This is a genomic window from Brevundimonas pishanensis, assembly GCF_022750635.1.
In the GTDB taxonomy this organism is placed as follows: domain Bacteria; phylum Pseudomonadota; class Alphaproteobacteria; order Caulobacterales; family Caulobacteraceae; genus Brevundimonas; species Brevundimonas pishanensis.
Genome location: NZ_JAJKBG010000003.1, coordinates 165,505 through 221,758 on the forward strand (window position 1 = coordinate 165,505; position 56,254 = coordinate 221,758).

A 56,254-nucleotide genomic window follows, 5' to 3' on the forward strand; every position below is an offset into this window, starting at 1 on the left:
CGGCGTCGTTGACCAAAACCTTGACCGTGCCGTTGTAGGCAAAGGTTCGGGATGTGGCCGCCTCGGTACCCGAGTTGAACGTCGCGCCGCCATACGGTGTGTAAACCGCGGTGGTGCTGATACCGATCTGGATCGCGTCATAGGCCTTGCCCACCATGTCGGGCGCTGCGGCCACCAGCACATATCGCTCGTCCTGACGCGGACGGAACTGCACCGAATAGATGCTGCCGCGATAGAAATACTCGTCACGATTGAAGGTGCGGGTCTGGTTACCCTGCGCATCCAAGACCACAACCTCGGGCGCGAAGATGCGGTTCTGGTCCAGTTGTGAGCCGACGATGAGGGTCTTGTCCTCATAGTCTTGTGGCAGCGCGAGAAGGACGTAGGGCACCGCAGCCCCGTTTCGCATGATGCAGGCCGCTGTCTCGTCCACTTCGGCGACCACCAGATGGACCGCGCGTTCCTTGTCGGGCGTCATCGACAAGGGCGCGCTCAGGTCGGGCGTCGTCGAGCAACCCGCATTGGCATAGCTCAGCACCGGTGCCGGAATGGGCGGAGCCGAGGCGCAGGCCGCAACCCCCGCCATCAGACCCGAGAGAATGCCCACACGCGCAAACATCGGCCCGGCCATTATTGGAGCAGTCGCACAGTGGTCGCGACGACCTGATTCAGCGCATCCGAGATGCCATCCGCTAGACGCTGCGGATCTTCCAACAGAGCGTCACGGTTCTGAAATTCGTATTCCGGATTGGGCGGCAGGGTGATGGTGCCGTCGGGTGCATGCAAAACATTGTAGTAGATGATGTTTTCCATGATGGTGGACTTGTCCGACGCCTTCACCAGACGGACTTTGGCCGCAACCGACGGGCGGAACGGCTGACCCGCGCCCGAAGACAGATAGCCATAGTGCTGAACCGCGACATCCAGCAGGGCATCGGCGGTGGCGCTATCGGGATACTCTTTCAGGAAATCGTATTTGGTGCGGGTGTTCTCGGTCAGCGGCGCAACGCTATAGCCGAGGTTGGCAAGGCTGCTGGACAGACGTTGCTCCAGCATGGTCTCGGCGTCGAAGCTAACGCTATCGAGAGCCTCGTTCACCGCATTGCGGCGGCTGGCCTGGATACCGGCATCTACCAGAGCGCCGATCAGGCCGAAGTTGGAACCGACCGAGGCGACCTCGAAGGCGATCGCATCTTCGGGCAATGAATCGTCGATCAGCGAGACCTGACGGATGTTGTGCTGTGTGCGTTCATACGGCGTGGCGACATAAGGTGTGGCGCACGCGCTCAGCGTGATCAGAGCCGCGATGGCGGCGAGTTGGCGTAACATGAATATTCCCCCTGTAACCGCTAGTTGAGCGGGCAGAATATTTCTGTCAAAGCGAAAATAACGTCGTTCGGATTATTCCCGTTCAGTGATGGGGAAAAACGAAAACACCTCCGATCCCTGCGGAGCGGAGGTGTCTGAAATCGTTATATAAATCGCCTTAGAGCGTTTCGTAGATGCTCTGGAACAGGGTGGCACCATCGGCGCTGCCCAGCTCGGCTTCGAAAGCGCGGTCCGGGTGGGGCATCATGCCAAGCACATTGCCGGCTTCATTGGTGATGCCCGCGATGTCGTTCACCGAACCGTTCGGGTTGTCGACATAGCGGAAGACCACCTGGCCGTTGTCTTCGATACGCTTCAGAGTCTCGGCATCGGCGAAGTAGTTACCGTCGCCATTGCCCTGGGTCATGATGACTTCGGACTGTTCGCCATACAGCTTGGTGAAGCGGGTGTTGGGGTTGGCGACCTGCAGGCTGATCGGCTTGCAGATGTATTTAAGCCCCTTGTTACGCAGCAGCGCACCCGGCAGCAGGCCCGTTTCGCACAGGATCTGGAAGCCGTTGCAAATGCCCACGATGGCCACGCCGTCTTCGGCGGCCTTCTTGATGGCTGGCATAATGGCCGATTGGGCAGCCATCGCGCCGCAGCGCAGATAGTCACCGTAGGAGAACCCTCCAGGAATGACGATCAGGTCCAGACCCTTGGGCAGCTCGCTATCTGCGTGCCAGACCATGGAGACTTGCTCGCCAGTGGAGCGTTCGACGGCGACCTTACAGTCGCGGTCACAGTTGGAACCGGGGAATACGATGACGGCTGCGCTCATGGGCGGGCCTCCTAGCACCCTTCTCGGAAAATGTCAGTCGATGGTCAGGGGTTTTTCGCGACAGTTTTGCGACCAGTCACGTAGGCGACGATCCAGATCGCGAAGCCGCCCAGCGCCAAACCCGCCCCGACAAACCCTGTCGAAGTCCAGCCAAACCCTGCTGCAATCGCCATTCCGCCCAGCAGGGGACCTAGCGCATTAGCTAGATTGAACGCCGAATGGTTGAGCGCGGCGGCCAAGGTCTGCGCATCACCGGCCACATCCATCAAACGCGTCTGCAGGACCGATCCCAGACCGCCGCCCATGCCGATCATCACGACGACAGGCAGCAGGGTCGACAGATTCTGTGCTGCGGCGGGGTAGAGGCAAAGTGCGAATGCACTCCACAACAGAAGTCCTGCTGCGGCTTTCATGCCGAACCGGTCGGCGGCCCAGCCCCCCAGAATATTGCCGATCATCATGCCGACGCCGAAAATGGCGAAGATCATCGGCAACAGTGAAGGACCTACACCCGTCACCGCCTGCGCCGTCGAGGCCAGATAGGCATAGACGCAGAACATCCCGCCAAACCCGATGGCACCGACGCCCAGCGTCAACCAGACCTGACCGCTTCTGAGTGCGCCCAGTTCGCGCATAGGCACTGCGTCGGGATCGCCTTTGTCACGCGGAGCGAACAGGGCGATCAGCACCATGGTCAGCACTGCGACGGCGCTCACAATGGCAAAGGTCCAGCGCCAGCCGAAGTTCTGGCTGACCATGTTGACCACGGGCACCCCGAAAACGGTTGCTACCGTTAGGCCCAACAATGTTGTGGACACGGCACGCGAGCGGAACTGGATCGGTACAATGCTGGCAATCAGCAGGGCCGCGACCCCAAAATAGGCTCCGTGCGGAATACCGCTGAGGAAACGGAAGACCAGCATGGTGGAATAGTTCGGCGCAATGGCGCTCAGTCCGTTGCCAATGGCGAACAGGCCCATAAAGCCGATCAGCTGAAACCGGCGCGGCAGCCGCGCCCCCAGCACAGCGAGAATAGGGGCACCAATGACGACGCCGGCGGCATAGGCGCTGATGACGTGCCCGGCGGTGGGCTCGTCCACGCCCAGGCCCTTGGCAAAGTCCGGCAGCACACTCATGGCTGCGAACTCGGTCACGCCGATAGCGAAGCCGCCCATCGCCAGTGCAATCAATACCAGCGCCAGCCGACGGGCAGGCAGGAAGTCGGGCGTGGTCGGCGTATCAGCAGGCATGTGGGGCTTTAGCGTAGTGGGGGAGGAGGGCGGGATATAGCCCTCCTGCGGCCCATTACAACGCGGGGCCCGGCATTTGGTGGTCCTGCATCCCGCTCAGCCAGTCGCGAACCTTGGGATGTGAGACCGAAAGCCCCAGCTTTTGCGAGACGAAGATTTCGAGCATCAACCGGTCGTCGTCGTTTTCGACCCTCAGCCAGCGGGCTTCGACCGGCTGTCGTGCCAAGGGCGTAAACGGAACAGCGCGCCGGCGGAAGTTCGAAAACACGCTGTCCGCCAGTGACGCCGCCCGCACCAGTTGAATCGAGATCGACGCCCTGAAGGACGGGTACAACAACGAAGCCTCGTCCAGATGCGGCGGGGCACCTGTCAGGACGGGCTCATCCTGCACATAGAAGACATACAGGGCATCGGTTTCGGGCAGGAAGCCACGGACGACAGGCATCCGTGGCTGTGCCATCAATTGTTTGTACAGGCCGGGCAACGCCGACAATCTGTCGGGAGCCACCATCGCGCCTTACTCGCCCTTGTTTTCGTAGATGCCGGTGATCGAGGCCTTGGCGAGGGTGTGGAAGTGCAGGTTGAAGCCGAACACCGCGCCGGAGTTGTCGGCCGTCACGTCCAGACGGTCGGTATCGACGGCGAAGACAGTGAAGATATAGCGGTGCGGGCCGTGACCGGCGGGCGGGGCAGCGCCACCAAAGCCCGGCCGGCCAAAGTCGGTGCGGCCCTGAATGGCGCCCGACGGCAGCTTCCCGCCGTCAGGTGCACCTGCTCCGGCTTCCAACTCGGTCACGTCAGCCGGAATATTGGCGACGGTCCAGTGCCAGAAGCCAGAACCGGTCGGGGCATCAGGATCATAGCAGGTGATGGCAAAGGACTTGGTGCCTTCCGGAGCGCCCGACCATGCAAGGTGCGGCGAGATATTGCCCTTGGCGTAAACCTGCGCGTCCGGCAGCTGGCCGCCGTCGGTCAGGTCGTTGGAAGTCAGGGTAAAGGTCATGGGCGTACCCTCCACAGATTGACGCTGGAACTCTACCCTTGATGGGCAAGCGAACGACGTACCGCAAGAGCTAGGTTCGCATCGGCACGGAAGTTTGGGAGAAACGATCCGGAAGCCAGCATGAAAATACGCTTGTTGCTACAAAACGAGTACGTCTAACGGGCCGAGAATTGCGAGCATCTTTGAGCAAGACGTTTTCGATAGAAATCGCCGGTCATTTACAGCCTATCATTGAACTTCCAGCAACGAATACCGTCCTGATATAGGAGGGATTAAGATCATTGGTTGGTGTAGGCATTTAAATCATTTTGGAGGAAATATGGTCGGTTCTAAAAAAGAAAATTTTGAGATTGCTCTTGGAACGTTAGGATTAAACCTGATGTTCATATCATTTTATTTGGTATTCAATCTAAATTTGGTCAGCGCGATAGCGTCGCCAGCCCTACTTGCGATTGGTTTAGCCTTATCTATTTCATTCAAGGCATTCGAGACAAACTCAGAGCAAAATAGATTTATTAACAGTGATAATATTACTCCAAAAGAAAAAATGAAATGCAGTATCGTCCTCAGTAATGGTTTTTACTTGTTCGTGTATTTTTATAATTTTTGGAACGTTAAAGGAATTATTATCTAGCTCTGTTGCATTTATTGATAGTTTTTATTTTAATGGATACTATCTTATCCCATTCTATATTGTGCATACTATATTTTTGCGTATAAAGCTGAATAATATGATTAAAAGTAGGCAGCATTGTCAGTCGAAGGCTGATGATAACTGACCTTGCTGCTCAAACCGGATGATGCCTCCTGCCAGATCAGTACTGTGAAATATTCTGGCGGTGGTCCGGGGTAGGTGAAGCGTTCGTCCTGCGTGAAGCCGAAACGGCTGTAATAAGCCGGATCGCCCAGCACGACGCAGCCGCTAGCACCGATGGTGCGTAACTGCTCAAGGCCCGTCTCGATCAGCTTCTGCCCGATACCGCGACCCTGAAGATCGGGATGTACCGACACAGGTCCCAGACCGAACCATCCGGCTTGCTCGCACCATTTCACGGGAGAGAAGGCGGCGTGGCCAACAATCTGGCCTTGGAGGTCTGCCACAATGGAAATGGTCAGGGCCTTGGCATCGCGCAAAGCGTCGATGATGCGTGGCTCGGACCCGTCACTGTGGGGATGACCCCTGAACGCTAACTGGGTCAGCGAAAAGACTGCGGCCCGATCCGCTAGGGACTCGGGCCGCAAAATCATTTTAGGCGATCTCGATCTTGTAGGATTCGATGACCGTGTTGGCGAGGAGCTTCTCGCACATGGCCTTCACCTCGGCGTCTTTGTCGGCAACGTCGTCGGCCAGATCGAACTCGACCATCTTGCCGACGCGGGCGTTGGAAACACCAGCCCAGCCCAGACCTTGCAGAGCGCCTTCAACGGCCTTGCCCTGAACATCCAGCACGCCCGGCTTGAGGAAGACGTGAACCTTAACCTTGGCCATTAATGCAGCCCCCCTTGGATTACAGTCGGCATGTCTTTCATGATGCCGAGACGGCGAGCCACTTCGGTGTAGCTCTCGATGACATTGCCCATGTCGCGGCGGAAGCGGTCTTTATCCAGCTTCTCGCCCGTGGCGGTGTCCCACAGACGGCACGAGTCAGGGCTGATTTCGTCGGCAAGGATGACGCGCGAGAAATCGTTCTCGTAGACGCGGCCAAACTCGATCTTGAAGTCCACCAGCGTGATGCCGACAGCCGAGAACATGCCCGACAGGAAGTCGTTCACGCGGATGGCGGTGGCCAGAATGTCGTCCAGCTCTTGGGTCGTGGCCCAGCCGAAGGCGGTGATGTGCTCTTCGGAGATCATCGGATCGTTGAGTTCGTCTTTTTTATAGTAGAACTCGATGATCGAACGCGGCAGCGGCGTGCCTTCTTCCAGGCCCAGACGCTTGGCGATTGAACCGGCAGCGATGTTGCGGACCACGACTTCCAGCGGAACGATCTCGACTTCGCGGATCAGCTGCTCGCGCAGGTTCAGGCGCTTGATGAAGTGGTTGGTGATGCCGATCTGGTTCAGACGGCTCATCACAAACTCGCTGATGCGGTTGTTGATGACGCCCTTGCCTTCCAGCTGGGCTTTCTTTTCGCCGTTGAAGGCGGTCGCGTCATCCTTGAAGTACTGGATCAGCGTGCCGGGCTCAGGACCCTCGTAAAGGATCTTTGCCTTGCCCTCATAGAGCATTTTGCGCTTGGTGTTCATCACTGGCGTTCCCGAACGGGGAGGTAACGGTGGCCTTCAAAACAAAAAGCGCGCGCCCCTAAACGTCGGGGCGGCGCGGCCTTTGAATCGATGGCGGCTAAATAGAACCGAGTGCCCTTTAGCCGAACGGCGGCTGTGACACAAATATCCAAACTTGAGACTGGCGTTATCAACGTGTTTAAGGCTTGTTGACGTTTGGGCATCCTCAAGGCCATAGAGCCGCATACGGAGACCCAAATCAGTCCGTTAGCAGGAGTTACGACGCGCATGACGACCTTCGAAGATCGGGAACAGGCCTACGAGGCCAAATACGCCCTCGATCAGGAACAGGAATTCAAGGCCATCGCCCGTCGCAACAAGATGCTGGGTCTGTGGGCGGCCGAGAAGATGGGCCTGTCCGCCGAGAGCGCTGACCAATACGCCGCTGCCGTCGTGCGCGCTGATTTTGAACAGCCGGGCGAAGAAGACGTGTTCCGCAAGATCGCGGGCGACTTCAAGGGCGCTGGCCTGACCGTCTCCGAGGGCGAAGTGCGCTCCAAGATGGACGAGCTGGCCTCGATCGCACGCGAGCAGATTCGTTCGGGCGAATAAGTTTCGGGGCCTTTCGGCTCCACCGAGATAAAGGAAAGGCCCGCAACCGGAGGGGAAGGTTGCGGGCCTTTTTTTACTGGCCTGCCTCGGGGGGACTCAGAGGGCAGACATGCGCACTGCCAGCGCGACTGTAGAACTCACAAAACAGCAGTCGGTTTCATTCAGGGCATCAATACCGTGTCGACGACATGGACGACACCGTTGGTGCGGGCCTGATCGGCGACGGTGATCATGGCTTTACCGCCCTTGGCGTCGGTCACTTCCCAGCGGCCGCCACCGGTGTCACGCAGCGTCAGCTTGCCGCCCTGAACCGTCGTCAGGGTCGCAACACCGCCATTGGCGGCGGCTTGGGTTGCAAGGTCTGCAGCGGTGAGTTTACCCGGGACCACGTGATAGGTCAGGATTTTGCTGAGATCGGCCTTTTTGGCCGGCTGCATCAGGGCGTTGCGATCTGCCGCCGGAATCTTGTCAAACGCCGCATTGGTCGGCGCGAACACCGTGAACGGACCGGTGCCCGACAGGCGCTGTTGCAGGCCGGCCGACTGGATTGCCGAAGTCAGGGTGGTGAAATCAGGCGCGGTGCTGGCGGCGGCCACAATGTCCTGCGTCGGTGCAGCTGCCGGCGTGGTCGCCGGTGCCGGAGTGGCAGGCTCGTTGGCCGGTGCCGAATTCTGCGTCGACGAATTATTACCGCAGGCGGCAAGAGTCAGCGCAGCCGCAGCGCCTGCGATAAGGCCGAAAGTCGTGCGAGTTTTGATCATCTTGGGTTCTCCCTGTTCGGTCGCGCTCTGGCGACTGCGGGAGAAGTACGGTTCAGGACGGCAAAGGATGCAGATTTCGCCCGAAATGTGATCGGTGCCGGACATTAGTCCGTTTGGGAGATCCCAAGTCTGTCGCGCCACTGGCCGGCTTTTTCGGTCCACGGGCGAGCGTGTGCCGGGCTGGAGGATGGCAGGTCCACCAGACGCACCGTGCCGATATTGCCCTCAAGGATACGTCTGCCGATCTGGGCCGACTTGGCGCCGTTAAAAGCGACAATGCGCAAGGCGGGCAAACTTGAAATCAGGCCCAGAAGGTCCGCAGCCTCGGGCGAGCGGATGGCGGCGTCCAGACTTCCGGCCCGCTCTGCCGAGGCCAGAACATCCCAAAGGCCGAAACCGTGGCTCATTATGGCTGACAGGCGCGCTTCATAGGGCAGGCCTGCGATATCCTCTGCCACCAGATCCCCCATGATCCGCCAGAAGGCATTCCGCGGATGGGCATAGTACTGACCGGCCGCCAGCGATGCGACGCCCGGCAAACTGCCAAGGATCAGGACGCGCGTTTCGGGGCTGACCTGCGGCGCAAAGCCGATCGCGCGCTCGCCCATATCAGCGCCCCTGATGGTTACGCAGCCAGCCCACGACCGAGTGGCGGGGGCGTTGGGCATAGGGTGCCACAGGGGCGACAGAGTGCATCTGGGGCACGCTGAACAGCGTCAGGGTATTGAACCGAGGGATATAGCCGCGCGTGACATCGCCGTTCTCGTCGTGGAACAGCAACTGCCCCCCCCAGTCGGGGCGCCAATCACGCGTAAAGCCCAGCGTATAGGCGGTGAGGCGGTCGCTATCTTCGCTACCGACGTCGTTGTGCAGTCCGATAAAATCGCCGGGGCCATAGCGGGTCAGCTGACCGTCGGCCTTGGCTACTGCGGGCTGGTTGGTGACAAACGCCCCGAAGGCCACAAACTCGGCGTTGAGGAATTCGGTCAGGCGGTGGATCGGGTGTCCCGGATCGCGCTGCTCCAGATAGGCGATGATCAGCGGATAAACGCGATAGATAAAACCGTACCCGTTTCCCGAGCGACGGATCATATCCGCCGTCCGTTGGGCCAAGGCATCGGCGTCCGATGCGGTTTGATCGGGCTTTAGCACCACAGGGCGGCCATCTTCGCCCTCGAATGCCAGATCGTAGGGCAGTGTCTCGAGCATCGTGGCGATGTGTTCGGCCACGTCCGGCTCGAAGATGTCGGGAATCTGTACGAAGCCGGCACGCATATAGTCGGCACGCGCAGCGGCGGCCTTTACACGCGGATTGATGCGGATCGTCGGCACACTCATGGATCGTCTCCCCTACGCTCAAGGCTTAGCGGGGGAGGATTGGTCAGACAAGAAAAAGGGGAGGCCCCTTCGGAGCCTCCCCACATTCAAAACGCGATTGGCCTATCAGCCGCCAAAGACGCGGTTGAAGATCACGTCGACATTTTTGGTGTGGTAGCCAATGTCGAACAGGGCCTCTAGTTCGGCGTCCGGCAGGGTCACGCGCTCGTCTGCCTTCAGGAAGTCGATGAAGCGGCCTTCGCCACGCCAGACCTTCATGGCGTTCTCTTGCACGGCGGCATAGGCGTCTTCACGGCTGATACCAGCCTGCGTAAGAGCCAGCATGACACGCTGCGAGAACACGAGGCCACCAAGGCGGTCCATGTTCTTCTGCATGTTGTCCGGATAGATGTTCATGCGCTCGACGACGCCCGCCAGACGGTGCAGGGCGAAGTCGAGGTGGATGGTGGCGTCCGGACCGATGCCGCGCTCAACCGACGAGTGGCTGATATCGCGCTCGTGCCACAGGGCGACGTTTTCCATCGCCGGAACAACCGACGAGCGGACGAGGCGTGCGAGGCCAGTCAGGTTCTCGGTCAGGATCGGGTTGCGCTTGTGCGGCATGGCCGACGAGCCCTTTTGACCCTTGTCGAAGAACTCTTCGGCTTCCAGCACTTCGGTGCGCTGCAGGTGGCGGATTTCGGTGGCCAGACGCTCGATCGACGAGGCGATGACGCCAAGGGCGGCAAAGTAGGCCGCGTGACGGTCGCGCGGGATGACCTGTGTCGAGACCGGCTCGACCTGCAGACCCATCTGGTCGGCGACGTATTGTTCAACTTCCGGCGAGACGTTGGCGAAGGTGCCGACCGCGCCCGAGATGGCGCAGGTGGCGATCTCTTCACGGGCGGTGACCAGACGGCGACGGGCGCGTTGCCACTCGGCGTGATAGCCAGCCAGCTTCAGACCGAAGGTTACCGGCTCGGCGTGGATGCCGTGCGAGCGACCGACGCAGACGGTGTATTTGTGTTCCTTGGCGCGGGTTTCCAGCGCCGCCAGAACGCGATCCACACCGGCCAGCAGCAAGTCCGACGAGCGGGCCAGTTGCACGGCAAAGCAGGTGTCCAGAACGTCCGACGAGGTCATGCCCTGGTGCAGGAAGCGGGCTTCGTCACCAACGATTTCCGCAACGTGCGTCAGGAAGGCGATGACGTCGTGCTTGGTGGTGCGTTCGATCTCGTCGATGCGGTCGGCATCGAAGGTGGCATCCTTGCCCTTGGTCCAGATCGCCTCAGCGGCTTCGGTCGGGATCACACCCAGCTCGGCCATCTTGGTGGCGGCGTGGGCTTCGATCTCGAACCAGATCTTGTACTTGGTGTCCTGGGACCAGATGGCGACGGCTTCGGGGCGGGTGTAGCGCGTGATCATGGTTGCGCTCATTCCTTCCCAACGCGCCATGAGTCAAGGCGCGCAAAGCCATGTTATGCAGGGGTCACGAAACCTTCATAGAGCAGAGCGGTTTGACTTCGCGGAACACGGTCCTATTTTATGGCCGATCAGGAGGACGACCTCCCCCATAGCGGGCATCCACGTCGGGACGACCCGACATGCCATGCATAGGGAGTCTGTCGTGGCCTGGGTTTTCCTTTTTCTCGCCGGTCTGTTTGAAATCGTCTGGGCTTTTCTGATGAAAAGCTCCGAGGGCTTCACCAAGCTTTGGCCGTCCATCGGCACCATCGGCTTCATGATCGTCAGCTTTGGCCTGCTGGCAGTGGCGATGAAATCGCTACCGCTGGGAACGGCTTACGCCATCTGGACCGGTATCGGGGCCGTTGGTGCCTTCATTGTCGGTATTACGGTTCTGGGCGAGGCGATTACGCCTATGCGGGTGATCGGGGGTCTGCTTATCGTGTCGGGGCTGGTTGTGCTGAAACTGTCATCCAGCCACTAACGCTTTTGAGGGGAGGCGGGCGAAATGAAGCTGCTCATAGGTCCAAGGCAATATTCCACATGGTCCTTGCGGCCCTATCTGGTTTTGAAAAGGGCTGGTGCCGACTTCACAACGCTCGATGCCCGCTATGATACGCCCGAGCAAAAGGCGGCACTTTCCAAGGTGTCGCCATCGGGGCTTGTCCCTCTACTGATGATTGGCGAAGACAAGATCTGGGACAGTCTGGCCATCAGCGAGTGGGCCGCAGAGACCTATCCAGAAGCCGGTCTTTGGCCAGCAGACGCTAAGGCCCGCGCCTATGCCCGCGCGGTCACGGCTGAAATGCATTCAGGCTATCACGCGCTGCGGCACTACTGCGGCACCAGCTATGAGCATCCGCAAGTTGGACTTTCATTCGCGCCTGCGCCCGAGCATCCCGATCTGTCCGCAGACATCAGGCGGTTGGTCGGTGTTTGGACGCAGATGCGTCAGCGGTTCGGTAGCGAAGGGCCTTGGCTGTTCGGGCGCTGGTCTATCGCCGATGCCTTTTTCACGCCTGTGGCTGCACGGGTGCGTCATTTCCAGCTTGATCTGGGTGCGCACGGGGACGAACAGAGCATTGCCAAAACCTATGCCGCGACTTTGCTGTCCAATCCCGATTATCTGGAATGGGAAAAGGCCGCTAGCGTCTGAAAGATTGGAACTTTCGACAGCTAAGAGAACGATGTTTTAAAACTTGCCCGCCAAAGTCTGTTGGATAACAGGGCGGACAGCATGCGAACAATCGACCGGGGTACGAATTGGGGACGCCGCACACGAGCCTACGCCATTTTAGTGGTGGCGCTGGGTGTCGGGTGGGCGCTGGTCCAGAGCAGCTTCTACTAAGGGCAGGCCTAGTTGCCCGTCGGAGCCTGTTCGGCAAACGCCGTCTGGGTCGGCTGGGGCAGCGGGGGCTGGTAGTCCAACGACACCGGAATAGCGCGAGCACCGGACACGACTGCGTCCAGCGTGTTAAGCGGGCCGCCCATCAGGCGCTTGTAGATCCAATAGGCCGCGACCACCTTTTCCACGTAATCGCGGGCTTGCGGCACGTCGATCGTCTCGATCAGCAATAGCGGATCGGCGTCTGTGCCCAACTTGCGCATGGCCGCGATCATCGGTCCGGGGCCAGCGTTGTAGGACGCAACCGTCTTCAGGATATCGCCGCCGAAGCTCTCGATGGACATAAGGCGGTTCAGATAGTCCTGACCCAGTTTCATATTGTGCGACGGGTCCAGCAGGCGTTGCGGCTGGCGGGTATAGGACTGATCGCCGGTCATATAGGCGGCTGTCGACGGCATGACCTGCATGAGGCCATAGGCACCCGCGCCCGAACGGACACCGGGGTCAAACGCTGACTCCTTGCGGATCAAGGCGTACACAAGGGCCTGATCAACCGTATAGCCACCCTCTGGGAACAGGGGCGGCATCGGATAGTCGGCAGCATCGACCGCCGAAGCGGCGCGCTCGGCGGCGCGACCGGGGGCAACCAGATTATACAGGCCTGCCCACATTTGCCGGGCTTGCAGATCGCGCGAGCGGCGAAGACCTTCTCGCGCGGCCTCGGCGGCATCCGAACGGCGACCCACTTCATACAGAGCCAGCGTGCGGCGCGCAGTCTCGTCCTGATGGACAAAGGCGTTCAATGCGCGACCGTCCACCTGAGGGGCGGTCTCCCCACCACCAGCGGATCGGTTGACGGCGTAGTAGGAGCGCGGGCCGGTATTGTTGATCACCAGTTCCTGCCCCAGCTGGTGCAGGGCAATCTGGCCATAGAAGGTTGCGGGCCAGCGGGCAGCCTGTTGCAAAAGAGGCTGGACGCGATCCTGACGGCTGGTCTGGGCTGCGGCGCGCGAGGCCCAATAGGCTGCGCCCGCGCGGACCCACGGGTCTTCGGTCGGATCATCCAGCACATGCTGGAACGCGACGTAGGCGTCGTTGAAACGGCTCATACGCCACGCGGCCATGGCCGAGGTCCACCAGTCCCCCAACTCGATGCCCGTATCGTAGGCACCTTGAAGATCGTCATTGTTCAGCATGACGCGGGCGGCACGCGACGGATCGATAGAGCTTTGTCCGGCGCGGGTCACACTGTCCCAAGTGCGCGTCAGGAAACCGCCTGGACGCGGGGGCGGGGTGACGCCGTCGGGCAGACGACGCATGGCCAGACTATAAACCCGCTCGGCCATCGGTAGGTCCGAGAAGTTCTGAAGCCAGATGACCAGTTCGTCGTAGGTGGCGACATGGTTAGCGTGGAAGAGGCGCTCGAACTCCAGTTGCCCCAGCAGGATGCGATCCTGAACACGCTGGGCGCTGGCGCGGGCGGTCTCCAGATCGCCGCGACGCAGGGCATCGAAGGCGGTGGTGTAGGTCAGGCGATCCGCGCTGCTGAGGGCCGACGGCGAAGATTGATCGGCATCATAGGGCACAGCAGAAGACGCAGCCGCTCCCGTCGTCGCCACATCGGTCGCTTCGGTCGCTGTAGATGGCGTTGCCAGTGCCAGCGGCGCGAGCAGTGCAATCAGGGCCAGTGCGGATTGTGGGCGGGATACAGAAAATCGAAAGGCGCACTGCGCTCTGTTGTCGAACTTCATGAGCGCGGAGGCCCCCTTCATCGGCGTACTGACGGTTTTGCGAACCGGACAGATCGCTCTGTGGATTGGTCACCAGATCGGGGAATAATGCCCGTTTTTGGACATCCACTCAACTTTTTAAGGTTACAGCTTGGCCGTTACGGCAAGCATATCGCGCCAAACGGCACCCTTGGCGAGCGGCTGTTGCAACAGGAAACCGGGGTGGAAAGTGGTCATAACGGGCAGGGCGGAATGCCCCTCCGGCGTCCACTCCTTCCACTGGCCTTGGAGGCGTAACAGGCTCTCGTTACTCGACAAAATCCCGCGAACAGCGACTGCGCCGATCAACAGCACAGCTTTAGGCTGAATGAGCTGGATGGCGCGCTCGATGAAGGGCAGGCAGACGGCCTGTTCTTCCGGTGTGGGAGGACGATTTCCGGGCGGGTGCCAAAAGACGGTTTGCGTCAGATATGTCCTGTCGGCCACACCTGCGGCGACAAGAATCCGGTCGAGCAAGCGTCCGGCGGGTCCCGAAAACGCCTGTCCGGCATTGTCATCGTCGCCGGTCGGGGCGTCCCCGATCACCAGAAGATCCGCATCTGCCGCGCCGCACCCGAACAACGCGTTGCGCGCGCCCATCATCTTCAGGGCGCATCCGTCAAAGGCAGCGACGGAGGCGATCAGGGCATCCAGGGTTTCAGCCTGCGTGGCCAGTTGCCGCGCCGCCGGAACGCCGGCAGCGGTATTGGTTGTCCCGAGCGGGCCGCGCACCGGCTGTACGGCGGCAAGCTTTTGCACAGCCGCAGGTGTCGGCAGAGCTTGAATAACGGTATGATCAACCGGCTCGTCTAGATAGCAGGCGTCCACGCCCGCATCGAGCCAAAAGGCGAGCAGGGATTCGTAGGCGCCGATATCCGAAGTTTGAGCGTTCATTCCAGTTATAGCCATTAAGCCTTGACCGCCCCCGCGTCACCTACCGATAAGGCTTATAACCACGAAGATATTATGGATTCCGGGGATCACATGACCGAACAAGTAACCGAAGGCGGCGCCAAGAACGCCTGGCAAGAGGCTGTCATCGACAATCTGCCGCCGCTGGAGGCGCTGGCCGGTGTCGAGCGCGAGGTCATGGAATATGACGTCGTCATCATTGGCGGTGGTCCTGCTGGCCTGTCGGCAGCGATCCGTCTGAAGCAGCGTGCTGAGAAGGACGGCAAGGAAATCAACGTCGCCGTTCTGGAAAAGTCTGCCGAAATCGGCGGCCACATCCTTTCGGGCGCAGTGATCGATCCCAAGGCGCTGAACGAACTCTTCCCGAACTGGAAGGAAATGGGCGCGCCGCTCGAGACTCCGGTCAAGGAAGACAAATTCCTGGTGCTTGGCCCGGCAGGTCAGATGGGCCTGCCGATGTTTGCCCTGCCGCCGTTTATGCACAACCACGGCTGCTACATCGGCTCGCTGGGCAATCTGGCCCGCTGGCTGGGCGAGCAGGCCGAGGCTCTGGGCGTCGAAGTCTATCCGGGCATGGCGGCCAGCCACGTTGTCTGGGGTGACGATGGCCGTGTGAAGGGCGTTGTTGCCGGCGTGTTCGGTATCGACCGCGAAGGCAAGCCGACTGGCGACTTCCAGCCGGGTATCGAACTGCATGGCAAATATGTCTTCATCGCCGAAGGCGTGCGGGGTTCGCTGGCCAAGACCATCATGGCCAAGCACAACCTGTGCGACGCTGCCGAACCGCAAAAGTTCGGCATCGGCATCAAGGAGCTGTGGCAGATTCCGGCGGAAAACCACAAGCCGGGTCTGGTGCAGCACACCACGGGCTGGCCGCTGGATGACAAGACCGGCGGTGGTTCGTTCCTGTACCACTTCGGCGACCGCTATGTGTCGGTCGGCTTTGTGACGCACCTGAACTACAAGAACCCGTACCTGTCGCCGTTTGACGAGTTCCAGCGCTTCAAGCACCACGAGTCGGTTGCGCATCACCTCGAAGGCGGCACCCGTATCTCCTACGGCGCACGTGCCATCACCGAGGGCGGTTTCCAGTCGGTGCCGAAGCTTGCCTTCCCGGGCGGCGCACTGATCGGCTGCTCGGCCGGTTTCGTGAACGTGCCGCGCATCAAGGGCAGCCACAATGCCATGAAGACCGGCATGCTGGCTGCTGATGCCGCCTATGATGCCGTCATCGCTGGTCGCGAGGGCGACGTGCTGGAAGCCTATGAAGCGTCCTACAAGACCTCGTGGGTCTATAAGGAACTTAAGATCGTTCGTAACGCCAAGCCGCTGCTGACCAAGTTCGGCACCATGCTGGGCGGCGCGATCGGCATGTTCGACCTGTGGGTGAACCACCTGACGGGCGGCTTCTCGTTCTTCGGTACGATGAAGCACCACAAGACGGATGCGGCCTCGACCGAACCGGCCTCGATGCACAAGCCGATTGCCTATCCGAAGCCGGACGGCAAGCTGTCGTTCGACAAGCTGTCGTCGGTGTTCATCTCAAACACCAACCACGCCGAAGATCAGCCCGCTCACCTGAAGCTGCTGGACCCGAGCGTGCCGATCAACGTCAACCTGCCCAAGTATGGCGAGCCTGCTCGTCTGTACTGCCCGGCGGGTGTGTACGAGGTGGTTTACGCCAACGAAGCCGAAAAGACCGATCCACGCTTCGTGATCAACGCCCAGAACTGCGTCCACTGCAAAACCTGCGACATCAAGGACCCGTCGCAGAACATTGTCTGGACCACGCCGGAAGGCGCAGGCGGCCCGAACTATCCGAACATGTAATCTGGCATGTAAGGCCCTGTAGGGTTTGAATGTTTTAAGGGAGGCGTTGCGATGTTCGCGACGCCTCCTTTTTTGGGCGCGGCGGGTTACGCCACCTTGCCGACCGCAGAGAAAAAGTGAACTGTCGGCCGTATGATGCCTATTCGTCCTCTTTTGATGACCGTCTCTGTCGCTGCGCTGATCGTGGCGTCTCCCGCTCTGGCGCAGGAGGTGCAACCGGTTCCCGCTCCCGAGCCGTCGCAGGTGCCGCTGATCCGTATGGCCCCCGCCGAAGACGAACAGGTCGAAGAGCCGCAAGACCAGGGCGAGGACGGAGAACCCGCGAGCACGGAACTTCCGCCCGAGCCGGTGGTCGCCATTCCTCAGGAATGGGCTCCCGTTCCGACCACGCCGGAAGGCCGCAGTGCCTACGGTTACTACCTTGCGGGACGCTCGGCTTTGGCCTCGGGCGATACGCAGCAAGGTGCGGTCCTGCTTCAGCAGGCGAACCGTCTGACCCCCGAGCAGCCCCGCCTTCGCGAACAGGCATTTACCGCTGCTATTCTCGCAGGTGACCTGAAATTCGCAGCGGGCATTGTTCCGGATGCGCCGGGGGTGTCACCGACCATCACCGAAGCGGGTCAACTGATCCGTGGCATTGAAACCTATTTGGCCGACGGTGCGCGCAAGGCCAACCGCCTGCTGGCCGAGCGCCCTGTAGAAATGCCGCATGATCGCGCGGCTACCTATGCGCAGGTCTGGATCGCCGCCGAAGCGGGCGACTGGAACCGCGCGCTTGCGGCTCCGCCTGCAGACTTCGACCCCATCAGTACCTTGGTCGCCCGCAGCAACCGCGCGCGCCTGCTCGAAATCCGCCGACGTTACGAAGAGGCCGAGAACGAGTGGAAGGAACTGACCGCGCATGCCGTGGCCGGAAGCCTGTTCCGTCTTGGATATGGCGAGTTTCTGGAGCGTCGCCGTCGCGGTGAAGAAGCTTTGGCCTTGTACACTGCTGCCATTCAGGCAGGGCAGGCCGAACCGCGCATCTATCTGGCCCAGCAGCGGGTAATGAACAAACAGCGCCCGCCAGCGACCCTGCGCTACCGCGAAGGTGTCGCCATGTCCCTGCGCACCGCCGCAGACCAGATGGTGGCCCAGAACGCCAATGAGTTCGCCGCCGTGTATCTGCGACTGTCACAACAGATTTCGCCCAATGCGCAAACCCAGGCCTACATTGGCCAGACCTTGATTAACGGCAATCTGCCGGGTGCCGGGCGTGCGGTTCTGGCGGAGATTCCGCCCAGCGAGGGACCGCTCTATGCCAACGCCCGTGCCCAGCGCGGCATGAGCTTTGACAAGAGCGGCATGAACGAAGAGGCATTGGCCGAGTTCAAGCTGGCTGCCGAGGCCGCGCCGGACGATGCGCCTATCGTCTATGCCCTCGCCAATATGCTGATCAAAATGGAACGCTTCGAAGAGGCGCTGGAAATCCTCAACGGTCCGCTGCTGAATACTGCTGACCAGATTTACGAAGTCCGCTTCATGCGCGGTGCCGCACTGGAGGCTGTGGGCCGCCGTGCCGAGGCCGAAGCGGAGTTGAACGCCGCCCTCGCTCTGCAACCCAATGAGCCTAGCGCGCTGAACTATCTCGGCTACCTCTGGGTCGAAAGCGGCGAACGCGTCGACGAAGGCATTGCTCTGATCCAGCGCGCCCTGGCCGCTGATCCCGAAGATGGACATTATCTGGACTCGCTGGGCTGGGGCTATTTCAAGAGCGGCAAGCCCGAGCAGGCGCTTGAACCCATCGAAAAGGCCGTGGCCAAGGAGCCGGCCAACGCCGAGATCAACGACCATCTGGGCGATGTTTATTGGGCCTTGGGACGCCAGAAAGAGGCTGGCTTCCAATGGCAACGGGTGTTGACGCTGGACGTCGACGACAAGCGTCGCGCCGAGGTCGAGGCCAAGCTGAAAGACAGGTTGAACCAGCTTCCCTATGACAGGGTTGCTCCGGCGGTCGTGCCCGCTACCCAGCCCTGAGATACCACCCAGACCTGAGACTGAACGCCGCCGATGACTGACACCCTGACCCTGTTGGCCCCCGCCAAGGTCAATCTGTATCTGCACGTCGCGCCGGTGATGGCTGACGGCTATCATCCCCTCGATAGTCTGGTAGCCTTTGCCGATGTCGGTGACCGTATCACGGTCTCGCATGCGCCAAGCTTTAGCTTCGAAGTCGTGGGGCCCTTCGCACAGGGCATCGGCGAGGATGCGGACAATCTGGTGGTTCGCGCTCTGCTGGCGCTGGCATCGCATCTGGGCCGCGATGACCTGCCGTTGGCGATGACGCTGGATAAACGCTTGCCCGTGGCTGCGGGATTGGGCGGTGGTTCGTCCGATGCCGGAGCGGCGCTTCGTGCGGCCAATATGCTGCTGGAACTAGGGTTGGGTGATGAGGTGCTGGAACGGGTAGCCCGCAGCGTCGGTGCAGACGGCCCCATGTGCTATCGCGCCCAACCTGCCTATGCTTCCGGCGTGGGCGAGGTGCTGGAACCCGCCGATCTGCCGGCTCTGCATGCGGTTCTGGTGAACCCGGGCCTGCCGTCCCCCACGGGGGCAGTGTACCGCGCCTTTGACCGCAATCCCTCGGGACGCGCCGATCGACCGCAACCACCAGCCTCGACATCGTCGGTAGATGTTATTGCGTGGCTCGCGGAGCAGCGCAACGATCTGGAAGCTCCCGCCCTTTCGGAAACTCCGGCCATTGGATCGGTGATTGAAGCGCTCTCGGATCTTGAGACCTGCCGCATGGTCCGGATGTCCGGTTCGGGGGCCACGGTCTTTGGACTGTTCGAGGATCAAGCCGCCGCGCTGGATGCGGCCTTTGCGCTGGAACGTGACGGCTGGTGGGTACGTCCGACGGTACTGGGCGCTCCGGCTCTGGTCCTCGGATAAACCGTTAAAATCCATTATGGCTAGCGATTAACGGCTTCGTGACATCGTAGTGTTATCCCAGTGCCATGCTGGTCCTGAGCCCAAAACAGACTGATGGTTTCCATCTGACGCTGGCCTCGCTGCCGACGGAAGACCGTCTGCGACTGGAGGCATTGCTGCCGGACGCTGTCATCAACAGTGTGACTGCGGCACCCCATTGGGACTTCGAGCTTTGCGCAAAGAAGGTCAACGAGGTTATCGGCACGACGCCTGATGACGAGGCCACGGGCCATCTTCGGCGCGGGATTATCGCGACATGGTGTCTGGAGCTTCCGCGGCGGATCGCGGCCTACAACCTGCCTGCCGAGGTCTTTGACGCCTATCCCTACTGGCTGGACCGTTTGTCGGGCGAGTTGAGCGAGGGCGAGGGGGCGTATGATCCCGACCATTGGGCCAAGGATGTGCGCTTCGCTATGGGGCTCAGTGTTCCGGCCACCCGCACCCACCTGATCGATCTTTCGTCGCCTGTGGGTCCGGGGCAGGCGCTGCGCCATTCACGCGCTGGCCTGGGTATATCGCCGCCGTTCCGCTGGGTGCTGGCCAAGGGCTGGGGCACGTGGCTGGAAGTCCATACCGAAAGCCGGGACACCGCCGATTTTACTGCCGAAGGCTGGGACCGCGCATGGCTCGCTATGGCGGGCATTCTCGAGAAATACCCCGGGCTGGTGGGGGGGATTGGTTCGAGCTGGTTTTATGATCCGCCGCTCAGCAAGATCAGCCCGCGTCTGGCCTATCTGCGCGAAACGCCTCTGAAAAACGGGGCCTTCATGATCCATCAGGGGCCGGGCGAAATCCACACACAGCGGGCAGGGGCGACTTCCCCGACCCGCCGCGCCTTGATCGAGGCGGGTGAGTACACGCCCCGCTCCTGGCTTATGGTCTGGCCGCGCCGTGCCCTATTGAAGTGGGCCGCGTCGGAGAGGGCACGTCAGGCGCGCGCTGCCGCCATCATCGAACAGGCCGAAGAAACCGTCGCAATCGCCAGCCCTGCCTGACGCGCCAGCGTAATCACCCGCAACAGGTCCTGCGGCGTGCATCCATACGGCGACGGCTCACGCTCGACATCATGGCCATAGGCGATCAGCCAGCCATTGTTTTGCGCCGTGCGAGCCATCTGGCCTTCGAGATCGTAGTGGGGCAGGCGACGGCTTTCCAAACCGATAGCTTGCAGGTTGTTGCGGTCCGCCTTCCCGAGGTTCACGCCGTCACGCACCCCGCGCGAGCGTTCGAAATGTCGCGCGACCACGGCTTTAGCTGACAGGGCAACATCCCCGAACGGCCAAGCGAACTGGGTCATGCGATAACCGTCCAACCGCTCAGCCACCCATTGCGCGTTGCGGCTGATTTGGGCGTCCAGCGCCTGCGGGCTGATCCTGAGGGCGCTGACGTGATCGAAGGTGTGACACCCGACCTCGTGGCCGGCTGCATGCAAAGCCAGAAGGTCCTCGACCGAGAACTGGCGCTTGCCGATATTCTCGGCATCGCACAGCCCGCCCGCGACGAAATAGGTGGCCAATACGCCGTGATCTTTCAGGATCGGCCCCGCCACCTCCCATGCGCTCTTGGGAAAATCGTCGAAGCTGATGCTGAAAACGCCGCCCTCGATCCCCACAGGTACAGGCTGGGTACCCAAAATGCGGGCGGCGCGGCGACGAATAGGATCGATGAGTTCGTGCATAACGACGTTTCTTTACGGCAAAGCTGATTGCTGACAAATGAAGGGGGTTGGTTGCCTTGCCGCGCACGGACGAGCGGCTTATGGTCCGCGCCTCCCGAAATCGGACTGAATGTCGACCCGTGGCCGCAACTGAACCTCTTTCGTTTCAGGACCTGATCCTGACCCTTCACGCTTATTGGAGCGAGCAAGGCTGTGCTATCCTGCAGCCCTATGACATCGAGGTGGGCGCAGGAACGCTGCACCCTTCGACGGTCCTGCGTGCTCTGGGTAAGAAGCCGTGGAAGGCTGCCTATGTTCAGCCGTCGCGTCGTCCGGGTGATGGCCGCTACGGTGAAAACCCGAACCGCCTGCAGCACTATTACCAGTATCAGGTCATCCTGAAGCCGAACCCTGACAACCTTCAGGAGCTGTATCTGAACAGCCTGAAGGCCATCGGCATCGACCCGAGCCTGCATGACATCCGCTTCGTCGAAGACGACTGGGAAAACCCGACCGTCGGCGCGTGGGGGCTGGGCTGGGAAGTCTGGTGTGACGGTATGGAAGTCACCCAGTTCACCTATTTCCAAGGCGTGGGCGGCATTGAAGTCGATGTGGTTTCGGGCGAGCTGACCTACGGTCTGGAACGTCTGGCTATGTATGTTCAGGGCGTCGACAACGTCTATGACCTGAAGTTCAACAAGGAAGGCCTGACCTACGGCGAAGTCTTCCTCGAGAACGAGCGCCAGCAGTCGGAAGCCAACTTCCACGGCTATGACGTGGCGGGCCTGAAGCGCCGCTTCGAGGATATGGAAGCCGAGGCCTCGCGCCTTCTGTCCATGACCGGCCCGCAAGGCCAGCCGCTGGTCCTGCCAGCCTATGATCAGGTTCTGAAAGCCTCGCACCTGTTCAATCTGATGGACGCACGCGGTGCCATCGCCGTGGCCGAGCGCCAGTCCTACATCGGCCGCATCCGCGACCTGTGTAAGGCCTGCGCCACCGCCCAAGTCGAACAAGAGCGCCGCGAGGAAGCGGCTGCCGAAGCGAAAAACGCCTGATCATGTCCCAGCTTCTTATTGAAATCTTCTCGGAAGAAATCCCCGCCCGCATGCAACAAGGCGGTGCGCGTGATCTGGAGCGCATGGCGTCCGACGCCTTCAAGAAGGCCGGCCTGACGTGGGAAAGCCTGACCACCTATGGCGGCCCGCGCCGCCTGACGCTGGTGGTTGAAGGCCTGCCTGCCGCGACGCCGGACCTGAACGAAGAGCTGAAGGGTCCGAAAACCTCGGCTCCGGCTCAGGCGCTGGAAGGCTTCCTGCGCAAGACCGGCCTGACGCAGGACCAACTGGTCGAGCGGGATGGCGTCTATTACGCGCAAGTCTCGCAAAAGGGCCGCGCCACGACCGAGGTCGTTGCCGAAACTCTGGACCACATCTTCCACACCATGTCGTGGCCGAAGTCCCAGCGCTGGGGCTCGGGCAGCTTCCGCTGGGTGCGTCCGATCCACCGCATCATCGCCCTGTTTGACGGCGCGGTGATCCCCTATGCGCTGGACCTCGGAAGCACCATCGGTGGTGAGGGCAAGAAGATCGTTGCCTCGAACGTGACCGAAGGCCACCGCTTCATGGGGGCGGGCCAGCCGTTCGAAGTCACAGACTTCGCCGACTACCGCACCAAGCTGGAACGCAATTTCGTCGTCCTGTCGTTCGAGGACCGCAAGGCCAAGGTGCTGGACGGTGCCAAGGCTGTTTGCGCCGCCAAGGGTCTGGAACTGGTCGATGATATCGGCCTGCTGGACGAGGTGGCCGGTCTGGCTGAATGGCCGACGCCGATCCTTGGTGACATGGACCCGCAGTTCCTCGCCCTGCCGCCGGAAGTCGTGCGCCTGTCGATGAAGGTGCACCAGAAGTATTTCGCCGTCAGCCAACCGGGCGCAGAGGGTCTGGCTCCGCACTATGTCGTCGTCGCCAACGTCGAGGCTGCCGATCGAGGCAAGGCTCTGGCCGCAGGTAACACCAAGGTGCTGTCTGCCCGTCTGAACGACGCCCGCTTCTTCTGGGAAGAGGACCAGAAGGTCGGCTTCGACAAGTGGAACGAAAAGCTCTCGGGCGTCACCTTCCACGCCAAGCTGGGCACGATGGCCGAGCGCGTCGAGCGCATCGCCAAACTGGCCGCCGAGATCGCCCCGCTGGTCGGTGCCGATGCCGCCGAGGCCGAAAAGGCCGCCCGTCTGTCCAAGGCTGATCTGGCCTCGGGCATGGTGGGCGAGTTCCCGGAACTGCAAGGCATTATGGGCGGCTACTATGCCCGCCTCGCTGGCCAGCCGGACGCCATCGCCGACGCCATCCGCGACCACTACAAACCGCAAGGTCCGTCCGACAGCGTGCCGACCGCACCGCTGACGGTCGCTATTGCTCTGGCGGACAAGATCGACACTCTAGTTGGTTTCTTCGCTATCGATGAAAAGCCGACCGGCTCGAAAGACCCGTACGCCCTGCGCCGTGCGGCTCTTGGTACGATTAGGCTCGTAGAGGCAAGCGACGTCCGAATGCCTCTGATGACTGCCATTTTGAACGGTCTCGCGGCGATAGCTGTTGGTGCTCAGAAGTCGGGCTTCACACACATCCAAGAGGGAGAGAAGATTTTTGATGTCAACAAAATCGACATCAAACCATTCGTGTCTAAGGATCGTTTCATACTCTACGGTATCCTCGACAAGGAAACCGCTGAGTTAGGGAGCGTTAGCATTGAGGATCAGCGCGAGTATTTGGGAGGAGAGATCGTTGTCCCTTCTTTGCTCGCCTTCTTCGCTGATCGTCTGACCGTCCTGCTGCGCGACCAAGGTCAGCGTCACGACCTCGTGGCCGCCGTGTTCGCACTGGGCGACGATGATCTGGTGCGTATCGTGTCGCGCGTCGAGGCCCTGTCGGGCTTCCTCGCCACCGACGACGGTGCCAACCTTCTGGCCGGTTACAAGCGCGCGTCCAACATCCTCAAGGCCGAGGAGAAGAAGGGCGCTCTGCCGTCTGGCGAGGTCTCGACCTCGATGGCCAACCAGCCAACCGAGGAAGTCGCCCTCGCCAACGCCACCGCAACGGCAGATGCCGCTGTGAACATGGCGCTGGAAACCGAAGACTTCGCCGCCGCCATGACGGCACTGGCCGCGCTTCGTGCTCCGGTTGATGCCTTCTTCAATGGCGTCATGGTCAACTCGGACGTGGCAGAAGAACGCGACAACCGGCTCAAGCTGCTGGTTCAGGTTCGCGAAGTCATGGGTCGTGTGGCCGACTTTGGACAGATCGCCGGCTAAGCCGGCTATCAGTGTCACACAAGCTTCACACTCGGAACGGCACCCTTAGGGGTGCCGTTTTGCGTTCGGGGCTCTTTTAGTGCCTGCATCGAGAAAAAATGACCTTTTGCTACATCCGATCACGGATTGTGACCGGATGGTGGTGGCCTTCGCAGGTGCAGCGCGATAGAGAGGCGCTCGAAACACGGGATTCCCCTATAATCCCGTGAGACGACCACGGCTCAGGAACGTGAATATGACCAAGTGGGTGTACGGTTTCGGTGGCGGCTCTGCCGACGGCGACGCTTCGATGAAGAACCTCCTCGGCGGCAAGGGTGCAAACCTCGCCGAGATGTCCTCGCTGGGACTGCCAGTCCCTCCGGGTTTCACCATCACCACGGAAGTCTGCACCTATTACTACGCCAATGGTGAGAGCTATCCGGCGGACCTCGAAGCACAGGTCAAGGAAGCCCTCGCCAAGGTTGAGGGCGTGGTCGGCAAGACCTTCGGTTCGGTCGAGAACCCGCTGCTGGTCTCGGTCCGCTCGGGCGCGCGTGCCTCGATGCCGGGCATGATGGACACCGTGCTGAACCTCGGCCTGAACGACGAAACCGTCGAAGGTCTGGCCAAGCTGTCGGGTGACCGCCGCTTTGCCTACGATTCCTACCGCCGCTTCATCACCATGTATTCCAATGTGGTGCTGGGCCTCGGCCACGACCACTTTGAAGAAGTGCTGGATCAGCACAAAGACCGTCTGGGCGTGTCGGTCGATACCGAACTGACCGCCGAGAACTGGGAAAAGGTCGTTGCCGACTATAAGGCACTGGTCGAGCGCGAGCTGGGCAAGGCCTTCCCGCAGGATCCGCACGCCCAACTGTGGGGCGCTGTTGGTGCCGTGTTCGAGTCGTGGATGAACGACCGCGCGAAATTCTATCGCCGCATGCACGACATTCCGGAAAGCTGGGGCACGGCTGTGAACGTCCAGTCGATGGTCTTCGGTAACATGGGCGAGACCTCGGCTACGGGCGTTGCCTTCACCCGCAACCCGTCGACCGGCGAGAACAAGCTGTACGGCGAGTTCCTGATCAACGCACAGGGCGAAGACGTGGTGGCCGGTATCCGCACGCCGCAATCGCTGACCAAGGCTGGCCGCGAAGAGATGGGCGAAACCGCCCCTTCGATGGAAGAAGCCATGCCGGTGGTCTTCGAACAGTTTGTCGACGTGGTGGGCCGTCTGGAAAGCCACTACCGCGACATGCAGGACATCGAGTTCACGGTCGAGCAGGGCCGCCTGTGGATGCTGCAAACCCGTAACGGCAAGCGTACCGCCAAGTCGGCGCTCAAGATCGCCGTTGAACTGGCCAACGAAGGCGTGATCTCGGCCGAGGAAGCCGTCTCGCGCGTCGAGCCTGCGGCACTGGACCAGCTTCTGCACCCGACCATTGACCCGAAGGCCGAGCGCAACGTCGTGGCCAAGGGCCTGCCGGCCTCGCCGGGCGCGGCCACGGGCAAGATCGTATTCGACGCCGACGAAGCCGAACGCGCCGCCCAGAACGGCGACGCCGTCATTCTGGTGCGCGAAGAAACCTCGCCGGAAGACATCCACGGCATGCACGCGGCACGCGGCATCGTCACCGCTCGCGGTGGCATGACCTCGCACGCGGCTGTCGTTGCACGCGGCATGGGCCGTCCGTGCGTCTCGGGTGCGGGCGAAATCCGCATCGACGACAAGTCGGGCACCTTCACCGTGCGTGGCCGCACCTTCAAGGCGGGCGAAGTCATCACCATCGACGGCGGCAAGGGCGAAGTCCTTGACGGTGCCGTGCCGATGATCGAGCCGGAACTGACGGGCGACTTCCAGACCCTCATGGCCTGGGCCGACGATGTCCGCCGCCTGAAGGTCCGCGCCAACGCCGAGACCCCGCTTGATGCCAAGACCGCACGCGGTTTCGGTGCCGAGGGCATTGGCCTGTGCCGCACCGAGCACATGTTCTTTGACGAGACCCGCATCGCCGCCGTGCGCGAGATGATCCTCGCTGACGACGAGGCAGGCCGCCGTGCCGCTCTGGCCAAGATCGCGCCGTTCCAGAAGTCTGACTTCGTGGAACTGTTCACCATCATGTCGGGCCTGCCGGTAACGGTTCGTCTGCTTGACCCGCCGCTGCACGAGTTCATCCCGCACACCGAGGCGGAGATGGATGCACTGGCCTCGACCCAAGGTCTGGACGCCGACAAGCTGAAGCGCCGCGCCAAGGAACTGCATGAAACCAACCCGATGCTGGGCCACCGTGGTTGCCGTCTGGGCGTTGCCTATCCTGAAATCTACGAGATGCAGGTCCGCGCCGTGCTAGAAGCCGCTCTGGAGGTCAAGAAGACCACCGGCGAGGCTCCGATCCCAGAGATCATGCACCCTCTGGTCGCGCTGGGCCTTGAGATGAAGTACCTGCGCGAACTGACCGACCGCACGGCCAAGGCCGTGTTCGAGGACAAGGGCGACAGCGTCGAATATCTGGTCGGCACCATGGTCGAGTTGCCGCGTGCAGCTCTGCGCGCTGCCGATCTGGCCGAGCACGCCGAGTTCTTCTCGTTCGGCACCAACGACCTGACCCAGACCACCTTCGGCATCAGCCGTGACGACTCCGGCCACTTCCTGCAGGCCTATCTGGATCGCGGCATCTTCGAAAACGATCCGTTCGTCCGCCTCGACCAGAACGGCGTGGGTGACCTGATCCGCATCGCCGAGGAACGCGGCCACAAACAGCGTCCGGGCATGAAGATGGGTATTTGTGGCGAACACGGCGGTGATCCGGCCTCGATCGCCTTCTGTGAAGAAGTCGGTCTGGACTATGTGTCCTGCTCGCCGTACCGCGTGCCGATCGCCCGGCTGGCGGCCGCGCAGGCAGCCCTTGTGGCCAAGTCCGGCATTGCCCGCGAGAAAGATCGCTAAATTCGGTCACAAGTATTAATAAGAAGGCGACCCGAGTGGTCGCCTTTTTTAATGCCAAAATCCGCCATTATTGGCCGAACGTCGTGTGTGTTTCTAAGTCCACACTGATGACTTCGATGTAACCAATGCGGGAACGGTAAATCCGGAGACCCGTTTTGTTATCCGAGCTGGGACGCAAGGCGTGTTCGCTTTGAGTTTAACTCCAGCAAGGAGAAGTTAATATGCGTAAGTTTGTTATCGCTGCTGGCGCTGTTGCTGCTGTTGCTTTTGGTGGTGCCGCCGTTGCTCAAACCTCACCGGCTGCATTCCAGCAAGGCCCGGTCTATTACGGTAACCTCGGCTATTCGCAACTCGATCAGTCCGATGGCGACCTCGGCGCGATCACGGGCCGCTTCGGTGCCAAGTTCAACCCGAACTTCGGTGTTGAGGGCGAAGTCTCGGTCGGCGTCAAAGACGACGATTTCCGCATCGGCACCGTCGATGGCTCGATCAAGCACGAGTACGATGCTGCCGCCTATGTCGTAGGTACCCTGCCGATTAACGACCAGTTCGAACTGTTCGCCCGCGGTGGTTACGGCACGACCAAGATCAAGGCAGAAGCCGGTGGTCTGTCGCGTGAAGCTGATGGCACCAGCTGGAACTACGGTGCCGGTGCCAACTTCTACTTCGACGCCGAGAATGGCGTCCGTGGTGACTGGACCCGTCGTGACTTCACCGACAGCGATGCTGGCGAAGTCGATGTGTACTCGCTGTCGTACGTCCGTCGTTTCTAAGACGGCAGACCTAAATATCAGCCCGCGTGGATCTGTCCGCGGGCTGATCCTTCCTCCCCCAATGACGGATCAGGGCAGGGCAGCGTGGGGACACGCGCCCGCCCACCATTAGGAGTAATATCATGCGTAAGATGATGATCATGGCAGCTGCTGCTGCCGCTATGATGGCAACCCCGGCTCTGGCTCAATCGGCCTGGAGCATGGACAACGCCCGTGGCTACGGCACGCTGGGCTACAGCTACCTTGAAGACAGCTACACCGGTGCTGTTCAGGGCCGTATGGGTGTCGAACTGAACCGCTATCTGGCTCTGGAGTCGGAAGTCGGTATCGGCGTCAAGGACAAGGACTTCCAGATCGCCGGCGTTGACGGCACGCTGGAGCACGAGTGGGACGCTGCCGGCTACGTCGTTGGCAAGGTTCCGGTCGGCGAAAACTTCGAAGTCTTCGCTCGCGGTGGCTACGGCCACACTGAAATGAAGCGCACCATCGCCGGTCAAACGACCGACGAGGGTGGTGATCACTGGTCGTACGGTGCAGGCGCAGAGTTCAAGATGAACGCTGACAACGGTATTCGTGCTGACTGGACCCGTCGCGAGTACAAGGGCGACCGTGACAGCGCCGACGCTTACAGCGTCTCGTACGTCCGTCGCTTCTAAGATCGTCTAACGGTCTAGAAATGCGAAAGGCCCGCCTTGGGAAAAGGCGGGCCTTTTTGCATGTTGGTACTGGGAAGGGATCAGGCGGTGTGCAGGACTTCCGGTGCAATCGCCCAGCGCAGCGAGCCTTCGCCGAACGGACGGATGAAGAAGTCGCGATAGCGTTCGAACACTTCGATGATCTTGGACTTGAGGTCCTGAGTAACGGATTCACCGCGCTGACGCTTCATGGCCGCAACACAGTTGATGACCATGTCCTGATGGGCGGAACCGCCCATGCGGTGAAGCACCGTGGCAATGTCGTGTGCCAGCGGATCATTCAGTTTTTCCGCCCAAGGCGAAATGTTTTTCTCAGTCGAAGTCATTACCGGATCTCAACCCCGATAAATTTCCAGTCCCATAGGGATTGCAAAAAAAACCGAACAGTGCAAGCGCTGCCTAATGCCTAATGCCTAATGCCTAATGCCTTAGGCTTAGGCGGTGCGTTTATTCTCGCTTTTCAACAACTACGGTACCAGCCGAATAGCCAGCGCCAAAGCTGCAGATCAGGCCCTTATCCCCAACTTCGAAACCATCGTTGTGCAGATGGAACGCAATTATTGACCCTGCGGAAGAGGTGTTTGCGTACTCGTCGAGGATGATCACATTCTCTTCGGCGGTGGGTTCACGGCCCAGCACGCGCTTACCGATCAGGTGATTCATGTTGATGTTGGCCTGGTGCAGCCACAGGCGCTTCAGGCTGTGGGGATCGATGCCGAGAGCATTGGCTTGCTCGACAATCATCTCCGAGACCATGGGCACCACTTCCTTGAACACCTTGCGGCCCTGCTGGACGAACAGCTTGTCGGTCAGGCCGTCGGACGGGATCGGCTCGGCAGTATCGGTCGGCAGGTGGGTACGGTTCAGGAAGCCGAAATTGTTGCGTATGGCATTCGAGAACTGAGTCTGCAGGCTGGTGCCCAGAATGTTCCAGCCGCCCGGACCGGCGTTGGCTTCGTTCTCGATGATGACGGCGGTGGCCACGTCACCAAAGATGAAGTGGCTGTCGCGATCCTTGAAGTTCAGGTGGGCCGAGCAGACCTCGGGGTTCACCATCAGGATGGCCTTGTCGCTGTTGGCGACGAGGTCAGCCGCGGTCTTGATGCCAAAGGTGGCCGAGGAGCATGCCACGTTCATATCAAAGGCAAAGCCCTCGATGCCCAGCGCCTGCTGCACTTCGATGGCCATCGCCGGATAGGCGCGCTGCATGTTGGAAGCGGCGCAGATGACGGCACCGATCTCGCTGACGGGCTTGCCCCACTTGGCAATAGCATCTTCAGCGGCGCGAACGGCCATTTCGGCGAGGATGGAGATTTCGTCGTTGCTGCGGGCCGGAATGCGCGGGGCCATGCGCGACGGGTCAAGGATGCCTTCCTTGTCCATCACGAAGCGGCTCTTGATGCCCGAAGCTTTTTCGATGAAGGCGCTGGAAGAGTGCGATTTCGGCTCGATCTCACCGGCGTCGATAGCGGCGGCATTGGCCGCGTTCCACTGATCGACCCAGGTGTTGTAGGCCGCGACCAGCTCGTCGTTCGAGATCGACTGTTCGGGGGTGTAGAGGCCGGTGGCGGCGATGACGGCTTTATGCACTTTGTATCTTCCTCGCGCTCGCTGGCGCGGTTCGCGTGGGGCCGGATGACCTTATCCCAGTCATGTCGGGTGTTTGCGGCGAACTTCTGACCGTCAGGCGAGCAGGCGTTTCTAAATGTTTGAGTCTATCAATAAGACGGCGGAGGGCTGCGGTCGAGACTTGCTTTGATACCGCGCCACCAACGTCGGATACGGCCACGCGGCGGAGCGGGCAGGGGCGTATCGCGGGCGGCGATCAGGATGTTCACCAGATCTTCTGCCTCGCACGGCCAGCCATCGGGCGTGACATAGACCGGATAGTCGATCAGGGCGGCGTGCATCAGTTCATCCAGCGTGATCTGACGACCGCGCCGCTCGAACGTCATGCGGTCCTCGGTCAGTCCCCATCCGGCATAGAAGGGGCGGCCATAGACGCTGACGGCCTTGCCGCGCATCAGGGCCTCGAAACCGGACAGAGACGTCAGGGTCGCCAAGCGATCACAGGCGTTCAGCAGGTCGATGATGTCCATATCATCGGCCACAGCATCGACCTCGGCCATCGCATGGGCGTCCAGCAGACCGGGGCGGTTGCCCGACGTCACATCCGGATGGTTGCGATAGATCAGGAAGTGGTCGGGATAGTCCGCACGCGCCGCCTCGACCAGGCCGGAGTTGGTGCGGATATCGCCGCAGCCGGTCAGGATGGACTTGTCGTTCTCGACCTGCCCGACGACCAGCAGGATCGGTTTGTCCCCCGGCCAGTGGTCGGGAAGGGCGCTGCCTTTGATATTGTACTTCGACAGGCCCGCACCGACGACTTTTTCGCGTAGGCAGCGGGCGCGCTCCAACTGGCGCGGGGTCAGTTGATTGGTGGCGATGAAGGTTTCCAGACGGCTGCGGCTGCGCGGGTCGTAATAGACGCCCTGGTCATCCAGAGCGACCGACAGTGCCCCGAAGAAGTCCGATCCCAGCCCCCGCGAGCGGATGAAGCCGTCCTCCATACACACGGTCGGTCCGTCATAGGCGTCTGCGGCGGCGCGGATGATCGGGTTCTCCTTGCCGGCCCACCAGATCAGCTTGCCGTTATTGGCGCGGGCATCGGCGAGGGCCGAACTGGAGCGCCAGAAATAGCGGACGGTGCCCTTGGGGCTGTTTAGCAGGCGTCGCACCGGCGGGCGTTTGGCGGGTGCAAAGCCGACGGCGGACCAGTGGCCCGACAGGCGGTCTGCACGGTCGCGAAGGCTGATCAGACGTTCCAGCGCAGCCTCGGCCTCGCACGGCTGGCCCGTCACCGGATCGACATAGCGGGTGTAGCGGATCACGGCTGCGGCCACGACTTGCTCGACGGTACGCGGCTGGCCACGGCGGCCTGTAAGTACCTTGTCCTGTGTCAGGCCCCAGCCGGAATAGAAGGGCGCACCGAAACATGTGACGCGCTTACCGCGCAACAGGGCTTCGAACCCCAGCGCCGAGGTCACGACGTAAACGGCATCAACGGCGTCGAGCAGTTCAGCGGGGCGCACATCGGTGTCGATTAGCGTCGTACCTGACAGCTTGTCGGCGGGGATGCAGCCCTGTTTGCGGCCCGCAGCTACAGCAGGATGGCGCTTGACGATGATCTGCGCGTCCGGATTTTCCGCACGTGCAGCGTCCAGCATCTCGGCGAAGCGCGCTTCGCTGGCGAGGCCATAGGCGATGGAGGCATCACCATAGGTCTGGTCCACCACCAGCACGCGGGGGCGATTTTCCAGCACGAATACGTCCAGCGGCTCGCCCATATTGGTTTTGGAGATACGGCTCTCGACCATGCGATCGGCCAAGGCCCGGGCGCGGGCAGCCATGGTTCCGTCGCACCACTGGGGCGCGGTCTCGATCAGGGCTTCCAGACGGCTGGGGCGGGTGGCATCGTAATAGATGCCGAGATCATCGACGACGACGCTGAGGCTGGTGGCACCGCTCTCGCCCAGACCGACGGAACGCAGAAAGCCGTCTTCCAGGGCGACATAAGGCTTGTTGTTCTTGACCGCCCATTTGCGCCCGACGTTGGCGGACGGCTTCATCCCCCAGCCGATCACTACATCCACATCGGCGGACGGCAGTTTGCGGATCTCATAGTCGGCAAGGAAGGTTGCCAGATGCGGCACCTTCAACACCCCCGGCGCACAGACCCATGCCGTCTGGCGGCGCGTTGTGGATGCGGGGGCGTTTTCGATCATGGGTTATGTCTAGGCGGGGCTAGGGGCGTGCGCCAGATGGTGCCAGCGGCGACCTGTGGGCAATCAGAGGTCAGCGAGCAGTTGCCGGGCCTGTTCCAGATGCAGACGCTCGACCATCTCGCCCTCGACGCGGATGACGCCCAGCCCTTCGGCCTCTGGCGCGGTAAAGGCGGAGACCACCTTCTGCGCCCATTCCACCTCCGCGGGCGAGGGACCAAAGGCGGCATTGGCGGGCGCGATCTGGGACGGGTGGATCAGGCTCTTTCCGTCAAAGCCATATAGCCGACCTTGCGCGGCCTCGGCGGCAAATCCGTCCTCATCCTTGATGCGGTTGAAGACGCCGTCGATAGCGACCAGATTGTTAGCGCGTGCATGCGCGACAACAGAGGCCAGCCATGGCTTGAATGGTTCACGATCGGGGCTCGAGCCCGTCTTCAGCTCTTTCGCCAGATCGTTGACGCCCAGCATCAGACCCGACAGCACACCACCCGCCGAGGCAATGTCCTTCAGGTCGATCAGGGCTGCGGGCGTCTCGATCATGGCCCACAGGCGTTGGTCGAGGCGCAGGATGTCGCTGATGGCCTTAATCTGCTGCTCGTTCTCGATCTTGGGTGCGACGACCAGATCGACGGGTGCATCTTTCAGGGCCTGAAGATCGCCCTCGGCCCATTCCGTATCCAGTGCATTGATGCGCACGGCCAGTTTCGGCTTGAAGCCACCCGCCTTGGCGGCCTCGACGGCGGCGCTGCGCGCCTCGATCTTGGCTTCGGGGGCGACAGCATCCTCAAGGTCCAGCACGGCGACGTCGCAATCCAACGTGCGCGCCTTTTCAATGGCGCGGGCATTGCTGGCAGGCAGGTAGAGGACGCTGCGGACTTTCATCGACGACTCGCTGGAAAAATCAGGTTCGCCCGACAATAGCGAGCGCTATTCCCAAAGTCTCGCCGCGCCGCGCACGCCGGAGCTGTCGCCCCAGCGGGCGGGCACGACGGCGGCGTTCCAGATGTCCGAAAAGACGCGGGCAGCGATGGCTTTGTCCAAGCCTTCGTAAAGCTCGGGGATGTTCGACAACCCACCGCCCAGCACGATGATTTCGGGATCGACCAGATTGACTACACTGGCCAATGCGCGGGCCACGCGGTCGCGTAGCAGGTTCACCTGTTCAATGGCTTGGGCATCGCCTGCGCGCATGGCCTCGACAATCTGTTCGCAGGTCCAGTCGCGGCCTGTCGCGGTATGGTGGGCGCGGGCGAAGCCGCTGCCGGAAATCCACGTCTCCAGACAGTTCGATTGCCCACACCAGCATGCGGGGCCGGGCACTTCATCAATGGTCGCCCATGGCAGGGGATTGTGACCCATTTCGGCGGCAACGCCGTGACGACCCTCAACCAGTTGCCCGTCGATCACCAGACCAGCACCGCATCCCGTTCCGAGTATAACAGCATAGACAGAAGCGTGGCCTTCGCCCGCGCCGTCCACCGCTTCAGAAAGGGCAAGACAGTTGGCATCATTGGCCAGTCGGACCGGTCGCCCTAGATCCTGTTGCAAGTCAGCCTGAAACGGGCGGCCATTCAGATACTGGCTGTTGGCGTTACGGATCAGGCCCGTCAGCGGCGAGGGCGAACCGGGGATTGCGATTCCGATAGCCCTTGTCGCGCCGACGCTCCCTTCAACCTCGGCGACCAATTCTGAAACGACAGCCAGCGCGCTATCATAACTGCCGGGGTTGGGGCGTCGGACGCGGGCGGCAAAACCACCTGCATCATCTATGGCTGCCGCCTCGATCTTGGTGCCGCCGAAATCAACCCCGATACGCATACAATCATTTCCCCGAGCATAGTTTAGGCCCAGGGATTGGACAATTCTCCGACCATCAAGTCCAGCGCGTCCGTCTCGACAAAAGACTGCTTCAACGAGTGAATCAGTGCCTCGCGGTGTTTGATCCGGTGCTGGGTTGTCAGGGTGCTGCCGCGCGGGGTCATGACGATAACCAGTTCTTCGCCAAAATGCTCGCGGGACTGGGCCTTCAAGAGGGCGGAGGCGGGAGACCCTGTGTCGGTGGCCTTGGCCGTAGCTTCCGGCTCGATCCCGAACTCGGACGTAAAGACCGACAACAGATCGAAGCCTGTCACCTCTGCCAGCGCGGCCGCTGAGCCGGGCGAGAACATGTGGATGTGCTCGGGATAATTGAACCACACATACCGAGTGTAGCCGTAGACCAATGCGAACAAGGCAGCCGAGTTCGGCAGGAACGAAATGATAATACCGTTCGGGTCCAGACGCTCGCGCAGGTCACGCAGGAAGGCGAACGGATCGGTGAAGTGCTCAAGAGCGTGGTAGGAATAGATGGCCTTCGGCTTCTCAGGCAGACCATCGAGATAGTCTAGGGCGCTCTGGGCGAAGATTTTGTCGTTCCCGTTCGCGCGGCCCTTTTCGACAGCTTCGCGGTTCAGCTCTGTACCGCTTGCGTCATAACCCTTTTGGTTCAGTGCATGGACTGTGCCGCCAAAGGCGCAGCCGAACTCGTGGACACTGGCTCCGCGCTCAATCCCGTATGTATTGAGGATATCGATAACGCGGCTGGACCGGACCTCTGTTTTCCAGGGCGCATAGTCGGTTTCGACATTGTACCAGAATGCCGAGGCCTGCGGGTATTCGTGATTGTAGAACTGATCAAGGTCTTCGGCGCTGGGCACTTCGAACCTGACGTAGCCGCAGCACGAGCACCGTTTGGCGGGATGGAATACGCCATTGTAGGAGCGGCCCGCAGGATGATTGTCTTCAATCAGGGGGATGAACAGTGATTGATCTTTAATCGCGCAGGTTATGAGTTCCCATTAAGCCCAAGCTTTGAATCAAGCTGGACCGTAATGGGCCTGTTTACATCGATCAAACTTAATAATCCGACGTTCGACGAATTATGTTAGTTATGTCGTGTGTGCTGAGGACGAGAACTCAGGTGCCCGCGAAAACCTTGGCCATCAGGCGCTCAAGCCATTCCCGGTCAGTGGCATCAAATGCGGCTTTCTCGGTTGCGTCGACATCCAGCACAGCAATCAACTTATTTTCGGCATCGAAAACAGGCACCACTATTTCGCTCTGTGAACGGCTGTCGCAGGCGATGTGGCCTTCAAAGGCGTGGACGTCCTCGACCAGTTGGGTCTTGCCCTGTAGCGCCGCTGCGCCGCAAACGCCGCGCGTAAACGGGATACGAAGACAACCCAGCGTGCCCTGATACGGGCCGACGACCAGTTCATCGTCCTTCAAAGGATCGACTACATAGAAGCCCGTCCAGAAGAAGGCTCCAAACGCGTCCGAAAGCATAGACGATACGGTCGCCATCTTGGCTGTCAGGTTAGCTTCGCCATCCAGTACGGCGAGGATTTCGGCCTCGACTTCGGCATAGCGTTCGGCCTTGTCGGCGGGGCGATCATCACGGGCAATATAGGACATTGGGCATTTCTAGTCGGTTGAGGTCCCAACATAGGCAGTGGGGACATCAAGCGAAACCGCACGGCTGCGCTTTTGATCGAAGAGAGTGGCGCGTGACTATCAATGAAAAGGCCCGACTGTCGTTAGACGGTCGGGCCTTTGGGTATTGGTTGAGGGGCCTTAGCCCAGCTTGCTCTCGATGCGGTGCAGGCTGTCGCGGATATCCAACAACAGCGTCAGGGCGCTGTCATTGTTCGGTATAGGCTGGGGCCGCTCTTGGGCAGCCAGAGTATCACGGCGCTCAAGGATGAGGTCGCGGACCTGTCGGGCGTTTTCCACGCCAATAAGGTCGGCTTCCGACTTGCCGGTGGTGGCGTTGCGTTGCCCCGCCGTTTCGATACGCAGGCCCAGCAGGCCGAATTTCGCCAGCAGCGGCCCTTCGCGGATCGAAATGTCCTGGATCTTGTCCAGCGGAATGGTCAGCTCTTGTTTGAAGAAGACCCCCTTGGCAATCACGATACTACGGTCGGTGACATAGAGCCGCAGGCCGCGATAGTATCGCTTGGCCCACCACACACCGACCAGTGCCCAGATCGGCAACAGGACGATGCCGATAATGGTGATGGCCAGCGACAAGGCACCGTAGAAAAAGAAATAGACCTTCAGCTTGTGGCTGAAGTGGGCTCTGGTGGCGTTTGCCGGAACTGTGGTCAAAATTCCCCTCCGAAAATCCCGATGAAGGGAACATATCCAACCGGGTGCCGCAACTGACCATTGGGCTCAGTCGTCCATCGCCCGTATTCCGGCCTTCTCCAGTTCGATCAGGTGGGCCTGCATCGCGGCCACTTGGTCTTGCGGATGGCCGCTCCATCCCACGACTTCACCGATGACCCGCAGGCCCTCTCGTGATCGGAAGGACTGACTGGGGTTGCCGGGAAATTTCTGGTCGGTTAGGTTCGGATCGTTCTCCCATTCGCCGGTGGGCTCTACGACATAGATGCGGGCGGGCAGATCGCCTTGCGCCAGTTCCGCGCCCCAGATTGCCGCGTCCAGTGTCGCGGTAAAATAGATCCAGCCTGCATGGTGACGGTCGCCGTAGTTGGATTGCTGTCCCGCAACCATAAGATCACCGGCCTTCAGACCGGCCCGTGTCCCATGAAAGAAGGCCTGTTTGAAAGGTGTCGCAGCTGCGTCGGTCATGGTTGATCCTCCCCGTTAATACCCTCAGTCAGTCAAAAAATTGGGGTTTTGAACAGTTCTTGAAACACTCGCATTCATACCCATTTCCATGCAGAGGCAGCGAGCAGCCCTACGCACCACGTGTTTTGCCGCGTCTCTCTCCCACTTTGATGATCTGTAACGTCGTTATATAAGTTGCCTGCTGGCTCGAATGCGGACCTCGCGAGTGAGCCTCGGGATACGAACTGATGTCACTGATTTCAGGCAGACGTCGCAAAGCATCGTGGGCAGCATTGGTCGCCGTCGCGCTCGGCTGCACCTTCCAGTCGGCCCAGGCCTCTATCCCCCCGACCTATAACATCCTGATCGTAGGCGCTTCTGCCGAAGCGCGGGCACGTAGTGCAGCCCTCAGTGCCTTCATGGTCAGTCACGAAGCGTATTTTGACCGGCCGCTGGAACTCTCGCGCTCGTCACTACAGTCCTGTGTGGAAGCTGGCCCCTATGCGTCGTGCGTCGCAGAACGACTGGATAAGGATGCCCCAAATGCGGGGGCACCTGTTGTCATCTGGGTCGAGGAACAGGGCGCGAAACTGGTCTGGAACTGTGTGGGACGCGCAGGAGAAGCGACTGCAAAGATTGCGGTCGATATTGATCCGGCTATCGCCTTGTTCGGCGATAGAGAAAGCCAGTCACGCGAACTGCGAAAGGCAGTATCCTGTATAAAGGATGCGGCTATCACGCCCTAGTCGATGATGCGGGCCGTCAGGTGTCCTCGATCGATCCAACGCGGGACATTAGGAACGTCTAACGCCCGCGGCGCATTACTCTTGAAAAGGAGCATGTCATGTCCGCTACCGGCAAAGATTCAAGGGATGCCGATTCGCACGTACCGGGTAAGGTCGATCATTCGACCGGAGACGCAAAAGACGTTCTGGTGGATGGCAACAACCAACCCACCAAGATCGGGACCAACACGCTTGTGAACGGAGAACCCGGCGATCAAACGCGCGGTGTTGGTCAGGTAAACATTAGCGCAAAGCCGGTAGCGATTCCGGGTGAAAACTATTCCCCGCCCGAACCGGACGATGACGCCACCCAGATCAAGAAGATCGAAGAGGCGGCCGGTACCGAGCCTTCTCCTGCGGGAGTTGCCGAACCTGACACGGCGCGTGAATATGAAAGCCCTCCTTTCAAGCGCCCTGATTGATGGCACCGAGGCTCAAGGTTTTCGAATGGTCTGACGGCCTGCAGGTTTACACCGTCGCGACCACTTCGCGACCGAAGGCTCTCAAAGCGTGGGGAACGCGGCAAGATTTGTTCGCCAGCGGACACGCACGCGAAGTGCCTGATAGTCCCGTTTCGGAAATCGCGAAGGCCAAGCCGGACGAGATCGTCGAGCGGTCACTGGGAATAGAAGTTCCTGATCCGGTGGTCTGGCTAAAGGATCCGCCGGCTGAAAGATCGCCTGAGCCTGAGCCTGAGCCTGAGCCTGAGCCTGAGCCGGAGCCAAGGCCAAAGCCAAAGCCGAAGCCGAAGCCTAACGTCCCGTCGGCAAAGGCTTTGCAGAAGCTCGCCGATGCGCAAGACGCGCTTACGGCGCTTGATCAATCCCACGACGAACTATTGTCGGAGATCACACGCAAACAGGCCGAGCTCGAGCGCAAGCTGACGCAGGCCCAGCGCCAGCACGATGCGCGTCGCAAAGCCCTGCTGGCCCGCATAAAGTCGGCGAAAATAGCTTTCGAAAAATAAGGCGGTGCACGCTTTTGGTCACTCGGGCGCGCTTTCGAACCTTCGCCAGCGCGAGGCCTTATCCTTGGGTAGCAATCGAAAGGGAGACATCATGACTGACGCAGTCAACAACCCGAACGCTGGCCAATCTGAAGACCCGCAAAACCTCCACAGCTTGCAAGAGCAGGCGCGCGAGGAGACCTCGAAAGCCGGGGTAAGGGGGGATACGCCTCAACCGGATGAAAACCCCGATCAACGCGAGAACTTCAAACCGGGAGCTCCCGGTGTGCCTCCCGTCGGAAATCCGGACTGAATGGAAGCCCCGCCCTCACCGGCGGGGTTTTCACTTATGGGCCAAGCCTCGTGGGCGCTAAAGCGCGCGCGGCAAGTTCGATAAAGAGGAGGGATGGTAGGCGTGGAGGGACTCGAACCCCCAACCAGACCGTTATGAGCGGTCGGCTCTAACCATTGAGCTACACGCCCCCGAAACGTGCTTTCGCAGGGATGGTGTGCCTAGCAGTAGTCGCGGCACCTGAGAAGAGGGATCGAGGCGTAAAGGAGGTCTGTCAGTGAACGAAGGCTGACAATCCCGCGTTCATATGTGTTCATGATGTGCTGTCCATAAGGACTGCACTGGCATCAAGCCTTCATATCCAGTGGAGATACCCTCGGATGACCCGCCTTTCGCGTGCCCTGATGTTCGGTTCGGCCATGATGGTCATGGCTGCGCCCATTGCAGCCCTGCCTGTCGCCGCCCAAGCTCAATCTGTTACAGGAGCGCCTTCCGTGTCCGACCTGCCTTCACTCAATCTGTCGGCCACCGGTGAGGTCAAGATCGCGCCGGACATGGCGACGGTCTCGTTCGGTGTCATGACCGAGGCGGCAACCGCGCAAGAAGCCATGTCCGCCAACGCTACGAAGATGAATCAGGTCATCACGGCCTTGCGCCGCGCAGGCCTCGAGCAACGCGACGTCCAGACCTCGGGTCTGAACCTCTCTGCACAGTACGACTATCAGGAAAACCAGCCGCCACGCCTGCGCGGCTATCAGGCATCGAACCGCGTGACGGTACGGGTGTCTGATCTGACCAAGGTCGGCAATACGGTCGATGCGGTAGTCGCTGCCGGCGTGAACCAGATCGACGGCGTCGAGTTCGGACTGCGCGATCCGAGCGCAGCCGAGGATCAGGCCCGCCAACTGGCTGTGCGTGCGCTGCAGGCGAAGGCGGCGCTGTATGCTCAGGCCCTCGGCAAGCCCCTGGGCGAGATCCGTAGCCTGACCGAAAGCGGCGGCTATGTGCCGCAACCCCGTCCGGTGATGTACGCACGCGCGGCGTCGGCGGATATGGGCGGCTCGACGCCCATCGAAGGCGGCGAACTGTCGGTCAAGATCGACATCACCGGCGTCTACAGCCTGTCCCGCTAGGCCAGTATTAAGAATAAGTAACGTCGGTGCCTTTTGCGGGGCCGAGGCGAGGGCTTATGTGTTAGGGGAGGATAGCCTGATCGGGCTATCCTCCCTTTGCCTTTGGGCGCTTGTGGCTGAACACGGACTGACGACCTTATGAAGCAATTTTTCCTGACCATGCTTGGCGTGTTTGCCGGGCTTGTGGCCTTCTTCGTAGTTCTTCCCGTGTTGGCGTTGATCTTCTTCGCAGCCATTGCGGCAGGATCGTCCAAGCCGACGACGCCATCCCACAGCGTGCTTGAACTGGACCTGCGCCAAGGTCTGTCGGACCAGACCTCGACCAATCCCTTCGCCATGCTGGGCGGCGGCTACTCGGTCACCAAGGTGGTCGATGTGCTGGCTCAGGCGGAGAACGACAGCAGCGTCAAAGCTCTGCTGATCCGCGCACCTCAGGGCGGCATGACCCCCGCACACGCCGACGAATTGCGTCAGGCCATTTTGCGCTTCAAGAAGTCGGGCAAGCCGGTAATAGCCCACGCGCAGGGTTTCGCCCCGTCTGGCGCGGTGGTGTCCACCTATATGCTGGCTTCGGCGGCGGACGAGCTGTGGATGCAGAACACCTCGTCGTTCCAGGCAACGGGTCTGGCTTCGGACGCATTGTTCCTGGGTCGTGCGGGCCAGAAGTACGGTGTCAAAGCCGATTTCGAGCAGCGCTACGAGTATAAAAACGCCGTCAACGAATACACCCAGTCGGACTTCACCGCCCCGCACCGCGAGGCGATGCTGGCATGGATGAACTCGATCCATTCGGCGGCCCTGTCGGCGATTGCCGCTGACCGCAAGCTGGCCCCCGAGGTCGCCAAACAGATTATCGAAGCGGGCCCCTATAACGCCCAACAGGCACTCGACCTCAAGCTGATCGACCGTATCGGTCAAGTCGAGGAAGCCGAGAAATACATCAAGGACAAGGCCGGCAAGGACGCCAAGATCGTCCCGTTCGGTGACTATTCCTCGGGCAAGGGTTTCCGCACGTCGATGGGAACGGGGGCCAAGTCGGCCATCGCTATCATCGGTGGTGAAGGTGCCATTATGACGGGCCGAGGTGGCGCGGGATCGCCCTTCTCGACCAGCAGCGACATCTATTCGGACGATCTAGCCCGCGCGATCTACCAAGCTATCGACGATAAGGACGTGAAAGCCATCGTCTTCCGCGTGTCGTCACCGGGCGGCTCGCCCGACGCGTCCGAACAGATCCTCGATGCCCTGCGCGCCGCCAAGAAAGCAGGCAAGCCGGTCGTCGTATCTATGGGGGCCTATGCGGCCTCGGGCGGCTACTGGGTCAGTTCGGAAGCGGACTGGATCGTGGCCCAGCCGACGACCCTGACCGGCTCGATCGGTGTATTCGGCGGCAAGATTGTCTTTGCCGATGCTTTGGCGCGTTTTGGTGTCGATATGCGCGGCCTGTCCGTCGGTGGCGACTTTGCCGATGCCTTCAGCCCGACCGAAGGCTTTGACCAAGGTCAGCGCGCAGCCTTCGCCGCCTCGATGGACCTGATCTACGAGCAGTTCGTCGAGCGTGTGGCACGTGGTCGCAAGCTGCCGGTCGAACGGGTTCGCGAAATCGCCAAGGGCCGCGTCTGGACCGGTGCCCAAGCCAAGGAGCTGGGGCTGGTTGATCAGCTCGGCGGCATGAACGAAGCCATCCTTAAGGCGCGCCAACTGGCCAATATTCCGTCGGCCGAGGGCGTCCGCTTCAAACACTATCCAACCCCGCAAACCCCGTGGGAAGCGCTGGCTATGGCCTTTGGCGCGTCGGGCGAAGCCGCGACGACCATGATCCGTATCGGCCAGCTTATGGGCGATCCGGCAGCCGAGGCTGTCATGCAGCGCGTCCATACCGAGCAACTGCGTTCGCGCGGTGCCTCGGTGCTGGCTGAACAACCTTCGTTCTAAGGCGTTGGTAGGGAGACGTGACGCGTCCGTGATGTCGCAGGTCATTGACCGTTCAGCTTGATGATCCGACATTAGGTCCTGTCGCGCTCTCCCCGCGCCGAAAGGTATAGAGAATATGATCCAGTCAGATCCCATGCCCCAAATCGGGTTTGCCGCACGTCGTCGTGCTGGCGGTGGTCTGTGGTCGTCCCTCGTTTGGCTAGGCGGTTTGATCGCCACGGCTGTGGCTGTGGCCATCGGTGCTGTGCTGGCTGTTCTGACGGCGGCGGCAGTTGCCGTTCTGGCTGTGGTTGGCGGTGTCGTGTTGTTCTTTGCGGGCTTTGCCCTGCGCGCACGCCGCACGCGTCAGATGCGTCAGGCCGCCAAGGCTGCCGACGAAGGCATCATCGATGCTCACAAGGTCGGTGATACCTGGGTCGCCTATGGATGGGAGCGTGAGGGGCGTTAACGCCCTTTCCTCTGCCTATGGATTTTATCGAAGCCCCGTCTTCTAATTTCGATCAGCGTGCCGGACTGCCGGACATTTTGGTCCTGCACTACACCGGCATGCAGACGGGGGAGGAGGCGCTGGCTCGCCTTTGCGATCCCGAGGCCAAGGTGTCGTCGCACTATATGGTTGAAGAGGACGGTCGCATCTTCCGTCTGGTCGCCGAAGAGCGCCGCGCGTGGCACGCCGGACGTGGCGTGTGGCAGGGCACAGACGATGTGAACGGTGCCTCCATCGGCATCGAGATCGTCAATCCGGGGCACGAGTTCGGCTATCGCCCGTTCCCCGAAGTCCAGATTGATGCGGTGATCAAATTGGTCGCCGATATCCGCAGCCGCTGGACCATCCCCGATAACCGCATCATCGCCCACTCTGACATGGCACCATCTCGCAAGGACGATCCGGGCGAGCTGTTCCCGTGGAAACGTCTGGCAGGCGAGGGGCATGGCTTATGGTTCGAGCCTGCTGCCGAGCGTATTCAGGCGCTGGGTGTTCCGCTGCAACCGGGTGACGAAGGGCTGGGCGTGATCGTGCTGCGCGCCGGTCTGCATCGCCTCGGCTATGGCATCCAACCGGGCGGCGAATACGACGAGGAAACCGTCCAGACTGTCAAAGCTTTCCAACGCCATTGGCGTCAGCACCGCGTGGACGGCATCGCCGATGGCGAGACCCGCGCGCGTCTGGTTGGACTGTTGCAACTGGCCAGCGTCGAAAGCCCGACGGGCGTTCTCGACAGTTAACTCAACTGTTTCCATTGACGGCGGCACCCGAAACGCTCACTTAGGCCGCGCCAGACGGTCGGACGGTCGCGGCAGGGCTTGACCCTGTCGAGGAAAGTCCGGGCTCCACGGTGAAAAGGCGGCGGGTAACGCCCGCCCGGGGTGACCCGAGAGACAGTGCCACAGAAAGCAAACCGCCACGATTTATCGGGGTAAGGGTGAAAGGGTGGGGTAAGAGCCCACCGCGTCTTCGGTAACGAAGATGGCAAGGTAAACCTCGCCTGGAGCAAGACCAAATAGGGACGTCGCGCGGGTTCGCCCGCAGGGTTCACCGCCCCGGACGTCCGGGTAGGTCGCGAGAACCATCCAGCAATGGTTGGTCCAGAGGAATGATCGTCACCACCTCGGTGGTACAAAACCCGGCTTATAGACCGTCTGGCATTTATACCCTTTCGAAAGGGGCAAACTCACCACACCTAGGGTGAGGCCTGAGGCTTTTAATGGGTCTGGAGTTGGTCGCCCTGACCCATTGGCGATTACGCTATCTATGTCCGCAAAGCTGCCCATCGGTTTTGAATACCGACCGTGCTCGATATCATCAACGGGTCGAAATCATGTGCGTGCTCTACCCGATGGACGAAATGGGTGGGCGAAAGCGTAGCCGGTCGCAAATGGGATAGGTCCCCACAAAACTCGAAATTTTATTTACCGTGATGGGATGGGCTGCCCCTGCGCCGCCAATCGTGGCCGTTTCATGTCCATACGCTTTGGTAAGTGTTTGAGCTTATGTCGCTTATTGAACGTGAGGGCACGTTAGGCCCTGTGGATTGTTCTGTGTATGTTCTTGATTTGCGGACGTTCTTGTCCACCGCGATAGTGAAAACATAGTTAAACATCCCGCTTCATCCCATTGAGGCCCATTTGATCCCATGGTATCCCACAAGCTGACTTAATCGGCTGTAGGGCGTGCCTTTTGCGCGCCTGCCGGAAGCATCAGGGACGGGCCATCTGGCTCGATGGGATTGGGCGTGTTTCTCTCGACCTACGAGAAACAATTGGACGCTAAGCGCCGCCTGCTCGTTCCGGGTGATTTCCGCACGGCTGAAAACGGTGCCGAACACGGCATCTTCCTGTTCCCCTCCATCGAAGCAGACTGCCTTGAAGCGGGTGGCGACCACCTGTTTGCCGTCTATAACGAGATGATCCAATCGCTGCCGTTCGGCTCCGAAGAGCGTTCGGCGCTGGAGTGGCAGGTTATGGGCGAGCAGGTTCGTCTGTCCTACGACAGCGGCGGCCGCATCACCCTGCCAGACTATCTGTGCGCCGAGGCGGAACTGTCGGACAGCGTCGTGATCGTGGGTCTGAATGATCGCTTCCAAATCTGGTCCAAGGCCAAGTGGATGGCACGCCGCGCCGAACAACGCGCGGTCGCCAAGGCCAGCCTGAGCCAGATCGGCAAGCTGAAGCTGCAAGCCCAGATGAAGCTGGGAGGCGGCGAATGACCGAGAAGCCTCACCTTTCAGTCATGCTGCCGGAAGTACTGGCAGCGCTGGACGCAAAGCCCGGTGACGTCATCATTGATGCGACCTTTGGCGCTGGTGGATACACCCGCGCCATTCTCGCGACTGGCGCAGAGGTCATTGGCCTCGACCGCGACCCGACCGTTCAGGTGCACGCCGACGCCGTTAAGGCCGAGTTCGGCGACCGTTTCCAACTGATCCAGACCCCGTTTGGCGATCTGGACAGTGCGTTCGAGGAAAGCGGCAAGGCCAAGCTGGACGGCGCAGTGTTCGACATCGGCGTCTCGTCGATGCAGTTGGACCAAGCCGACCGCGGCTTCTCCTTCATGCGTGACGGTCCGCTGGACATGCGCATGGCCGACACGGGCGAGACCGTAGCGGACCTCGTGAACAACTGGGATCACGGTCCGCTCGCGCACATCATCAAACTGTATGGCGAAGAGCGTCAGGCCGGTCGCGTGGCGACTGCCATCCTGCGTCGCCGCACGGAAAAGCCGTTCACCCGCACGCTCGATCTGGCCGAAGTCATCGAGAAGGCTCTGGGCGGTCGTCGCGGTGCAGCGATCCATCCGGCAACCCGCACCTTCCAAGCCCTGCGTATCGCCGTGAACGATGAACTGGGCGAGCTGGAGCGCGGCCTTGTGGCTGCCGAGCAAAAGCTGGCACCGGGTGGTCGCCTCGTGGTTGTGACCTTCCACTCGCTGGAAGACCGCATAGTGAAGAACTTCCTGACCGAGCGCACGGGCAATACGCCTGCGGGTTCGCGTCACGCTCCGGTTGCGGTTGATCCGCGTAAGCCGACCTTCACCCTCAAGTTCAAGGGCGCACAGGCTGCGACCGAAGAGGAGAGCGCGGTGAACCCGCGCGCCCGTTCGGCCAAGCTGCGTGCCGCGATCCGCACCGACGCGCCGGCATGGGGGGCTTTGAAATGAGCCGCTTCATGATGGGCGTAAAGCGCGTGTTCGACTGGCGCGTTCGCGGCGTTCGCTGCGTGGAGCTGATCGGCGTCGTCTGCCTCGCGGCGGTGATGGTGTCGGTCTATATCGTCAAGACCGCGGCTGCCCGCGAAAGCTCCGAGATTAGCCAGATCGAAGCGGAAATCCGTCAGGACCAACAGCGTGTTCGTCTGCTCCGCGCCGAGGCTACCCGTCTGGAACAGCCGGCCCGCCTAGAAGCTCTTTCGCGCCAACTGGGCCTTGAGCCGGTCGAGGTCACCCGCCGCGCCAACGCCGACGGCCTTTCTGAACTGGCCGCTGCGCACCAACCTATTGTCGCCGCTGCTGCGCCTGCTGCCGCACCGGCTGCCGCGCCTGCCGAAGCTGCTCCGCAAGTCACTGCTCCCCAGACCTCTAGCCAAGAGAATGGCCTATGAGCGTTCACGATCATCGCGATATGGGCTGGACCCGTCCTGCCCCCGGTAACGTCAAGGTTCCGTCGTTCGAGGGTGTGCTCGCGGCCATCGGCAACCGTGTTGCCGCCATGGTTTGGGACGTCGAGAACGCCTATGGCCGCGCACGCAGCCATGACCGCGCTCAGGATGATCCGCGCTTCCGCATTTTCTTGGTGATGGCCGTCTTCAGCCTCGTCTTCCTGGTACTGACGCTGGGTGCAGGTCACGCAGCATTGCTGGCCGACAAGGGCCGCGTCGGCGCTGGCTCTTCGCGACCGATGCTGACGCGTGGCGATCTGGTGGATCGCAACGGCATGCTGATGGCCACCAACATCACCCACTACGGCCTGTACATCGATCCGCGTGAAGTCTGGGATCGTGATCTCGCCCGCGCGCAACTGCTGGAAGCCCTGCCGCGTATTCCTGCCAGGAAGCTGGATCGTGTTCTGGACGGCGAGCGTCGCCTGATTGTTGCCTCGGGCCTGACCCCGCACGAGCGTATGGCGGTTCACCGTCTGGCTCTGGGTGGTGTGACCTTTGAACCCGAAGACCGCCGCGTCTATCCGCTGGGCGCATCGGCCTCGCACCTGCTGGGCCGTGCCGACACGGGCGGGCAGGGCGTCTCGGGTGCAGAGCTGGCCTTTAACGACCAGATCAAGGCCGCTGGCGCAGTGGGCGAAAACTACGCCATCTCCATCGACATGCGTATCCAAGGCGTGGTCGAGAACGAACTTGCCGCTGCCGCTATCGAACACAAGGCCAAGGGCGGTATCGCTGTGGTCGCCGACGTCCAGACGGGCGAGATCCTCGCCATGGCGTCGTGGCCAACCTATGACCCGAACCGTCCGGTGGCTCAGGGCGACAACGCCACGCTTAACCGCGTGACCTCGGCCCACTATGAAATGGGCTCTATCTTCAAGAGCTTCACCGTCGCTGCGGGTCTGGATACGGGCCGCGCCGACATGAACACCCTGTTCGACGCCTCGCAGGCCTTCCAGATCGGCAAGCGTCGCATCACCGACTTCCACGCGAAGAACAAGGTGATGACGCTGGAAGAAGTCTTCCTGAACTCGTCCAACATCGGCACGTCGCGTCTGGCTGTTGAAATGGGTCCGGACGTGATGCGCGACTATTTCAAGCGCCTCGGCCTGCTGGATGCCGCGCCGATCGAACTGCGCGAGTCCAACCGCCCGACCGTGCCGCGCAAGTGGGACGACTCTACGCTGGCTTCGCTGTCGTTCGGTTATGGCATCATGGCGACCCCGCTTCAGGCAGTCGCCGCCTACAACGCCCTGAGCAACGGCGGCACGTATGTTCCGCTGACCCTGCGTCGTGGCGGTAACCCCAATGCCAAGACCCACCGGGTGGTGTCGCCGGAAACCTCGGCCACCATGCTGGAACTGATGCGCCGCAACGTCAGCCGTGGCTCGGGTGGTCGCGCCAACGCACCGGGCCTGCGCGTCGGCGGCAAGACCGGCTCGGCCAACAAGCTGGTCAACGGTCGCTATGACCCGACTGTCGCTGTCGGCTCGTTCGCCGCTGTGTTCCCGACCGATGGTCCGGTGACTGCCAAGCGTTACAGCGTCTTCGTCCTGATCGACGAGCCGGGCCAGTACCCGCGCACCGGCGGCTTCGTCGCCGCTCCGGCCGTAGGTCGCATTGCCGACCGTATCGCCGAGTTCCTCGGTGTCGAGCGCAAGGCCGACCGCTGGTTCACCGCGACCGGCGAACGCATCCCTGAATTCCAAGACGTAGAAGGTGACGGCCGATGAGCGCCCAACGCCTGTCAGAACTGCTGAATCGTGATCTCAGTTCTGACCCCGAAATCACCTCTGTCACGTCCGACAGCCGCAAGGTGAAGCCGGGTTCGTTGTTCGTCGCCTTGCCGGGTACGCAGACGGATGGCCGCTCGTACATTCACCAAGCCTTGTCGCAGGGTGCCGCCGCCGTGCTGGCCCCTAACGACACGCCTTCGGATGCTGCACCGCTGCTGATCGGCTCGGGCGATGTCCATCGCGCCTATGCCATCGCTGCGCGTGCCTTCTACGGTGCCCAGCCCAAAAACTGCGTCGCCATCACCGGTACCAATGGCAAGACTTCGGTCGCCAACTTCTGCCGCCAGATGTGGGCGGCCATGGGCTATAAGTCGGCCAGCATGGGTACGCTGGGCGTCGTCGGCCAAAAGGGTGACAAGACCTACGCCTTGACCGGTCCCGGCCTGACCAGCCCCGATGCCGCCGAGGCCGCACGCCTTCTGGCCGAACTGGCCCGCAAAGAGGTGACCCACCTCGCGCTCGAAGCCTCATCGCACGGTCTTGATCAGCGCCGGATCGATGGCGTGGCTATCAAGGCGGCTGGCTTTACCAATCTGACGCAGGACCACCTCGACTATCACCACTCGATGGACGAATACCGCGCCGCCAAACTGCGCCTGTTCGAGACCCTGTTGCCGCGTGGCCGCACCGCAGTTCTGAACGCCGATAGCGACGCCTATTCGGCCTTTGCCTCGGCTTCGATCATGGCGGGTCTGGGCGTGATGGGCGTAGGCGAGCGTGGTCGCGATATTAGCCTGATCCAGCGCCGCCCGACGCCGGAGGGCCAGCGTCTGGTCCTCGACGTTCAGGGCCGTGTCCACGACATCCTCCTGCCGCTGGCCGGTGCCTTCCAGGCGTCGAACGCTCTGGTCGCTGCCGGGCTGTGCATCGCTGCGGGTGAAGATCCGGACAAGGTCATTCCGGCTCTGGAAATGATCGAGGGTGCCCAAGGCCGCCTGCAACGTATTCAGGCTCCATCAATGAAAGGCGGCGAGGTCTATGTGGACTACGCCCATACGCCCGATGGTCTGGAAACTGTCCTGAACGCACTGCGTCCACACGCGACGGGCCGACTGATCGTGGTGTTCGGCGCAGGTGGGGACCGCGACCGCACCAAGCGTCCGCTGATGGGTGCCATTGCCGGCCGTCTGGCCGATGTGGCCATCGTCACCGACGACAACCCGCGCTCGGAAGATCCGGCCTTCATCCGTTCGCAGGTGAAAGAGGGCTGCCCCGACGCCAAGGAAATCGGCGACCGCCGTGAAGCTATCCGTTACGCAATTGGTATGATGCGTGAAGGAGATGTGGTGGTCATCGCCGGAAAAGGGCATGAACAGGGGCAGATCGTCGGTGGAGTCGTACATCCCTTCGACGACGCCACTGAAGCGACCTTGGCCCTGACCGAAAATGCCTGATTTGAAAACGCCGCTCTGGACTGCCGAAGCCATTGCTTCGGCTGTTGGCGGCAAGCTTGAAGGTGCCGACGCTGACGTCGGGGGCCTGACCTATAACAGCCGCGAAATCCAAGCCGGTGACTTGTTCCTTGCCCTGAAGGGCGAGCGCGACGGGCACGAGTTTGCGTCCAACGCCTTTGCGGCAGGTGCCGCCGTGGCGCTGGTCGAGCGTCCGGTAGAAGGCGGGGCCTATGTTGTCGTGCCCGATACGCTCAAAGGCCTTGAAGCCCTTGGCGCGGCCTCGCGTGATCGCTCCAACGCCAAGCGCGGTGCGGTGACGGGCAGCGTGGGCAAGACCAGCGTGACCCAAGCGATCAAGGCGGGCCTTGATCTGGCGGGCAAATCCCACGCCTCGATAAAGAGCTATAACAATCACATCGGCGTGCCGCTGACCCTGTCGCGTATGCCCGCCGATACGGAGCGTGCCGTGTTCGAGATCGGCATGAACCATCCGGGCGAGATCGGCCCGCTCTCGCAACAGGTCCGCCCGCATGCGGCGTGCGTGACCACGGTCGGTCCGGTCCACATCGAAGCCTTTGCCGACGGCGAAGCGGGCGTGGCTCGCGAAAAGGGCGCGATCTTTGAAGGTTTGGTTGAAGGCGGCGTGGCTGTCATCAACGGCGACAACGCCTATGCCGAGATCGTCAAACAGGCTGCTCGTGATGCTGGCGCTACGCTGAAAGTCTTCGGTACGGGCGAAGATGCCGACGCGCGTCTGCTGTCGTTCGATGCCGATCCCGAAGGCGCGACCGTCGTCGCTGAGATCGAGGGCGAACGTCATGCCTTCCGTCTGGCTCAGTCGGGTGTGCATTGGGGCCTGAACAGCCTGTGCGTTATCCTGATGCTGCGGGCGCTGGACGTTTCGCTGGATATCGCCTTTGAGGCGCTGGCGAACTTTGCTCCGTTGGCCGGTCGTGGCGAGCAGACGGTCGTGGCGCACAAGGGTGGTCACTTCACCCTGATCGACGAGAGCTACAACGCCAATCCGCTGTCGATGAAGGCAGGCTTCACCAGTCTTGGCCAGCATCCGGTGGACGGGAAGGGACGCCGTGTGGTGGTCCTGTCCGACATGCTTGAACTGGGTGAGCACAGCCGCGCCCTGCACGAAGGTCTGGCCGAGCCACTGGTTCTCAACAAGATTGATGTCGTCCACCTCGCCGGGCCGCAGATGCGCCTGCTTTACGACGTCCTGCCGCCGTCACTGCGTGGCGAATGGCGCGAAACTGCTGCCGAGCTTGCCGCTATTGCCGGTGAACTGGTAGCGCCCGATGATATTGTCATGGTCAAGGGATCGAACGGCTCGAAGGCCGCTCTGGTCGCCAAAGCCCTCGCAGCGCTGAACAGCACGGCCGAGTAACAGGAACACCGCCCGATGTTTTACCTCCTGTATCTGTATTACGCAGACGTCGCCCAGAACTATCCGCTGCTGCACCTGATCCAGTATCAGACCGTGCGCGTGGGTCTTGCGATGGCGACGGCGATGATCGTGGCCGTGGCCATGGGCAGCCGCTTCATCAACTGGATGCGCGCCCGTCAGGGCAAGGGCCAGCCGATCCGTGACGACGGTCCGGTGACGCACCTGTCCAAGGTCGGCACCCCGACCATGGGGGGTCTGATGATCCTTGCCGGTATCGCTGTGGCGGTACTGCTGTGGGGCGATTTGACCAATCCCTATATCTGGATCGTGTCGGGCGTGACGGCCGCCTTCGGCGTCCTCGGTTTCGTCGATGACTACGCCAAGGTCACCAAGCAGTCGTCGGCCGGTCTGACCTCCAAGCAAAAGCTTCTGGCCCAAACGATTGTGGCTGTGATCGCTGGTGTTCTGACGGTGCTGTGGATGACCCAGTCGCCGACTTCGCCGGGTCTGGAAACCTCGATTGCCTTCCCGTTCCTTAAGGCGGTTCTGCTGAACATAGGCTGGTTCTATGTGGCCTTTGCCGCCTTCACCATCGTGGGCTTCTCGAATGCGGTGAACCTGACCGATGGCCTTGATGGTCTGGCGATTGTACCGGTCATGATGGCGGCGGGTGCTTTCGGCATCATCGCCTATCTGACGGGTAACTTCCTGTTCGCGGAATACCTTCAGGTGCACCACGTACCGGGTTCGGGCGAGCTGGCCATCTTCTGTGCGGCCATCATCGGCGGCGGCATGGGCTTCCTCTGGTACAACGCACCCCCTGCTAAGATCTTCATGGGCGACACCGGTTCGCTGGCTCTGGGCGGCGCTCTGGGTTCTATGGCTGTGGCGACCAAGCATGAACTGGTGCTGGGCATCGTCGGCGGCCTGTTCGTTGTCGAAGCCGCATCGGTCATGATTCAGGTTGGCTATTACAAGCTGACGGGCAAGCGCATCTTCCTGATGGCCCCGATCCACCACCACTTTGAAAAGATGGGCTGGCCGGAATCGACCGTCGTTATCCGTTTCTGGATCGTCGCGGCCATGCTGGCGCTCATCGGTCTGTCCACCCTCAAACTGCGTTAATTCCATGATCCCCGTCCCCGGTTTTGGAGGCAGACGCGTTGCGGTTTTCGGCCTTGGCCGATCGGGGATCACGGCTGCCCGTGCGCTACAGGCGGGCGGCGCAGAACCCGTCCTCTGGGACGACGGCGTCTCGGGCCGGATGCAGGCAGAGGCCGAAGGCTTTAACGTTGAAGACCTGACCAGCGCAGACTGGTCGGGTTTTGACGCTCTGGTCCTGTCGCCGGGTGCACCCCTGACGCACCCCAGACCTCACTGGACCGTCGAAAAGGCGCATGAGGCAGGGGTTCCGGTTATCGGCGATGTGGAACTGTTCGCCCGCGCTCTCGATGCCTTGCCGTCGGACAAGCGCCCGCGGGTCGTCGCCATTACCGGCACCAACGGCAAGTCCACCACCACGGCCCTGATCGCTTTCGTGCTGAAGCAAGCAGGGCTGAAGGTTCACATGGGCGGCAATATCGGTATCGGCGTGCTGGCCTTGCCGGCGCCCACGACCGAAGCCGTCTATCTGATTGAGGTGTCCAGCTATCAACTGGACCTGACGACGGCGTTCAAGCCGGACGTCGCTATCCTGACCAACATCAGCCCCGACCACCTCGACCGTCATGGCGGGATGGAAGGCTATGTGAAAGCCAAGTCCCGCATCTTCCAGGCCCAATCCGGCAATGACCTCGCCCTGATCGGCGTGGACGAACACTGGGGGCAGGGCCTCTCCGATGCCGTCGAGGCGCGGGGCGAGAAGGTCATTCGCATCGCCACTGCCCGCACTCCTGAAGACCTGCCGCGAGAGGGCTGGCGTGCCGCCCCCGGTCTGTTGCTGACGGATGAACGCGAAATCGACCTGACGGCGGCCCGCTCTTTGCCTGGTCGACATAACGCCCAGAACGCCGCCTTTGCCTATGCAACCGCGCTGGCGCTAGGTCTGTCGCACGAACAGGCACTGGCCGGTGTCGTCAGCTTCCCGGGTCTGGCACACCGCATGGAGGCCGTGGGCCGTCTGGGCGGTGTGCGGTTCATCAATGACTCCAAGGGGACCAATGCTGACGCCGCCTATCAGGCGCTGGCCTCCTATCCCAAGACGTTCTGGATCGCCGGTGGCGTACCCAAGGCGGGCGGTATCGAGCCGCTGCGTCCGCTGTTCGGCCATATCGCCAAAGCCTATCTGATAGGACAAGCGGCAGACGCGTTTGCTGTAACTCTGGGCGACGTCCCTCATGTCGTGGCCCACACGATCGAGCGCGCCGTGCAGTTGGCCGCCGAAGATGCGGCCAAGACGGGCGGTGATCAGGTGGTGCTTCTGTCGCCCGCCTGTGCCAGCTTTGACCAGTTCCCTGATTTCGAAGTGCGCGGGGAATCCTTCCGTGCGGCGGTTCTCGCCCTCGGAGCCACTGCGGAGTCCGATCATTGAGCCAGTCTTACGCCCATCCGTTCTCGCGCAGTGACCAGAGCGTTCTGGCGCGCTGGTTCTGGACTGTTGACCGCCCGCTGTTGGTGGCTGTCCTGACGCTGATGTTTATCGGCGTGGTGCTCAGCTTTGCGTCCAGCCCCGCCGCTATTCTGGCGGATGAATCCATCACCAACCCATTCCATTATTCATACCGGATGATGGTGTTCTCGGGCTTGGGCTGCGCGACCATGCTGGTCACCAGCATCTTGTCGGTAAAGGGCGTGCGCCGCCTGTCCGTACTGGCGCTGTGCGCGGCCATCGTCTGCATGATGGCGCTGCCGTTCATTGGCGACACGGTCAAGGGCGCGGCCCGCTGGATCAACCTTGGTCCGTTCAGTCTGCAACCTTCGGAATTCGCCAAGCCCGGCCTGATTGTCTTTGCCGCATGGATGTTCTCCGAGGCGGGCAAGGGGCAGGGCGTCCCCGGCGTGAGTATCGCCGTTGGTGCCTGGGCGACGGTCGTGGCTCTGCTGCTTATCCAGCCGGATATCGGCCAGACCTTGCTGGTCACCACAACGTTTGCCGCCGTCTTTTTCATGGCGGGAATGCCTATGAAATGGGTGGCCGGGGTGGCCGCTGCTGTTCCGCTGGCGGGCGCAGGCCTGTTCCTGACGTTCGGACACATGCGCGACCGTCTTGACCGCTTCTTCTCGCCGGAGACGGCTGACACTCACCAGATCGACCGTGCGTCCGAAGCGATCCGTGCGGGCGGCCTTGTCGGTCGCGGCATTGGCGAGGGTGTGATGAAGCGTCACGTGCCCGACCTGCACACCGATTTCATCTATTCGGTTGGTGCCGAGGAATATGGACTGGTGCTGTCGCTGTGCATCATCGGCCTTTATGCCTTCATCGTACTGCGCGGCATGCGCAAGGCGATGAAGCTTGCCAATCCGTTCGAGCAGACGGCTGCTGCGGGCCTGTTCATGCTGATCGGCCTCCAGGCCTGCATCAATGTGGCCGTAAACCTCAGCCTGATCCCGACCAAGGGCATGACATTGCCGTTCATCTCCTATGGTGGCTCGTCCATGATCGCCATGGGGCTGACTGCAGGCTTTGCCTTGTCTTTGACCCGACGTCGTCCGGGGGCCTATGAACCCGGCGCGAACATTTCCTCGCGTAGCCGTATCCTGCCCTAGTCGTCGTTCTGAAGAACGGAACCCGAGAAACAATATGACTTCTGCGTCCCGCGTTTGTGTTGTTGCCGCTGGTGGCACCGGTGGCCACATGTTCCCGGCCGAAGCTTTGGCCAAGGTCATGGCCGCACGCGGCTGGAAGATCATCCTCGCCACCGACAAGCGCGGCCAAAACTATGCGCAGGCCTTCCCCGCTCAAAAGATCGTGGCGCTGGACGCGGCTACGGGCTCGGGCGTCGTAGGGATGCTGAAAGCCGGGTTGGCCATCATCAAGGGCGTGGGACAGGCCTCGACCGCCTATAATGCCATGGGATGCGACGTGGTGGTCGGCTTTGGCGGCTATCCGTCTGCACCGGCTCTGGTTGCGGCTGTCGCGACCCGCCGCGCCACTGTCATTCACGAACAGAATGCCGTGCTGGGCAAGACCAACCGGTTCATCGCCGCAGCCGTCGACACCGTCGCCGCCGCCTTCCCGAATGTGGGACGCGCGCCCAAGTCGGTCGCAGACAACATCCATGTGGTGGGTAATCCGGTGCGACCGGACATCCGTGCCCTGTTTGACCGCACCTATGCGGCCCCGACGGCTAAGGGCCCGATCAACATCCTGATCACCGGCGGTAGTCAGGGCGCACGCATCCTGTCGGAAGAGACGCCCAAGGCGCTGGCTTCCCTGCCCGCCGACATCCGTGCGCGTCTGGTCGTGTCGCAACAGGCCCGCTACGAGAATATCGCTGCCGCCAAGAAAATATACGCCGATGCCGACATCAATGCCGAGGTCGAACAGTTTTTTGATGACATGGCCAAGCGCCTGTCGACGGCCCATCTGGTGATCGGGCGGGCAGGGGCCTCGACCTGTTCGGAGCTGGCGGTTGCCGCCATGCCGTCCGTCCTGATCCCGTTGAAGATCGCGACCGACGATCACCAGACCCTGAATGCCAAGGTTCTGGTGGATGCGGGTGCTGCACGACGTATCGCCGAAGATGACTTCAGCGCACCGGCCCTGAGTGCCGTTGTCGGTGAAATCCTGTCTAACCCTTCAAACCTCGCGACCATGTCCGCGGCGGCCAAAAGCGTAGCCATTGCCGACGCCGCGGAACGCCTTGCCGATCTGGCCGAGGCGGCTGCGGCGGCGCGCGGCCGCTAAATACTGTTGGCAGCCTAAGGCGGGCGCTTGGGGACAGTACGGAACGCGGTTAGGGTGGGGGCATGCCTCAGTTTGTCAAAGATCTGACCGTCACGGTTTTCGCCCTTTGGAACCAGTTCAACTGGCTGCCAAAATGGGCGGTGATCAGCATCATTGTCGCGGCCTTCACCTTTGCGGGTTGGGCGGCGAACTATGCGGTCTTCTTTGTGCTGCA

The 56,254-nt window shown here is 61.3% G+C and carries 57 protein-coding genes, 1 tRNA gene and 1 other RNA gene (2 of these 59 running past the window's edge); 33 read left to right on the forward strand and 26 right to left on the reverse strand.

The window, feature by feature from the left end:
• The 6 genes from LOX95_RS07155 to LOX95_RS07180 form a co-directional block, all read right to left on the reverse strand.
• Positions 1–631, reverse strand: partial view of a MalM family protein gene (locus tag LOX95_RS07155; protein ID WP_242913788.1) — the 5' portion only. The gene continues 20 nt to the left of window position 1, outside the view; only the first 631 of its 651 coding nucleotides appear in the window; the start codon lies at positions 629–631; the stop codon falls past the left edge of the window.
• A complete protein-coding gene (locus LOX95_RS07160; RefSeq protein WP_242913789.1) occupies positions 631–1,329 on the reverse strand; it encodes a hypothetical protein in 699 nt (232 codons plus the stop codon). Before LOX95_RS07160 ends, LOX95_RS07155 begins: the two co-directional genes overlap by 1 nt.
• A 157-nt stretch (positions 1,330–1,486) precedes the next feature.
• Positions 1,487–2,149 (reverse strand): phosphoribosylformylglycinamidine synthase subunit PurQ, encoded by a 663-nt coding sequence (gene purQ / locus LOX95_RS07165; protein ID WP_242913790.1) that lies wholly within the window; start codon positions 2,147–2,149, stop codon positions 1,487–1,489.
• A gap of 44 nt (positions 2,150–2,193) precedes the next feature.
• Positions 2,194–3,399, reverse strand: coding sequence for an MFS transporter (locus LOX95_RS07170; protein WP_242913791.1), 1,206 nt, complete (start codon positions 3,397–3,399; stop codon positions 2,194–2,196).
• A gap of 55 nt (positions 3,400–3,454) precedes the next feature.
• Positions 3,455–3,859, reverse strand: a complete 405-nt coding sequence (locus LOX95_RS07175; protein WP_242913792.1) for a hypothetical protein — start codon at positions 3,857–3,859, stop codon at positions 3,455–3,457.
• Positions 3,860–3,916: 57 nt separating this feature from the next.
• Complete coding sequence (locus LOX95_RS07180; RefSeq protein WP_242913793.1) at positions 3,917–4,402, reverse strand: YbhB/YbcL family Raf kinase inhibitor-like protein; 486 nt, start codon at positions 4,400–4,402, stop codon at positions 3,917–3,919.
• Between the two features lie 319 nt (positions 4,403–4,721).
• Here LOX95_RS07180 and LOX95_RS07185 point away from each other — a divergent pair, with 319 nt between their 5' ends.
• Positions 4,722–5,036 carry a hypothetical protein gene (locus LOX95_RS07185; RefSeq protein ID WP_242913794.1) on the forward strand — a complete coding sequence of 105 codons (315 nt, stop codon included), beginning with the start codon at positions 4,722–4,724 and terminating at the stop codon, positions 5,034–5,036.
• 101 nt (positions 5,037–5,137) lie between these two features.
• Here LOX95_RS07185 and LOX95_RS07190 read toward each other — a convergent pair whose 3' ends face one another.
• Genes LOX95_RS07190 through purC form a run of 3 tightly spaced genes read right to left on the reverse strand, consistent with a single transcriptional unit; the run spans position 5,138 to position 6,649 of the window.
• On the reverse strand, positions 5,138–5,650 hold the full coding sequence (locus LOX95_RS07190; protein ID WP_242913795.1) for a GNAT family N-acetyltransferase: 513 nt from the start codon (positions 5,648–5,650) through the stop codon (positions 5,138–5,140).
• A 1-nt stretch (position 5,651) separates the two neighbouring features.
• Positions 5,652–5,891: a phosphoribosylformylglycinamidine synthase subunit PurS gene (gene purS / locus LOX95_RS07195; RefSeq protein ID WP_242913796.1), complete on the reverse strand. Its 240-nt coding sequence runs from the start codon at positions 5,889–5,891 to the stop codon at positions 5,652–5,654.
• A complete protein-coding gene (gene purC / locus LOX95_RS07200) occupies positions 5,891–6,649 on the reverse strand; it encodes a phosphoribosylaminoimidazolesuccinocarboxamide synthase (RefSeq protein WP_242913797.1) in 759 nt (252 codons plus the stop codon). Before purC ends, purS begins: the two co-directional genes overlap by 1 nt.
• A gap of 267 nt (positions 6,650–6,916) precedes the next feature.
• Between purC and LOX95_RS07205 the strand changes: the two genes are divergently transcribed.
• Positions 6,917–7,240: a DUF1476 domain-containing protein gene (locus LOX95_RS07205; protein WP_242913798.1), complete on the forward strand. Its 324-nt coding sequence runs from the start codon at positions 6,917–6,919 to the stop codon at positions 7,238–7,240.
• A gap of 161 nt (positions 7,241–7,401) precedes the next feature.
• Here the strand turns inward: LOX95_RS07205 and LOX95_RS07210 are convergent, their stop codons facing one another.
• From LOX95_RS07210 to purB, 4 genes are all read right to left on the reverse strand, one after another.
• Positions 7,402–8,106 (reverse strand): fasciclin domain-containing protein, encoded by a 705-nt coding sequence (locus LOX95_RS07210; protein WP_242913799.1) that lies wholly within the window; start codon positions 8,104–8,106, stop codon positions 7,402–7,404.
• A complete protein-coding gene (locus LOX95_RS07215; RefSeq protein WP_242913800.1) occupies positions 8,106–8,609 on the reverse strand; it encodes a DNA-deoxyinosine glycosylase in 504 nt (167 codons plus the stop codon). Before LOX95_RS07215 ends, LOX95_RS07210 begins: the two co-directional genes overlap by 1 nt.
• Position 8,610: 1 nt before the next feature.
• Positions 8,611–9,339, reverse strand: coding sequence for a 2OG-Fe(II) oxygenase (locus tag LOX95_RS07220; protein ID WP_242913801.1), 729 nt, complete (start codon positions 9,337–9,339; stop codon positions 8,611–8,613).
• A 105-nt stretch (positions 9,340–9,444) separates the two neighbouring features.
• Complete coding sequence (gene purB, locus LOX95_RS07225) at positions 9,445–10,743, reverse strand: adenylosuccinate lyase (RefSeq protein ID WP_242914067.1); 1,299 nt, start codon at positions 10,741–10,743, stop codon at positions 9,445–9,447.
• A gap of 202 nt (positions 10,744–10,945) precedes the next feature.
• On the opposite strand from purB, the gene LOX95_RS07230 reads away from it, so the two are divergent.
• Together LOX95_RS07230 and LOX95_RS07235 are read left to right on the forward strand one after the other, a co-directional pair.
• The gene (locus LOX95_RS07230) at positions 10,946–11,266 is read left to right on the forward strand and encodes a DMT family transporter (RefSeq protein WP_242913802.1); all 321 of its coding nucleotides are present in this window, start codon (positions 10,946–10,948) and stop codon (positions 11,264–11,266) included.
• A 24-nt stretch (positions 11,267–11,290) separates the two neighbouring features.
• A complete protein-coding gene (locus LOX95_RS07235) occupies positions 11,291–11,938 on the forward strand; it encodes a glutathione S-transferase (protein ID WP_242913803.1) in 648 nt (215 codons plus the stop codon).
• A gap of 200 nt (positions 11,939–12,138) precedes the next feature.
• Here the strand turns inward: LOX95_RS07235 and LOX95_RS07240 are convergent, their stop codons facing one another.
• Entirely contained in the window at positions 12,139–13,878 is a 1,740-nt protein-coding gene (locus LOX95_RS07240; protein ID WP_242913804.1) for a lytic transglycosylase domain-containing protein, read from the reverse strand.
• A gap of 123 nt (positions 13,879–14,001) precedes the next feature.
• Complete coding sequence (locus LOX95_RS07245) at positions 14,002–14,790, reverse strand: uracil-DNA glycosylase (protein ID WP_242913805.1); 789 nt, start codon at positions 14,788–14,790, stop codon at positions 14,002–14,004.
• 195 nt (positions 14,791–14,985) lie between these two features.
• On the opposite strand from LOX95_RS07245, the gene LOX95_RS07250 reads away from it, so the two are divergent.
• The 4 genes from LOX95_RS07250 to LOX95_RS07265 all read left to right on the forward strand — a co-directional run bounded on the left by LOX95_RS07250 (position 14,986) and on the right by LOX95_RS07265 (position 20,603).
• Positions 14,986–16,638, forward strand: a complete 1,653-nt coding sequence (locus LOX95_RS07250; protein WP_242914068.1) for an electron transfer flavoprotein-ubiquinone oxidoreductase — start codon at positions 14,986–14,988, stop codon at positions 16,636–16,638.
• A gap of 156 nt (positions 16,639–16,794) precedes the next feature.
• Entirely contained in the window at positions 16,795–18,654 is a 1,860-nt protein-coding gene (locus LOX95_RS07255) for a tetratricopeptide repeat protein (RefSeq protein ID WP_242913806.1), read from the forward strand.
• A 33-nt stretch (positions 18,655–18,687) separates the two neighbouring features.
• Complete coding sequence (locus tag LOX95_RS07260) at positions 18,688–19,569, forward strand: 4-(cytidine 5'-diphospho)-2-C-methyl-D-erythritol kinase (protein WP_242913807.1); 882 nt, start codon at positions 18,688–18,690, stop codon at positions 19,567–19,569.
• A 65-nt stretch (positions 19,570–19,634) separates the two neighbouring features.
• A complete protein-coding gene (locus LOX95_RS07265) occupies positions 19,635–20,603 on the forward strand; it encodes a hypothetical protein (protein WP_242913808.1) in 969 nt (322 codons plus the stop codon).
• Here the strand turns inward: LOX95_RS07265 and LOX95_RS07270 are convergent.
• Entirely contained in the window at positions 20,537–21,286 is a 750-nt protein-coding gene (locus tag LOX95_RS07270; protein ID WP_242913809.1) for a polysaccharide deacetylase family protein, read from the reverse strand. The two genes, LOX95_RS07265 and LOX95_RS07270, sit on opposite strands and share 67 nt — an antisense overlap.
• A gap of 119 nt (positions 21,287–21,405) precedes the next feature.
• Between LOX95_RS07270 and LOX95_RS07275 the strand changes: the two genes are divergently transcribed.
• The 5 genes from LOX95_RS07275 to LOX95_RS07295 all read left to right on the forward strand — a co-directional run bounded on the left by LOX95_RS07275 (position 21,406) and on the right by LOX95_RS07295 (position 28,927).
• On the forward strand, positions 21,406–22,320 hold the full coding sequence (locus LOX95_RS07275; RefSeq protein ID WP_242913810.1) for a glycine--tRNA ligase subunit alpha: 915 nt from the start codon (positions 21,406–21,408) through the stop codon (positions 22,318–22,320).
• A gap of 2 nt (positions 22,321–22,322) precedes the next feature.
• Entirely contained in the window at positions 22,323–24,572 is a 2,250-nt protein-coding gene (glyS, locus tag LOX95_RS07280; RefSeq protein ID WP_242913811.1) for a glycine--tRNA ligase subunit beta, read from the forward strand.
• Between the two features lie 235 nt (positions 24,573–24,807).
• On the forward strand, positions 24,808–27,498 hold the full coding sequence (ppdK, locus tag LOX95_RS07285) for a pyruvate, phosphate dikinase (RefSeq protein ID WP_242913812.1): 2,691 nt from the start codon (positions 24,808–24,810) through the stop codon (positions 27,496–27,498).
• A 221-nt stretch (positions 27,499–27,719) separates the two neighbouring features.
• Entirely contained in the window at positions 27,720–28,271 is a 552-nt protein-coding gene (locus tag LOX95_RS07290) for a porin family protein (protein WP_242913813.1), read from the forward strand.
• Positions 28,272–28,393: 122 nt separating this feature from the next.
• Positions 28,394–28,927 (forward strand): porin family protein, encoded by a 534-nt coding sequence (locus LOX95_RS07295; RefSeq protein ID WP_242913814.1) that lies wholly within the window; start codon positions 28,394–28,396, stop codon positions 28,925–28,927.
• A gap of 80 nt (positions 28,928–29,007) precedes the next feature.
• On the opposite strand, the gene LOX95_RS07300 is transcribed toward LOX95_RS07295, so the two are convergent.
• The 9 genes from LOX95_RS07300 to arr form a co-directional block, all read right to left on the reverse strand.
• Complete coding sequence (locus LOX95_RS07300; protein ID WP_242913815.1) at positions 29,008–29,292, reverse strand: hypothetical protein; 285 nt, start codon at positions 29,290–29,292, stop codon at positions 29,008–29,010.
• A 121-nt stretch (positions 29,293–29,413) separates the two neighbouring features.
• Complete coding sequence (locus LOX95_RS07305; protein WP_242913816.1) at positions 29,414–30,556, reverse strand: beta-ketoacyl-ACP synthase III; 1,143 nt, start codon at positions 30,554–30,556, stop codon at positions 29,414–29,416.
• Between the two features lie 128 nt (positions 30,557–30,684).
• Complete coding sequence (locus tag LOX95_RS07310; RefSeq protein WP_242913817.1) at positions 30,685–32,751, reverse strand: capsular polysaccharide biosynthesis protein; 2,067 nt, start codon at positions 32,749–32,751, stop codon at positions 30,685–30,687.
• 63 nt (positions 32,752–32,814) lie between these two features.
• The gene (locus LOX95_RS07315) at positions 32,815–33,633 is read right to left on the reverse strand and encodes an HpcH/HpaI aldolase/citrate lyase family protein (RefSeq protein WP_242913818.1); all 819 of its coding nucleotides are present in this window, start codon (positions 33,631–33,633) and stop codon (positions 32,815–32,817) included.
• Positions 33,634–33,678: 45 nt separating this feature from the next.
• A complete protein-coding gene (locus tag LOX95_RS07320) occupies positions 33,679–34,569 on the reverse strand; it encodes an ROK family protein (RefSeq protein ID WP_242913819.1) in 891 nt (296 codons plus the stop codon).
• A 23-nt stretch (positions 34,570–34,592) separates the two neighbouring features.
• On the reverse strand, positions 34,593–35,447 hold the full coding sequence (locus tag LOX95_RS07325) for a class I SAM-dependent methyltransferase (RefSeq protein ID WP_242913820.1): 855 nt from the start codon (positions 35,445–35,447) through the stop codon (positions 34,593–34,595).
• Between the two features lie 259 nt (positions 35,448–35,706).
• Entirely contained in the window at positions 35,707–36,204 is a 498-nt protein-coding gene (locus LOX95_RS07330; RefSeq protein WP_242913821.1) for a GAF domain-containing protein, read from the reverse strand.
• 159 nt (positions 36,205–36,363) lie between these two features.
• Positions 36,364–36,897 (reverse strand): PH domain-containing protein, encoded by a 534-nt coding sequence (locus tag LOX95_RS07335; RefSeq protein WP_242913822.1) that lies wholly within the window; start codon positions 36,895–36,897, stop codon positions 36,364–36,366.
• Positions 36,898–36,963: 66 nt separating this feature from the next.
• Positions 36,964–37,383 carry an NAD(+)--rifampin ADP-ribosyltransferase gene (gene arr / locus LOX95_RS07340; protein ID WP_242913823.1) on the reverse strand — a complete coding sequence of 140 codons (420 nt, stop codon included), beginning with the start codon at positions 37,381–37,383 and terminating at the stop codon, positions 36,964–36,966.
• Positions 37,384–37,610: 227 nt separating this feature from the next.
• Between arr and LOX95_RS07345 the strand changes: the two genes are divergently transcribed.
• From LOX95_RS07345 to LOX95_RS07360, 4 genes are all read left to right on the forward strand, one after another.
• The gene (locus LOX95_RS07345; protein ID WP_242913824.1) at positions 37,611–38,108 is read left to right on the forward strand and encodes a hypothetical protein; all 498 of its coding nucleotides are present in this window, start codon (positions 37,611–37,613) and stop codon (positions 38,106–38,108) included.
• A 98-nt stretch (positions 38,109–38,206) separates the two neighbouring features.
• Positions 38,207–38,569 carry a hypothetical protein gene (locus LOX95_RS07350; RefSeq protein ID WP_242913825.1) on the forward strand — a complete coding sequence of 121 codons (363 nt, stop codon included), beginning with the start codon at positions 38,207–38,209 and terminating at the stop codon, positions 38,567–38,569.
• A 134-nt stretch (positions 38,570–38,703) separates the two neighbouring features.
• On the forward strand, positions 38,704–39,114 hold the full coding sequence (locus LOX95_RS07355) for a hypothetical protein (protein ID WP_242913826.1): 411 nt from the start codon (positions 38,704–38,706) through the stop codon (positions 39,112–39,114).
• Positions 39,115–39,205: 91 nt separating this feature from the next.
• Entirely contained in the window at positions 39,206–39,406 is a 201-nt protein-coding gene (locus LOX95_RS07360; RefSeq protein ID WP_242913827.1) for a hypothetical protein, read from the forward strand.
• A 94-nt stretch (positions 39,407–39,500) separates the two neighbouring features.
• On the opposite strand, the gene LOX95_RS07365 is transcribed toward LOX95_RS07360, so the two are convergent.
• A tRNA-Ile gene (locus LOX95_RS07365) sits at positions 39,501–39,576 on the reverse strand.
• A 189-nt stretch (positions 39,577–39,765) separates the two neighbouring features.
• Here LOX95_RS07365 and LOX95_RS07370 point away from each other — a divergent pair.
• The 16 genes from LOX95_RS07370 to LOX95_RS07445 all read left to right on the forward strand — a co-directional run.
• Positions 39,766–40,518: an SIMPL domain-containing protein gene (locus LOX95_RS07370; protein WP_242913828.1), complete on the forward strand. Its 753-nt coding sequence runs from the start codon at positions 39,766–39,768 to the stop codon at positions 40,516–40,518.
• A gap of 138 nt (positions 40,519–40,656) precedes the next feature.
• Positions 40,657–42,453 (forward strand): signal peptide peptidase SppA, encoded by a 1,797-nt coding sequence (gene sppA, locus LOX95_RS07375; RefSeq protein ID WP_242913829.1) that lies wholly within the window; start codon positions 40,657–40,659, stop codon positions 42,451–42,453.
• A gap of 115 nt (positions 42,454–42,568) precedes the next feature.
• On the forward strand, positions 42,569–42,901 hold the full coding sequence (locus LOX95_RS07380; protein ID WP_242913830.1) for a hypothetical protein: 333 nt from the start codon (positions 42,569–42,571) through the stop codon (positions 42,899–42,901).
• 17 nt (positions 42,902–42,918) lie between these two features.
• Positions 42,919–43,680 (forward strand): peptidoglycan recognition protein family protein, encoded by a 762-nt coding sequence (locus tag LOX95_RS07385; RefSeq protein WP_242913831.1) that lies wholly within the window; start codon positions 42,919–42,921, stop codon positions 43,678–43,680.
• A gap of 50 nt (positions 43,681–43,730) precedes the next feature.
• An RNA gene (gene rnpB, locus LOX95_RS07390) (RNase P RNA component class A) lies at positions 43,731–44,102 on the forward strand.
• Positions 44,103–44,687: 585 nt separating this feature from the next.
• Positions 44,688–45,161 (forward strand): division/cell wall cluster transcriptional repressor MraZ, encoded by a 474-nt coding sequence (locus LOX95_RS07395; protein ID WP_242913832.1) that lies wholly within the window; start codon positions 44,688–44,690, stop codon positions 45,159–45,161.
• Positions 45,158–46,111 (forward strand): 16S rRNA (cytosine(1402)-N(4))-methyltransferase RsmH, encoded by a 954-nt coding sequence (gene rsmH / locus LOX95_RS07400; protein ID WP_242913833.1) that lies wholly within the window; start codon positions 45,158–45,160, stop codon positions 46,109–46,111. Before LOX95_RS07395 ends, rsmH begins: the two co-directional genes overlap by 4 nt.
• Positions 46,108–46,551 carry a cell division protein FtsL gene (ftsL, locus tag LOX95_RS07405; protein ID WP_242913834.1) on the forward strand — a complete coding sequence of 148 codons (444 nt, stop codon included), beginning with the start codon at positions 46,108–46,110 and terminating at the stop codon, positions 46,549–46,551. Before rsmH ends, ftsL begins: the two co-directional genes overlap by 4 nt.
• A 20-nt stretch (positions 46,552–46,571) precedes the next feature.
• On the forward strand, positions 46,572–48,341 hold the full coding sequence (locus LOX95_RS07410) for a peptidoglycan D,D-transpeptidase FtsI family protein (protein ID WP_427846576.1): 1,770 nt from the start codon (positions 46,572–46,574) through the stop codon (positions 48,339–48,341).
• On the forward strand, positions 48,338–49,798 hold the full coding sequence (locus tag LOX95_RS07415) for a UDP-N-acetylmuramoyl-L-alanyl-D-glutamate--2,6-diaminopimelate ligase (RefSeq protein ID WP_242913836.1): 1,461 nt from the start codon (positions 48,338–48,340) through the stop codon (positions 49,796–49,798). The genes LOX95_RS07410 and LOX95_RS07415 overlap by 4 nt, the downstream gene beginning before the upstream one ends.
• Positions 49,791–51,194, forward strand: coding sequence for a UDP-N-acetylmuramoyl-tripeptide--D-alanyl-D-alanine ligase (locus LOX95_RS07420; protein WP_242913837.1), 1,404 nt, complete (start codon positions 49,791–49,793; stop codon positions 51,192–51,194). Before LOX95_RS07415 ends, LOX95_RS07420 begins: the two co-directional genes overlap by 8 nt.
• 15 nt (positions 51,195–51,209) lie before the next feature.
• Positions 51,210–52,319 (forward strand): phospho-N-acetylmuramoyl-pentapeptide-transferase, encoded by a 1,110-nt coding sequence (mraY, locus tag LOX95_RS07425; protein WP_242913838.1) that lies wholly within the window; start codon positions 51,210–51,212, stop codon positions 52,317–52,319.
• Between the two features lie 4 nt (positions 52,320–52,323).
• Positions 52,324–53,724 (forward strand): UDP-N-acetylmuramoyl-L-alanine--D-glutamate ligase, encoded by a 1,401-nt coding sequence (murD, locus tag LOX95_RS07430; RefSeq protein ID WP_242913839.1) that lies wholly within the window; start codon positions 52,324–52,326, stop codon positions 53,722–53,724.
• Positions 53,721–54,899, forward strand: a complete 1,179-nt coding sequence (locus LOX95_RS07435) for an FtsW/RodA/SpoVE family cell cycle protein (RefSeq protein WP_242913840.1) — start codon at positions 53,721–53,723, stop codon at positions 54,897–54,899. Before murD ends, LOX95_RS07435 begins: the two co-directional genes overlap by 4 nt.
• A gap of 34 nt (positions 54,900–54,933) precedes the next feature.
• Positions 54,934–56,040: an undecaprenyldiphospho-muramoylpentapeptide beta-N-acetylglucosaminyltransferase gene (murG, locus tag LOX95_RS07440; RefSeq protein WP_242913841.1), complete on the forward strand. Its 1,107-nt coding sequence runs from the start codon at positions 54,934–54,936 to the stop codon at positions 56,038–56,040.
• 62 nt (positions 56,041–56,102) lie between these two features.
• Positions 56,103–56,254, forward strand: partial view of a mechanosensitive ion channel family protein gene (locus tag LOX95_RS07445; protein WP_242913842.1) — the beginning only. Its footprint extends 982 nt past the window's final position; 152 of the gene's 1,134 nt are visible here — the first part of the coding sequence; its start codon is at positions 56,103–56,105; the stop codon falls past the right edge of the window.

Coding starts and splice junctions, on each gene's coding strand:
- LOX95_RS07385 (WP_242913831.1), top strand. CDS start 42,919: ATGGATTTTATCGAAGCCCCGTCTTCTAATTTCGATCAGCGTGCCGGA.
- LOX95_RS07415 (WP_242913836.1), top strand. CDS start 48,338: ATGAGCGCCCAACGCCTGTCAGAACTGCTGAATCGTGATCTCAGTTCT.
- LOX95_RS07220 (WP_242913801.1), bottom strand. CDS start 9,339: ATGAGTGTGCCGACGATCCGCATCAATCCGCGTGTAAAGGCCGCCGCT.
- sppA (WP_242913829.1), top strand. CDS start 40,657: ATGAAGCAATTTTTCCTGACCATGCTTGGCGTGTTTGCCGGGCTTGTG.
- LOX95_RS07270 (WP_242913809.1), bottom strand. CDS start 21,286: ATGCACGAACTCATCGATCCTATTCGTCGCCGCGCCGCCCGCATTTTG.
- purQ (WP_242913790.1), bottom strand. CDS start 2,149: ATGAGCGCAGCCGTCATCGTATTCCCCGGTTCCAACTGTGACCGCGAC.
- LOX95_RS07210 (WP_242913799.1), bottom strand. CDS start 8,106: ATGTCCGGCACCGATCACATTTCGGGCGAAATCTGCATCCTTTGCCGT.
- glyS (WP_242913811.1), top strand. CDS start 22,323: ATGTCCCAGCTTCTTATTGAAATCTTCTCGGAAGAAATCCCCGCCCGC.
- LOX95_RS07315 (WP_242913818.1), bottom strand. CDS start 33,633: ATGAAAGTCCGCAGCGTCCTCTACCTGCCTGCCAGCAATGCCCGCGCC.
- murG (WP_242913841.1), top strand. CDS start 54,934: ATGACTTCTGCGTCCCGCGTTTGTGTTGTTGCCGCTGGTGGCACCGGT.
- LOX95_RS07250 (WP_242914068.1), top strand. CDS start 14,986: ATGGAATATGACGTCGTCATCATTGGCGGTGGTCCTGCTGGCCTGTCG.
- LOX95_RS07290 (WP_242913813.1), top strand. CDS start 27,720: ATGCGTAAGTTTGTTATCGCTGCTGGCGCTGTTGCTGCTGTTGCTTTT.
- purC (WP_242913797.1), bottom strand. CDS start 6,649: ATGAACACCAAGCGCAAAATGCTCTATGAGGGCAAGGCAAAGATCCTT.
- LOX95_RS07215 (WP_242913800.1), bottom strand. CDS start 8,609: ATGGGCGAGCGCGCGATCGGCTTTGCGCCGCAGGTCAGCCCCGAAACG.
- LOX95_RS07245 (WP_242913805.1), bottom strand. CDS start 14,790: ATGAACGCTCAAACTTCGGATATCGGCGCCTACGAATCCCTGCTCGCC.
- LOX95_RS07185 (WP_242913794.1), top strand. CDS start 4,722: ATGGTCGGTTCTAAAAAAGAAAATTTTGAGATTGCTCTTGGAACGTTA.
- LOX95_RS07180 (WP_242913793.1), bottom strand. CDS start 4,402: ATGACCTTTACCCTGACTTCCAACGACCTGACCGACGGCGGCCAGCTG.
- mraY (WP_242913838.1), top strand. CDS start 51,210: ATGTTTTACCTCCTGTATCTGTATTACGCAGACGTCGCCCAGAACTAT.
- LOX95_RS07360 (WP_242913827.1), top strand. CDS start 39,206: ATGACTGACGCAGTCAACAACCCGAACGCTGGCCAATCTGAAGACCCG.
- LOX95_RS07190 (WP_242913795.1), bottom strand. CDS start 5,650: ATGATTTTGCGGCCCGAGTCCCTAGCGGATCGGGCCGCAGTCTTTTCG.
- LOX95_RS07170 (WP_242913791.1), bottom strand. CDS start 3,399: ATGCCTGCTGATACGCCGACCACGCCCGACTTCCTGCCTGCCCGTCGG.
- purB (WP_242914067.1), bottom strand. CDS start 10,743: ATGATCACGCGCTACACCCGCCCCGAAGCCGTCGCCATCTGGTCCCAG.
- LOX95_RS07160 (WP_242913789.1), bottom strand. CDS start 1,329: ATGTTACGCCAACTCGCCGCCATCGCGGCTCTGATCACGCTGAGCGCG.
- LOX95_RS07235 (WP_242913803.1), top strand. CDS start 11,291: ATGAAGCTGCTCATAGGTCCAAGGCAATATTCCACATGGTCCTTGCGG.
- LOX95_RS07370 (WP_242913828.1), top strand. CDS start 39,766: ATGACCCGCCTTTCGCGTGCCCTGATGTTCGGTTCGGCCATGATGGTC.
- arr (WP_242913823.1), bottom strand. CDS start 37,383: ATGACCGACGCAGCTGCGACACCTTTCAAACAGGCCTTCTTTCATGGG.
- LOX95_RS07300 (WP_242913815.1), bottom strand. CDS start 29,292: ATGACTTCGACTGAGAAAAACATTTCGCCTTGGGCGGAAAAACTGAAT.
- LOX95_RS07345 (WP_242913824.1), top strand. CDS start 37,611: ATGTCACTGATTTCAGGCAGACGTCGCAAAGCATCGTGGGCAGCATTG.
- LOX95_RS07240 (WP_242913804.1), bottom strand. CDS start 13,878: ATGAAGTTCGACAACAGAGCGCAGTGCGCCTTTCGATTTTCTGTATCC.
- murD (WP_242913839.1), top strand. CDS start 52,324: ATGATCCCCGTCCCCGGTTTTGGAGGCAGACGCGTTGCGGTTTTCGGC.
- LOX95_RS07295 (WP_242913814.1), top strand. CDS start 28,394: ATGCGTAAGATGATGATCATGGCAGCTGCTGCTGCCGCTATGATGGCA.
- LOX95_RS07175 (WP_242913792.1), bottom strand. CDS start 3,859: ATGGCACAGCCACGGATGCCTGTCGTCCGTGGCTTCCTGCCCGAAACC.
- LOX95_RS07255 (WP_242913806.1), top strand. CDS start 16,795: ATGACCGTCTCTGTCGCTGCGCTGATCGTGGCGTCTCCCGCTCTGGCG.
- LOX95_RS07380 (WP_242913830.1), top strand. CDS start 42,569: ATGATCCAGTCAGATCCCATGCCCCAAATCGGGTTTGCCGCACGTCGT.
- rsmH (WP_242913833.1), top strand. CDS start 45,158: ATGACCGAGAAGCCTCACCTTTCAGTCATGCTGCCGGAAGTACTGGCA.
- LOX95_RS07350 (WP_242913825.1), top strand. CDS start 38,207: ATGTCCGCTACCGGCAAAGATTCAAGGGATGCCGATTCGCACGTACCG.
- LOX95_RS07260 (WP_242913807.1), top strand. CDS start 18,688: ATGACTGACACCCTGACCCTGTTGGCCCCCGCCAAGGTCAATCTGTAT.
- LOX95_RS07330 (WP_242913821.1), bottom strand. CDS start 36,204: ATGTCCTATATTGCCCGTGATGATCGCCCCGCCGACAAGGCCGAACGC.
- LOX95_RS07205 (WP_242913798.1), top strand. CDS start 6,917: ATGACGACCTTCGAAGATCGGGAACAGGCCTACGAGGCCAAATACGCC.
- LOX95_RS07420 (WP_242913837.1), top strand. CDS start 49,791: ATGCCTGATTTGAAAACGCCGCTCTGGACTGCCGAAGCCATTGCTTCG.
- LOX95_RS07320 (WP_242913819.1), bottom strand. CDS start 34,569: ATGCGTATCGGGGTTGATTTCGGCGGCACCAAGATCGAGGCGGCAGCC.
- LOX95_RS07265 (WP_242913808.1), top strand. CDS start 19,635: ATGCTGGTCCTGAGCCCAAAACAGACTGATGGTTTCCATCTGACGCTG.
- ppdK (WP_242913812.1), top strand. CDS start 24,808: ATGACCAAGTGGGTGTACGGTTTCGGTGGCGGCTCTGCCGACGGCGAC.
- LOX95_RS07410 (WP_427846576.1), top strand. CDS start 46,572: ATGGGCTGGACCCGTCCTGCCCCCGGTAACGTCAAGGTTCCGTCGTTC.
- purS (WP_242913796.1), bottom strand. CDS start 5,891: ATGGCCAAGGTTAAGGTTCACGTCTTCCTCAAGCCGGGCGTGCTGGAT.
- ftsL (WP_242913834.1), top strand. CDS start 46,108: ATGAGCCGCTTCATGATGGGCGTAAAGCGCGTGTTCGACTGGCGCGTT.
- LOX95_RS07310 (WP_242913817.1), bottom strand. CDS start 32,751: ATGATCGAAAACGCCCCCGCATCCACAACGCGCCGCCAGACGGCATGG.